This window comes from Methylobacter svalbardensis (genome assembly GCF_037671525.1).
GTDB lineage: Bacteria > Pseudomonadota > Gammaproteobacteria > Methylococcales > Methylomonadaceae > Methylobacter_A > Methylobacter_A svalbardensis.
On record NZ_JAWPOH010000006.1, the window covers coordinates 1 to 57103 of the forward strand.

Consider the following 57103-nt stretch of genomic DNA (forward strand, 5'->3'; position numbering starts at 1 on the left):
TTGCGTCTCTGCCCAACCTTGACATGATTCAGGTATGCTTGATTTTGGCGACTTGGCTAGGTTTTCGATTAGCTTTATGGCTCTATTCTTTAGTCGTTTATCACCTAAATCTAAATTACGAAATTCTCTATTTGCCCAATTCATAGCTAAAATGATTCTACTTTACTAAATCTTAACAACTTGTGTGTAAGGAGATGGGTTAACGGTGGTCTTGTCGAGCGGCAAATCCTTGGTTTCAGTTAACGCATATTGGGCAAGATAAGGTTGTTAATGACCATGCCGTTACTATCTGAATTCAGGTTTTTTAAGTTACTGACAGCTATATTAATATCAGTCACAGTGCTAATAATTTGATTATCCAGATTATTTTGAATAACGGAACCCAATCCCGGCACTGCAATATCAGGAGCCTGATTCATATTGCCATTCTGAAACAATGAAGCGTTGCCCGGTAATTGGAAAAATGACGAAGAAACTACCGCGCCGTTCAACGAAGTGATTCTCTCTAAACTAAAATCTATGTTCACTCCGTTCGGAAGTACAAACCCGCCTCTTAGTTGATCCAACTCACTGTCTGAGGCTCGATCCCAATGGTCAAACCGGTGGGCGTTAATGTTTGACATTTCATCCGCTAATACCTGACAGGCGAAGCCGGAACCGCTCGAAACGACTATCCAGAATACAGACTTGATGAGTTTTCGGTAGACGTTAAATTGATATACTTTCACGTTAAACACTCCGCTTGATTAAAAATCCCAACGCCCGGGTTGCAACATATTGAATTGACCTAAACTGGCTCGATCGACGGCAGAACCTAATGGTGCCTTGACCCGAAGCGCCCACTCTTGCTGATCTTGAAAATGGCTAGCCGCGACATCCTGTTTGTCATGAATTAAAAATAAAATACGGTTCCCCCACATTTTTTCAAACTCATCGCGGAGTATTGCTTTTATACCTACAGCGGGATCTCCGACCAGAACTTCCTGCTCATTGAGACCTTTAATAACAACGAAATGCATGTAACCGTTATTATTGATAATCGTGATTGCCGGAACATTGGCGGTAATCAATTGGTCCAAGTTGATCTTGAAACCATCGGAGCGATAGCCGCGTCTTTCCAGATAAAGTTTTATATCCAGTAACGAAAATCCCTGCTTTTGAATCTTCTGCTGATTGCCATTTTTATACATATCAACAAATACACTTTGCTCATCTACCACATCGTCATAGTGATAGGTAAGTAGACTGGCCAAAGTTGCCGAGCCGCAACTGAAATCGTATTGTTGCTTGTATACCGTTTTGAAGCGTCGCTCTAAAAAACTGGTCACAGGAACGTTATAGTTACCGCCACCCGCAACGCCGCTAAAGCTCAGCGAACCTGCATCGCTACAAAACGTGGGCAACATGAAAAGAACGCGCGTGGCAAAAATTCGTATCATGCCTCACTCCCCTCGACTAAAAAATCATTAAGGTACAATAGATACATTCACGATAGTCGAATCCTGAATGATGACGTTGTTACCGCTGTTTTGAATAACACTGTTAATACCGCTTGCCTGTGCAAATGAGCCATGATCGATAATGTTGTAACCGTTGGCGTTATTGCTTGCTTGATTGTCGCTTAGGGTGGCCCGTACATTCATATTGTTAAGGGCTGTTATATTGACACCTTCACGTCCACGCATATTATCCAATTCTTCCAATGGCGCTGTTTCGGCCAAAGAAAACAATAACTTATCCTGGTTTTGAACAAAATCGGCTTGTGCCGCTGGGCTTTGCATAATGAATAATGCTAACAACAACTCTTTGAAATCGTTACCATAACATCCTCCTCAAACCACACGTTGATGTCGTCGGTAAAAGCCGGTGAGCAAGATCACGCTCACCGGCAAACATCACCAACTAAAGTTGACTAACTTCTGAAAGTGAAAGTTCAAGGAGCTACTGATGGTTGATTAACATTTACGTTGCCTTGGAACGATACCTGTTGCTGTGCCAGCGAATTGTTACCCAGGTTTTGAACATTCTGGTTAATACCTGCGCTGCCGTTGAAAGTATCAGTCATCGTATTGCTGGCTGTATAGTTGGCAGGGACAATACCACCGTCAAAGCTAACCGCTGCGCCTGTAAAAGATGCATCCAAAGACGAATTATTCACGTTGTAGGTGCTGGATGCATCGCCGCCGCCATTAGCCGCCGCTGATCCGTTTCCACCTGCACTCGCATAGCTGTTATCAGAGTGATCGCTGTTGTCCGTAGTGGCATCGCCGCCGCCATTAGCTGCCGCTGATCCGACTCCAGTTGAATTTGCCTGGCTATTGTCAGTAGTTGCAGTTGCAGTGCTGCCATTATTGGCCGCAGCAGAACCTTGAGCGCTTGCAGAAGCCAAGCTGTTATCGCTGTTATCAGAATTATCGGAATTATCAGAATTATCTGAACGATCTGATATGGCGAGACTAGCTCCGTTAGCCGCTGCATCGGTTGCATTAGCTGAACTATTATCAGAGTTATCAGAGTTGTCATTTAAGCTGTCTGAAACGGTAACAGGAACGTTTGTAGAGTTGTCGCTGTTATCCGTAGTAGAGTTATCACTGTTATCCGTGTTATCAGAGTTGTCATTTAAGCTGTCTGAAACGGTAACAGGAACGTTTGTAGAGTTGTCGCTGTTATCCGTAGTGGAGTTGTCACTGTTATCAGTGTTATCAGCGGCAGTTCCATATTCATTTGCAATGATACCGGGTCCGGTCTGGTCGTTAGTAGCCGTTGCCTCTTGGCTAACTGCTGATGTATCCGCTGTATTGGTAGGATTTGCCCATGCACTGGAAACTGAGCCCAATGCAAAAAGAATACTTGCAGTTAATATTTTTTTATTAAATTGTTTCATTGTTATTACTCCATGAATATATTCAAAAATCATCGGATACTGCCTAGTAAGAATATCCGATGCGCTTGGGATAACCCTGTACCTCGCCATTTCGGCGAACTAACGGGTTATCGCGGATGTAGTATCTTTAATTGCTTCTTAAATTTCCATAGAAGGCGTATCAAAAAAGCATTAAAAATCATTTGGATACGTAGAATTACTTAGGCGATAAGGCCGGTGCTTAATAGGGCTATCCAGCCCCGTTGTTTTCAAAATACCTGTTGCGAGTGTCCTTAATAAGGCTTGTCGTTTGTTTTGAAGTCGATTCAGGTGATAATGCCGGTCACACTATGGCACGCATGCTTTTATGCGCGCTCGAATTACGGAATAAGATTTATGAAATCGAGAGATAGAAGACGAGGACTGGTTTTAGTCAACACCGGCACGGGCAAGGGGAAATCTTCCAGTGCTCTGGGTATGGTTTTTCGTGCCGCAGGCTGGGATATGAAGGTCTGTGTGATTCAATATATTAAGGGGCAATGGCAAACCGGCGAACAAAAAGCCGCCGAACGTTTTGATAATATTGAATGGCATGCGATGGGTGACGGCTTTACTTGGGATACTAAGAATCCTGAGCAGGATATTAAAACCAGTCGGGAAATTTGGGAGTTTAGTAAGGCTAAGATTCTGTCTGGAAAATTTGATCTGGTGTTGCTGGACGAGATCAATTACTGTTGCGGCTATAATTGGATTTCCGGTCAGGAAATCGCCGATTTTATTCGCGATCAAAAGCCGCCCTGGACGCATTTGATTTTGACCGGTCGCAATGCTGCCCCCGAAGTTATCAGCTGTGCCGATACCGTAACCGAAATGACCAAAATAAAACACGCTTTTGAGCAAGGGATTAAGGCTGAACAGGGCATTGAATTTTAAAATCAGGGTTATTTGATCGGTAGTATTGGCTCGGTGCAGAAGGTGCAATACCTTGAATCGCTACAACAAATTGTTGAGGGGTGGCCAGATCATATAGAATTTTAAGGTAAATGCTCCAGGCAACCTGTAAAATGAAAAATGATTGTCACCACGTGGAGAACAAGTATGTCTGAAATACAAAAAATCATGATGGCTGTTGCAGCCGTTTTTATAATGGGTTTTGTTTTGGTCGGCGCCAGTAAAGAAGATCAAACTATAGAGCAAATGGAAAGCGCTGCAAAGATTAGAGCCGTCGTTGCGATGCAAATGATGGCAAATGAAAAATGCCCTGAGAAAATTAAGGAGATAACAGGAGAGCAGGTATATCTTACGTCTGAAACCGAGAGTGATAAGGAGACTTATCTCACTTTAAAATGGGTGGGCGAAAATGCTGAAAAGGGTGGATTTAAAAACGCATCATGTACTTTGCACTCGTCTTTGGGTGGAATCTCAGAGCTGATTATTGATGGTAAAGTCATCATAAAGAAAAAAATCTAGGTTACATGGAATTCGGATCAAATCGCGCCGACAGGCATGATTTGATCCGAATCAGCCGTTTTGCATGCTATTAGATTGATCGGTGTTTTTTATCGTGATTCTGGAATATGTTTTGTTTGTTCAGTCAAAAAGCAACAGTAAAGCATAGATACTACAAGGCTAACGCCCTTACTTACATGCATGTAAGTAAGGCTAAAAACAACAAAAAGAAATTTTTATGACAAAAACAATGATTAAGGGAGTTTTAAAAACATGGAAAGAGGATCGGGGATTTGGCTTCATCAGCCCTGATGATGACGGGAAAGATATTTTTATCCATATTTCTGCGCTTAAGGGTACCAGCCGTCGCCCCGTGACCGGCGATGTTATTTATTATCAGGTAGCAAGAGATAATCGGGGCAAGTTCAAGGCGGTTAACGCCTATATTGACGGCGTTGAAATTCTGGAGGACAAAGCTCCCGGCTTTTTTAATACCAAGACAGGCGTCATGCTGTTAGCGCTGGCTTTAGCGGTTATTGTCGCAGTTGTTGTATTTATTACCCGCTGAGAACAGCTGAGGATGTTTTTCTACAAGCCGATGTGTCGCGCTACATCGGCTTGTTTATAAGCGATTGAGTCGATGGCGTTATGGCATGAATTTGTATTTTGTTCTTATCAGCGCAGCCGTGTTAAGTCTTATTTGTTTTGGTGGTCAGGGCCAATAAAGCCAGACAACTTAACTATATCGAGCCATATTGCTTTCATATAGGCATACGCTATCAATTTTCACTGAAGCATCCTCAGTTAGCCGAACACCGGCTTGATAGGGTTTTTCAAGGTTTGGGGAGGCTATTTCCGTATTTGTCGCCGTGCGAAAAAACGCATGGTGTTATGCCGTCTCAAGTTATTGACGATGCTTGGCATGCGTTTATTTTTTCTATCGTATCTATGAACGGTTTTGTAACAAGGCGCCGGGGCGTTTTTTACATCATACGGCCCACCTTAAAAACAGATCATGGCTTTATTTATCGGTTAGGTTGTAAAAATCAATGCAACAGGCAGTTATTGCACCGGTTCCCTCGGGGCTTCGGGTAAGGGGCCAGATTTCGGTGATTTGAATGGCTTTTTAGGTTATAGCCGCGATGAGTGCGCGCTGACTGCGGCGGCGGTGATTGAGAGTTGTTCGTTCATTTAGAGACATACGCTAAGGATTTGTAATGACTGATTCACAAAAATGGCTGGTTTTCGCTTTTATCTCAGGTTCGGTCTGGCTGCTTTACCTGCTGGCCCCGGTATTGATGCCGTTTGCATTTGCAGCAATGTTGGCTTATTTAGGTGATCCGCTGACCGATAAGCTGGAAACTTACCGATTATCCAGAACCAAAGCAGTATTGGTCGTTTTTTCGGCGATGACGCTGGTTTTTGTACTGATTTTACTGCTGCTGGTTCCCCTTCTGGAATATCAAATCGAGCGTTTTTTGAGCAATCTGCCCGCTTATGTCTCATGGTTGAATGAGACTGTCATTCCCTGGACGCAGCGCCGATTTCATCTGGGTATCAAGCCGGTTAACCTCAATCAGATTATTAATCTGGTTAAAAATCATTGGGAGCAGGCGGGCGGCATTGCTGCGGCGCTTATGAGCTCTGTTTCGCATTCCGGTGGGGTGCTGGCCGAATGGGTGATGAATCTGCTGCTAATTCCCGTGGTCACTTTCTATTTATTGCGCGATTGGGACAGCCTGATTGTCAAAATGCATGATTTATTGCCCCGGCGTATAGCGCCCATCACAGCCAAGCTCGCGGGCGAAGTTGACACGGTATTATCGGCTTTTGTTCGGGGGCAATTTTATGTGATGCTGGCCTTGGGCTGTATTTACAGTATCGGGCTGTGGATGACGGGTCTCGATTTGGCTTTGCTGATAGGCATGCTGGCAGGTCTGGTCAGTTTTGTGCCTTATCTGGGTTCTATTGTCGGCATCGTTATCGCTGGTATTGCGGCTTTGGTGCAATTTCATGAGTTAATACAACTAGTGCCGGTCGCCATCGTTTTTATCATAGGGCAATCGTTGGAAGGTATGCTGTTAACGCCGATGTTGGTGGGCGACAAAATTGGCTTGCATCCTGTTGCTGTGATGTTTGCGGTATTGGCTGGCGGTCAATTATTCGGCTTTTTGGGTGTTTTGCTGGCATTGCCTGTCGCGTCGATCAGTATGGTGTTATTACGACATATGCATGATTTGTATCGAGATAGCGATTTTTACGTTCGTCAATGATGTTACTTAGAGCCGTTATTTGGATGCTTTGCATCGCGCGGTTTCTGGGCGATGTGTGCTGGGCTAGTGATGAAAAGCGGGAGGCCGATTTTGCCGAAAGCATTAACAAGACCTTGGCTATCGGTAAGGCGGTCTGGCTGGAAGCTGAAGGAAAGAAGTTTCTCAGTCTTTATACGGAAATAGAGAAAGTTAGCGGCAACGGCGTGGTTATTATTCTTCATGATATGGATGGGCATCCTGATCAGCGGCAACTTGTTTACGGGTTGAGGGTCTTTTTGCCCGAGCATAACTGGGCAACACTGGCGCTGCAAATGCCGCTTCGGGAAGTTGGCGTTGCAGGAGAGGAATACTATGCATTGTTTCCCGAGGCGGCGGCGCGGATTCAGGCCGGAATTAGCTATGCAAAGAACAACGGTGCAGGAAATATTGTTGTGGTCGGTTATGGTTTGGGAGGGTTGATGGGGATCTATGCGCTAAGTGGACAGGCGGCAGACATTATGGCGCTGGTAACCATTAGTTTGCCGGTGCCGAAGACCGAAAACAAGGCGGCTCAAACGCTGGAGTTTATCAAGAAGATCAAGGCTCCGATGCTGGATATTTATGGTGCATTAGACGCGTTGGATGTTACCGGCAGCGCCAGAGATCGGCGCTTGGCGGCAAAAGAAAATACGGCTTATCGGCAGATTAAAATCAATGATGAAGGCCACGCTTATCTGCATGATGAAGGCTTGCTTGTTAAGCGGGTATACAGTTGGCTGGGGGTGACGCTGAAGGTTCCTGCTCCCGAACCCTCCGTTCAATGACTTGTGGTTATTTTAACAGGCCTAAATCTGTTACAATGCCCCGCTAACACAGGTGTGCAAATACGATAACGGCAGACGTTGGCACAACGCATTAACACTATCATAACAAGTTGAAAACTAAGTGGATTTAAAACATATAAGAAATTTTTCTATTATCGCGCATATCGATCATGGTAAATCGACGCTGGCGGATCGTTTTATTCAACTATGCGGCGGCTTAAGCGTCAGGGAGATGTCAGCGCAAGTACTTGATTCCATGGATATTGAAAAAGAGCGGGGTATCACCATTAAGGCGCAAAGCGTCACCCTTGATTTTAAAGCGAAAGACGGCGAGACCTATCAGCTTAATTTTATCGATACCCCGGGACATGTGGATTTTTCTTATGAAGTTTCCCGGTCTCTGGCGGCTTGCGAAGGCGCGCTGTTGGTTGTCGATGCGGCTCAGGGTGTTGAAGCGCAAAGTGTTGCCAATTGCTATACGGCGATAGAGCAGAGCTTGGAAGTGGTGCCGGTGCTGAATAAAATCGATTTGCCCTCTGCCGAGCCTGAGCGGGTGAAGGCCGAAATCGAAGAGGTGATCGGTATTTCTGCTGACGAGGCGCTGATGATCAGCGCTAAAACCGGCCTGGGCGTTGAGGATGTGCTGGAACAGCTGGTGCTTAAGATTCCTCCGCCGCAAGGCAATATAGATGGCCCGTTACAGGCCTTGATTATCGATTCCTGGTTCGATAGTTATCTGGGTGTGGTGTCGTTAGTCCGAATTATGCATGGCAGTATCCGCAGAAAACAAAAGATCACCATCATGTCCACCGGCAAGTCTTTTATTGCAGAAAAAGTCGGCGTTTTCACGCCAAAACGGCTGGAAAAAGACATACTCAATACCGGTGAAGTGGGTTATGTCGTGGCCGGTATTAAAGATATTTTTGGTGCGCCGGTCGGCGACACCATTACCTGGACGGATAATCCGGCTGCCGAACAGCTGACTGGGTTTCAAAAGGTTCAGGCGCGCGTTTTCGCAGGCTTGTATCCGGTGACTTCGGACCATTATGAAGATTTGCGCGAAGCGCTCAATAAGTTGAATCTCAATGATGCTTCCTTGCACTTTGAGCCGGAAACATCCCAGGCTTTGGGCTTTGGTTTTCGCTGCGGTTTTCTCGGTATGTTGCATATGGAGATTGTGCAGGAGCGTTTGGAAAGAGAATACGATGTTGATCTGATCACTACGGCTCCAACCGTTGTCTATGAAGTCATTACCCATAACGATCAGATTCTGATGATCGATAATCCGGCTAAACTGCCGGATATGGGCACTATCAAGGAGATCAGGGAGCCTATTATCCGGGCCAATATCCTGGTTCCTCAGGCTTATCTGGGCGGCGTAATCACGCTGTGTATAGAAAAGCGTGGTGTGCAGAAAGACATGCAGTACGTCGGCAGGCAGGTGGCATTGCATTATGAAATGCCGCTGAGCGAAGTGGTGCTGGATTTCTTCGATCGTTTAAAGTCGGTGAGTCGGGGCTTTGCCTCGTTTGACTACGAGTTTTTGCGTTTCCAGCCAGCCGAGCTGGTCAAGCTGGACGTGTTGATCAATGCTGAAAAGGTCGATGCGTTGTCTATCATCGTGCATCGCGACTTAAGCAACAACCGGGGTCGGGATCTGGTCGAAAAAATGAAAGAGCTGATCCCGCGGCAAATGTATGAGGTTGCGATCCAGGCGGCCATCGGCTCCAAGGTAATCGCTCGCTCCACCGTTAAAGCAATGCGCAAAAACGTGATTGCCAAATGTTATGGTGGCGATATTAGCCGTAAGAAAAAATTGCTGGAAAAACAGAAAGCCGGTAAAAAACGTATGAAACAGGTCGGCAATATTGAGATTCCTCAAGAGGCATTTCTGGCCGTTTTGCAGCTTAATAAAGAATAAAAGATCAGGTTAAAGGCAAAAGGCGTAAGGCGAAAATCAAGCTTCAATTACATCGCCCTTCGCCCTTCGCCCTTCGTCTTTAGCCTTTCGCCTTAAACCTTTCATCTGAAGTATATAAATATGGACTACGATTTTTCCTTTTTTCTTGCCGTCGCCACGCTGGTTACGGGTGTAATTTGGGGCGGGTATTTGCTGGTGCTCAAATCAACGGGAGCCGTTTTTGATGAAGAAAATGAACCCGTACTGGTAGAATATGCGCGCTCTTTTTTTCCGGTTGTGCTGATTGTGCTAGTGCTGCGCTCATTTATAGCCGAGCCTTTTCGCATACCTTCAGCATCGATGATGCCGACTTTACTGATAGGCGATTTTATTCTGGTGAATAAATTTACTTACGGAATACGTTTGCCGGTTTTAAACACGAAAATCATTGAGATGAATGAGCCCAAGCGTGGGGATATCGTCGTTTTTCGTTATCCTAAAAACCCGGATGTCGATTATATCAAGCGGGTGATTGGCTTGCCGGGCGACCGGGTCGCCTATTATGATAAGAAGCTGCATATCAATGGACAACCCGTCAATCAAGTGTCTTTGGGGCGTTATCAGGGCGTAGGGCAAGGTGAGGACATGACCGGTAATGAGCTTATATTAGAAGATTTGACCGGTGTTGAGCACAATATTCTGATCAGAAATGGCGCGGCTTCAGCCGAAGGCGTTTATGTGGTGCCGAAGGGGAGTTATTTTGTGATGGGCGATAACCGCGATAACAGTAACGATAGCCGTTACTGGGGCACGGTTCCTGAAGAAAACCTGGTTGGACAAGCATTTTTTATCTGGATGAGCTGGGATTGGCAACATAAAGGTGTGGGGTTTGATCGTATTGGCACGGTATTGCAATAAACAGGATTATACTTATTTCATTAATCAATCAGCTGGAGAAAAAATGAATTCATCACCTAAAAATCAGCAAGGTTTAACCTTGATTTCGATTATTCTAATATTGGGACTCATCGGTTTTTTTGTCTTATTGACACTCAAGGTGGTTCCGATTTATCTGGATCACGGCAAGGTAAAAAGTGCTCTGGAGGCCTTAAAATCAACGCCTGATATCCAAACGAAAAGCGAGTTTGAAATCAGGGACAGCTTAACCAAGCGCTTTAACATCAATTATGTCTACGATGTCACTAAGGATGATATTAAGGTCGTCAAACATGGCAATTATGTGAAAGTGGATATCGAGTATGAGACTGTCGTGAAATTGGTTGATAATCTGAGCTTATTGGCCGAGTTTCATGACTCTTTCGAGGCTGGTCAGGAGTGATAAAAAAGCCCAAAGTGTTGTGTAAAAAGCTGGGTCTGGTATTTAATGATCCACAGCTTTTTACCGTGGCTATAACCCATCGAAGCGCCAGTTCGAACAATAATGAACGCTTGGAGTTTTTGGGTGATTCAATTTTAGGCTTTGTTATCGCCCAGAAATTATATGAGCTGTTTCCCAGTGCCAGTGAAGGTGTTTTAAGTCGGTTAAGAGCAAGTTTGGTTAATCAGGGCTCGTTGGCAGAATTGGCAAGAAAGCATCAGTTGGGCGATTATTTATTGCTGGGTTCGGGGGAGTTGAAGAGCGGAGGCTTTCGTCGTGATTCCATTCTGTCCGATGCAGTGGAAGCCATTATAGGTGCGCTGTACAACGATCAGGGTATGGATGTTTGTCAGCAATGGATCTTGCAATTATTTGCAGAAAAGTTGAAAAATTTATCTTTGGATAATTGGCGGAAAGATCCTAAAACGCAATTGCAGGAGTTAATGCAATCCAGAAAAATGGAGTTGCCGGATTATACCTTGATGACCATGTCCGGACTTGCACATGAACAAACTTTCAAAGTTAAATGTACCACGCCGTTAACAACAGGGTCTTGTGTTGGTATGGGAAATTCCAGAAAAAAAGCCGAGCAGTCGGCGGCAGAGCTTATGCTCGAATTATTAAATAAGGATAGTAAATGAATTGCGGTTTCGTAGCCCTGATTGGGCGTCCCAATGTCGGCAAATCAACATTGATGAATCATTTGTTGAAGCAGAAGATCAGCATTACCTCGCGCAAGCCGCAAACAACCCGGCATCGAATTCTCGGCATTAACACCACTGACGCAGGGCAGGCCATTTATATGGATACGCCGGGCATGCATAACAGCGAAAAACGGGCGTTGAATCGTTATTTGAATAGGACCGCAGAGACGACCTTGCTGGGTGTCGATGTGATAGTCTGGCTAATTGATGGTTTGTCCTGGCATGAATATGATGAAGTCATCTTCAAAAAACTGGAGCAGGCGGGTTTGCCGGTTATTCTTGCTGTTAACAAGGTTGATAAGGTAGCGGACAAGGAAGCTATTTTAACGTTCTTTAACGACGCCCAGCATCGTTTTCCGTTCAAGCATTTGGTGCCCATTTCTGCGTTAAAAAGAACTAATCTTGATCAGTTGGAAAGCTTGATCATGGCGCTGTTGCCTGAACGGGATTTGATCTATCCCGAGGATCAGGTTACCGACCGGTCCGAGCGGTTTTTAACCGCTGAAATTGTCAGGGAAAAGCTGACCCGGCGCTTAGGCGATGAACTGCCGTATGCGCTTACGGTAGAGATTGAACGCTACGAGGAAAAACCCGGCATCACCAAAATATATGCCATTATCTGGGTGGAACGGTTGACCCAAAAGAATATTGTAATCGGCAAGGATGGCGAGATGCTGAAAAAAGTCGGTACCGATGCCCGGCTGGATATAGAAAAGCTGCTCGGGCAGAAGGTTTATTTGCAGCTTTGGGTTAAAGTTAAAAAAGGCTGGTCGGATAGTGAACGCGTCTTGCAAAGCTTGGGCTTTAATGACTGAATCCGCAGTTTATTTACAGCCTGCGTTTATTTTACAGTCTCGTAAATACTGGGAAACCAGTCTGATCATTGATGCGCTAACCCGGGATTTCGGCCGTATTTCCCTGCTGGCCAAAGGCGTAAGAAAAACCAAGTCCAAAACAGCCGGGCTGCTGCAACCCTTTATCCCGTTGACCCTTTCTTTTTTTGGTAAGGCAGAGTTAAAAACGCTGACTGATGTCGAAACCAGCCATGCGTTTAATGAGATAAAAGGACTGGCACTGTACTGCGGTTTTTATATCAATGAGCTGATTGCTTGTTTTCTGCATAAATACGATCCTCACCCCGAAGTATTTGACTATTACAACGAATGTTTATCGAGTCTTGCGGATGGCTCCAGTATGGAAGGGGCATTGCGTCTGTTTGAGTTCAGGCTGCTTGAGTGTTCGGGCTACGGCTTGCAGTTGGGCTATGACGACCATGAAAATCCCATCGAAGCATCTAAAAAATACGATTTCAATGTGGGTCAGGGGCCGGTTGACGTTGCGGGCGGGCAGTTTTCAGGCCGGACTTTTCAGGCGCTCAGTTCCGGAGAATTGACCGATCCGCAGGTGTTAAGCGAAGCAAAAATATTGATGAGAATGGTCATTGATGTGTATTTGCAGGGCAGGCAACTTAAAAGCCGGGCAGTTATAAATAAAGTCTTCGCAACTGCTCAACGGTAGGCGAAAGGCGAAAGGCGAAAGGCGAAAAAAACCTAAGCTTCAACATGATTACCCTTAGCCCTCAGCTTTTCGTCTTTAATCTTTTTAATCAACATAATGATCAGCTTCGCCTAGATGCGCCTACTTTTGGCATCCGTTTTCCATTATAAAATTACACTAAAAATGAATAAAACAAATATCCTATTAGGTGTGAATATCGATCATGTCGCCACTCTAAGGCAGGCCAGAGGCACGCTTTACCCTGAACCGATTCAAGCTGCATTAATTGCAGAACAGGCCGGTGCTGACGGCATTACCGCGCATTTGCGTGAAGACCGTCGACATATTCAGGACAGGGACATCTACCTGTTAAAAGACATGCTGCATACCCGGCTGAATATGGAAATGGCGGTGACCGACGAGATGGTCGGTATCGCGGTGAAGGTACAGCCCTTTGCCTGCTGTCTGGTGCCGGAAAAACGGGAAGAATTGACCACCGAAGGTGGACTGGATGTCGTCGGCAATTTGCAGCGCATACAATGGGCTTGTGATAAGTTGGCGGCTGCGGGCGTTGAAGTGTCGCTGTTTATCGACCCGGATGAAATGCAGATTGATGCGGCGGTAAAAGCAGGCGCACCGGTTGTCGAATTGCACACCGGATGTTATGCCGAGGCGAGTAATCCGTTACAGCAAGCGGATGAACTGGAACGCATCAGGCAGGCTGTCATTTATGCACATAGTGCCGGCTTGCAAGTTAATGCCGGGCATGGTTTGAATTTTCATAATGTTGAAGCAATATGCGCGATACCGCAAATAGTAGAGCTTAATATCGGCCATTCAATTATCGCGCAGGCGGTGTTTTCAGGCTTGGCTCAGACTGTTAGGGATTTGAAGCAGATCATGCGCAGCGCAAGATTCATGCAGGGCTGTCCTGCCCGGCACCCTTAGGGTAAATGCAAATCCGCTCCCGGCGGATTTGTGCAGTAGGGTGTTTGGTTTTGAAAGAATAGCCTCCAAAATAGATTTTTAGAGGCTATCGGTTTTACATGGCAAAACCGTGCTTTTGCATACGGTAAAGCAGGGTATCACGGGAAATGCCCAGCAGTTTTGCGGACTGGCTGCGATTGCCTTTAGTACGGTTCAGCGCTTGATAGATTAAATTAGCCTCTAAGGTATCCAGCTTTAAGCCGGTTTCAGGTAAAGTGAAGTCGGTTGCAATAGGCGCATTGCTGCTGATTTTGTTGTTAAATTCAGGCGGTAGATTTTCCGGTTCGATGACTCTGCCGGCTAATAAAATACTCAGTCTTTCGCATAAATTACGCAATTCACGGATATTGCCCGGCCATGAGTAGGCTTTTAGCGTTTTTAAAGCGGGCTTGCTGAATTTGGGTGCCGTCAGCATATACGTATCCTCGAATAAGACCATGAAATGTTTGATTAGCGACTCAATGTCTTCAGTGCGCTGAGCCAATGGTGGCAGCTCTAAAGGCACAACATTCAAACGGAAAAACAAATCCGATCGAAACTCACCGGCTTTAATTTGTTTATCGAGGTCGGTGTTGGTTGCAGAAATAACGCGGACATCGACTTTGTAAGGCTTGATATCACCAACGGCAAGGCATTCGCCTGATTCAAGACAGCGTAATAATTTTGCCTGAATCGATAGCGGCAAGGAATTGATTTCATCGAGAAACAGGGTGCCGCCATCGGCTGCCTGAAACAGGCCTTGTTTGTCGGCGCTGGCCCCGGTAAACGAACCTTTTTTATGGCCGAACAACTCGGATTCGATCAGGCTTTCGGGTAATGCCGCACAATTTAAGCTAATAAAGGCTTTATTGGCGCGGGCACTGGCCTGTTGTATCGCGGTGGCAAGCACTTCCTTGCCGGTGCCGGTTTCACCTTTAAGCAACACGGTAACGTCGGTAGCGGCAACGATTCTGGCACTACGAATTAAGGAATCGATTGCAGGAGATTGACCGATGATCGCGCTAAAATGATCCATAAAACCCTCTTAATGTAATGCCGAATGTGATGTAATCGCCATGGGGTTAAGCCAGGGCAGGGCGGCCAGTAAAGCGAGTGCAATCATGAACAGGCCGATAGCCTGTTTGAAGTGCTGCATTCTGGACAACCTCGTTAATATGCCGGTCATTATACCGACTCCCATGACGGCAGGTAAAGTGCCCAGTCCGAAAAACAACATGGTCAACGCGCTTTGTCTGATGTCGCCTGCAGTTGCTGCGAGCGCCAAAGCCGAATAGACCAAACCGCATGGCAGCCATCCCCACACCATGCCGAAAAGATAAGCCTGAGAGTAATTTTTTACCGGGATCAGTTTGCGCCCGAAAGGCTCAATCATTTTCCAAAAACGCAGGCCGATTTTTTCAATATAGGCAAAGCGCGGGAACCACCCGGCTATATAGAGTCCTGCTCCGGTCATGACGGCAGCGGACAGCAATTGCAGCAGTCGGTGTCCGCTGATGTCACCCATCGGCATCGTGATCAACGCTTGAATAACGCCAGCCAATGCCCCGGCTATGGTGTAACTGGTGATGCGACCAATGTTGTAATTAAACACAAAGGGAAGCAAGCGACTTTTATTGTTCCGTATTTCGGGGCTAAGGCTTAAGGTTAATGTTCCGATAATCGAGCCGCACATGCCGATGCAATGCATGCTGCTGAACAGTCCCATGGTAAAGGCGACCAGATGTGAGGTGGTAAATGCGAGATCAAATTCCATGATTTGAATTTATTGAACCGGTTGAAACTGTGCAAGAATTTGGCCTTGAATTTTTTCAGCCATGGCTTTACGGTTTTCAGCATCGCGTATAGGTCTGCCGACGACGATATAATCAGCGCCATTCTGGAAGGCCATTTCTACACTGACTACGCGTTTTTGATCGTCTTCTTCGCGGTTATCGACAGGTCTGATACCCGGAGTGATGACCAGCAGCTTATGATCCAGTTCCTTTCTCAGCATAGAGACTTCAAGCCCGGATGACACTATGCCGTCGCAGCCGATTTGCAGGGCGCGTTTGGCACGGGATAAAACCAAAGCGCGCACATCGCATTTAAAGCCCAAATCGTCAAGATCGCCACGATCCAGGCTGGTTAACGCAGTGACGGCCAGAACCTTAAGGTCGCCTTTTTCCTTGGCAGCGGCTTCCATGATCGCGTCGTTGCCGTGAATCGTGGCAAGATCGACGCCTTTGCTGCTCAAGGCTTTAATGGCACGGCCCACGGTGGCGGGTACATCAAAAAACTTCAGGTCGACAAAGATTTTTTTATCGTGTTGTTTTAACCATTCAATAAAGCCGAAATAATCGCCCGACATAAATAGTTCCATGCCGACTTTGTAAAAGATCACCGAATCGCCGAGTTCTTCGACCAACGCCTGTGCTTCGGGAATGCTGGAGACATCCAGCGCCATGATGAGTCGTTCGCGGACGGGGATGGGTTTGGTTGAGATAAATGACTGGGGCATATTTAAGATGAAAGGTGAAAGGTGAAAGGAAAGTTTATTCAGTTGCCAGGCCTTGTTCGTCCCAAGCTTGTATTCCGCCATCCATACTATAAACCTTGGAAAATCCGGCTGAATTTAATGTCAGTTGCGCTTTTGCGGAACGTAAGCCGGTTTGGCATTGGGTGATTACTGGACTGTTTTTGTAAGGTTCAAGTTCTGCCAGTCGTTCATTGAGTTGACCTAGCGGAATATGAATAGCACCGGGAATATGATGCGCATTCCATTCGTCATCTTCACGCACATCGACGATCACGGCTTTGTCTTCGCCCTGCATTGCTGACGCTGCTTTAGCGGAGACGGCATCCGTTTCCGCTAAAGCAAAAGGGCTGGACATTAATAAAAAAACACCGAGTCGGCAATACTTGGAAAATAGACGCATGTAAACGCTCCCAGAAGATTTAAGTCGCTATATATTACCGGAACTTGTTTTAACGGTGAATGTTAAAATGCACTATTGCCACAATAGTGCTTGATAATGAACTTAATATTGATACAAATGACCTTGATAATGGCGTGCGGCTCAGGGTGGCGATTTGCAAAACCGGCAGGCTTGTCCGCAGAGCACACGCGGCAGGTTTTGACCACAGTGGTTTATTATATGCTGCTGCCGGCCATGGTTCTGGAGGTTTTGTGGTCTGCTGACATCGGTTTGCACTCGTTCCAGTATACCTTGCTGGGCGTGGGCAGTATTGCTTTAGCCATGCTCTGCATCTGGATGATTGGCGTACTGTTCAAGTTTGAAGACCGGCGCATGGGCGCGATGATATTGGCGGCGGCATTTCCCAATGTGACTTATCTGGGCTTGCCGGTTTTAGAGCAAACCTTTGGCAGTTGGGCTAGGTCGGTGGTTATACAAATGGACCTGTTTGCTACCACGCCGTTATTGTTTACCGTCGGTGCGCTTGTCGCGCGACACTACGGCGAAGAGACAGCGGAAAAATCCAGGCCGGTCTGGCTGTTTTTTAATGCGCCGCCATTCTGGGCGGCGGCGCTTGCGGTTATGCTAAATATGAACGGCGTTGTCGCTCCGGTTTGGCTTTTAGGCGTGTTACAAAAATTATCCGCCGCAGTGGTGCCGTTGATGCTGTTTTCTCTGGGATTGGCATTAAGTTGGAAGGCAGTAACCGTCCGAAATATCCCCTATATCATTCCGGTTATGGTCATTAAAATGGCGCTGATGCCGTTGTTTGCGATGCTTCTGGTCGGGTATTTGCCTATAACCGGCGAATACCGTGCGGCGGCGGTGCTTGATTTATCCATGCCGAGTATGCTGCTGGGCATCGTTTTTTGCGACCGCTACCGGCTGGATAGTTCGCTGTATGCGATGGCGGTAACGGTGACGACGGTGATCAGTTTGATAGCACTGCCGTTCTGGCATGGCGTGCTGATGAACGGCGGGCGTTGGTTTTTGTAGGGCAACATGCCCGGTTCGGCTGTTAGGCAAAGCTGTTCCCGGCTTCATTCAAGAGCATGCCCCATCTGGGACGGAGCAAGCCCTTTAAGCCATGCGCTGACGGCCGGTTCCTCGGTTAGCCCGTGCTGATTGATAAAGGTAAACGGCACTGAAACCAGCTCCATGCCTTTGTTGATCTGAACCGCAAAATGCAAATGCGGGCCGGAGGAAAAGCCGGTATTGCCTGAATAACCGATCAATTGTCCGGCCGCCACCGCCAAGCCCGGATAAACCTGGGCTTTTTCCAGTTCCAGGTGGGCATAAATCGCCATAGAACCATCATCGTGCAAAATTCTGATGTTGTTGGCTTCGGAGCTGTAGGCCTTATTGGTGCCGCCCTTAAAAAAGTCATCCTCGACTTCCAGGACAATGCCCGATCTGGCCGCATGAATCGGCGTGCCAATCGGCATCACAATATCTACGGCGTATTGGTTTTGTTCGTCGGTATGGCTGAAACTGCCGCCGAAAGTCTGAGAAATTTGAAATGAGGTGTTGGGCGCTATCGGCGGCAAATAGGGTGTCGTGGAACGGTAATGCGCTAAAGGACTGCCGATGATGTAGCGGTATTTAACGGCAAGCTTCCATGATTCACGTTCATTGATGGCGTTCATCTGAAAAAGCGTGTCCGATTCCCCCGGTTCAATAACAAACAGCCTGGGCAAGTCGGGCGTAGCCCGGACATTGTCCCGTTCGGAAAAATCGATTTCGACTTCAACAGGGCCTGCATAATCATTGCGGATATAGTATTGGGGGTGTCGTTCCTCGCCCGACTGCAATAGCCAAACTAATTGTTTGGGCGCGACTTTAAGCTGTCTGACTTCAAGTCCTTTTTGCTCTGCTTTCGGCGGCTTGTCGGTAAAATGCAATATGCCTTTTTCATCCTGAAACTTATAAAGTTTTTGCGATGTGGCCTTAAAGGAAGATAACGACAATACTATAAAAAGTAGCGTTAATATTTTCATGGGTTGTTCACTGAAAAACAGGGGCCGGCCTTTACTTTTGAGGACGGCCGGGGAACAAAGGGTCAACGATAAAAACCGGAATAAACAGGGCAATCATCATCGCAATTGCAACAAAAGCGGGATTAATAATACCAGCCAGCCAATAGGCTACCAGGCTTCCCCAGACCATACGCATCGGTCTTGGCATTTTAACAATTTTCAAGCTATGCTCCTTAGGGTAAATAGCCTTGTTGAGGTGATAGGGATACGTTTTCGGCTCATCCTCGTTTTTTGGTATTATGACAGTTAATTTCAATGGGCGTCCATTGACAAAAGCACGTTCATAAGCCGATTTAAACATAAAACATGCAGCATTCGAACAGTAAGTATTGGGATTTTTGCGCTCCTATTGCCGGTATTTTACTCACCCTATCTTTTGCCCCTTTTAATTACGCCTATTTGGCGTTGCTGGCATTGGTTTTTTTGTTTGCGGCTTGGCAGAATAGTTCGGCTAAACGGGCGGCCTTGCGCGGCTATTTATTCGGCTTGGGTGCATTCGGTTCGGGCGTGTCCTGGGTCTATATCAGCATGCATGATTTTGGCGGAGCCGGTGTGCTGGGGGCAAGTGTACTGACCGGTGTATTCGTTGCTTTTTGGGCCTTGTTTCCGGCTTTGGCCGGTTATCTTTCGGTAAAAACGAACGGGAAAAATCGGATCATGCTGCCGCCGGTTATCTGGATACTGGCCGAATATCTCCGGGGCTATTGGCTGCTGAACGGCTTTCCCTGGTTGCAGATTGCCTACTCCCAATTGGAGACGCTTCTGGCCGGATACATACCGGTAGTGGGTGTTTACGGTACCGGCTTTATCGTGGCGTTAACGGCCTCGGTTGTAGTGGAGATTGTTCGGGGAGTTGCAGTGTATTGTAGGGGCGACTTCAGTCGCCTTGGGCGCCTTGCGTCGCCACTACAGTTAATCATGATGCTGGCAATCCTATGGGGAGCGGGCGGTCTGTTGCGCAATCAAACCTGGACGCATGGCATCGGGCAACCTCTGCGCGTGTCGATGATTCAAGGCAATATAGCGCAGGATCAAAAATGGCGGCCTGAAAATAAAATCAATACGCTGTTGAAATATAAAAAGATGACCGAAGCCCATTGGGATTCCACTATCATTATCTGGCCCGAAACCGCCATCCCCGCTTATTTGGATCAGGTTAACGATGCGTTTTTAGTTCCCTTAGGTAACGACGCCAAATTGCACAATACCGATTTAATCATCAGCGTTCCCGTTCAGGAAATCGCCCCGAAGAAAAGCTTCAATGCGGTAATCACCCTAGGCAGGGAACAAGGTATCTATCGTAAAACCCATTTATTGCCTTTTGGGGAATATCTGCCGCTGCAACCTTTGTCAGGTTGGGTGCTGGACACGATCAATATAAGGTTGGGCGATTTTACGCCTGGAGCCGTAAACCAGCCCTTGTTGAAAGCAGGCGGCTATCCGTTCATCACCTTGATCTGTTATGAAGGTGCTTTCGGTAATTTAAGTATTCGCGGCTTACCGGATGCAGCTTTTCTGGTTAACGTAACCAATGACGGCTGGTTCGGCGATTCGATAGAACCTCATCAGCATCTGCAAATGGCAAGCATGCGGGCGCTGGAAACCGGACGCTTTTTATTGCGTTCGACCAATACCGGCGTGACTGCTATTGTTTCGCCAAAGGGCGAAATTATCAGTCGAGCACCTTTGTTTCAGGAAACCGCGCTGACCGGAACGATAATCCCGATGGGCGGCATGACGCCTTATGCCAGATGGGGCGATAAGCCGGTTATTGGGCTAATGGTTATTTTGTTGTTGGCTTTGCTGGGGTATGCCAGGTTTTTTAAATTAATAGAGTAGCGTTGTCTTTGGCGTACAGGAGTTTGCAAACCCTGTCTGGCTTGGGAGCAGCTATAGCCACACGGTCATAGCAGGTAATGTGATAGTAAAAATGGGCCGTGGCAGCTTGAGTTTGTTCAGTTCGGCTAGTCTGCATTCGAGAGATATTCGACTTTGACTTTAGCCATGCCTTTGATGCCTAATTTTTTGGCGGCGCCATGAGATAAATCAATCAGCCGGTTTTTTCTGAATGGGCCGCGATCATTCACCACGACATCAATGGAACGGCCGTTATGCAGATTGGTTACCCGTACTTTACACGGTATGGGCAAGGTCTTATGTGCGGCCGTGATCCCTTGCGGTCTGAAGCGGGTTCCCATAGCGGTTTTATTGCCTGATTCGGAACCGTACCATGAAGCGATACCGCGTTCGCTGTAACCTGCCGCTGAAGCCATTGGATAGTAGGTTTTTCCGTTAACCTTATAAGGTTTGTTATAAGACTTGGTCTGGCGATAAACATGCGGGTCTATAACAGAAGATGATAAGGGCGGCTCGGAAGCGCAGCCACTTAATAAGCCGGTTAACAGCACCATCAGTCCCAATAATCCGGAACGGAAATAATGGCGACTGCGATCAAAATAAGAAACCAGTGGATAGTTCATTGCAATGATTACAGTCTCAAATCTTTAACAACCCGCACCACTTCCTGATCATCGGCGATACTTTCGATGCTGAAACCCAGCCTGGTCACCAGCGACAACATCGGTTTGTTAATAGCCAGTACTTCACCTTCAAAGAATGACATGCCTTTGGCTTTGGCGGTTTGCAACAAGGTTTTCATCAGTCGGGTACCTATGCCCAGATGCTGGCAGTCGTCGGCAACGACCAGCGCAAATTCTACCGAATGTCCGTCCGGGTTGACCATGTAACGGCCCACACCCAATTCATTCGACATGCTTTTATCGTCGGTTACCGCAACAAAAGCCATTTCGCGATCATAATCGATTTGGGTGAAGCGCACCACCATTTCCGGGGTCAATTCCTGCAAGGATTGCATGAAGCGGAAATATTTAGTGCGTTCGGATAAGCGATGGACAAAATCTTTTTCCATGCCGGCATCTTCAGGGCGAATCGGCCTGATCGTAATATTGACGCCGTTAGTTAACAGGTGATGCTGGATTAACTCGTGTGGATAAGGATGAATCGCCATGTGCGAATACGGGCTTAGTTGATGCGACGTTTCCGCTTTAATACGGGCATCAACCGCCATTATGCCGTGTTCGTCGACGATCAGCGGATTAATATCCAGCTCTAAAATCTCCGGCAATTCACTGACCATCGCCGATATATTCAGCAATGCATCCACCAACGCTTTTTTATTGGCGGGCGGCAAATGACGGAACGCATCCAGATATTTGGCGGCCTTGGTTTTGGCAATCATCTGCTCAACCATATAAGCATTCAGTGGCGGCAGGGCGACCGCATTATCCTGCAAAATTTCCACCATGGTACCGCCCAGGCCGAAGCTGATCGCCGGGCCGAATACCGGATCCCTGACCACGCCTATCATCAGTTCGCGACCGCTGGGCGATGTAAACATCGGCTCAACGGTCATGCCGACTTCGGTGATTTCCGGGTATTTTTGTTTAATCGCAGCTTCCATTTCCAGAAAATTGCGCGAAATATCCTGGACGCTGTTGATGTTAAGCCGTACCCCGCCGATATCGGATTTATGGCTGAACTCGGCCATATTGATTTTTAATACCACCGGAAAGCGCAAGGTTTCAGCGGCAATCATCGCATCTTTGGCGCTGGAGACCTTGATGGTCTGGGTGACCGGAATATGGAATGCGGCCAGGATGGCTTTGGATTCCTGCGTGGTTAAAACCTGTCGGCCTTCTGAAAGCACCCGTTCGATAATCAGGCGGGCACCGGTAACATCGGGAGTCGCCAGTTCATCGGTAGGCGAGGGGATTTGTTTCAGCAGGATTTGATTCTGGGTATAGCTGGCCAGGAAGCCAAACGCATCGACAGCAACTTCAGGCGTACTAAAGTGAGCTACCTTGCTGTTGTCAAAAAGATTACGGCCTTCCTGAACCCGTGCACCGCCGGTCCATGAAGCCAACACCGGCTTTTTGCTGGTTTTTGCGCCTTCGATAATGGCTTCGGCGACCTGCGTCGGATCGGTCATCGCCTGGGGCGTCAGTATGACCAGTATGCCGTCGATATTTTTATCTTTAAGGCAGATTTCCAAGGCTTTTTGGTAACGCTCGGAAGTCGCATCGCCCAGAATATCGACCGGATTGGCATGCGACCAGTGTACCGGCAACACCTCGTCCAGCGCGGTGATGCTGGCAGGGCTCAGTTCCGCCATTTGGATGCCGACATCTTCAGCGCGATCGGTACTCATCACACCGGGGCCGCCGGCATTGGTGATAATCGCCAGGCGGTCTTTTTTGACCACATAATTGTTGGCCAAAACGCGGGCCGCAGAAAACAATTCGTTAATATTGTAGGCTCTGACCACACCGGCTCTGGCAATCGCCGCATCGAATACATTGTCGCCGCCGACCATCGCCCCGGTATGTGACATAGCGGCCTTGCAGCCGGCTTCATGTCGGCCTGATTTAATCAGAATCACCGGTTTTAACCGTGCCGCAGCTTTTAGACCGCTTAAAAAACGACGGGCATCGCGTATGCCTTCAACGTACATCAAAATGCCGGTGGTTTTGCCGTCTGTCGCCAAATAATCCAAAACCTCGCCGAAATCAATATCCGCCGCGCCGCCCATCGATACCACCGTTGAAAAGCCGATGTCCTGGGATTTGGCCCAATCCAAAATCGCCGTACACACCGCGCCGGATTGGGACAATAGCGCCAGGTTGCCGTCTTTAATGGTGCCGTCGCCGAAAGTGGCATTAAGCTGTCCGCTGGGACGAGCAACGCCCAGACAGTTCGGGCCGATGATGCGAACATTGTAGCGACGGGCGATGTCCAGAACTTCCTGTTGCAGCCGCTTGCCTTCCACACCCAGTTCGCCAAAACCTGCGCTGATAATGATCACCGAGGTGACGCCTTTTTCGCCGCACTGACGCACCACGCTTGGCACGCTGGGTGCCGGAGTTGCAATCACCACCAGATCGAGATCCTCGGGAACCGCATTGAGATCAGGATAAGCTTTTAAGCCTAATAAGGTTTCGCGTTTGTGGTTGACCGGATAAAGCCCGCCTTTGAAACCCGCTTCCTGCATGTTCAGCAATAACCGGTAGCCTACACTTTCCTCGCGCTCGGAAGCGCCAACGATAGCAACGGATTTGGGGGTGAAAAAACGGTTCAGATAATGAGGGCCCATCGATGCTCCTGAAATAAGGTAATGAAAATGCGGTTTATAGTGAAAAATTCTAACATTGTTAACCTGTTGACTGATTAAAATTTTAAGGACAAAGTCATAAACGGCGAGATAAATTGCTACACTAGCCTTTTTAACTTGACGGGAAATATTTTGAAACGATTGATGACCCAGCCGCGCAGGGTATGCTGCGTGCGCCTTTTGATCGGCGTGCTTTTCAGCTTAATGATTCATCAGCCGGTATTGGCCCATGCCGGAGTCGATCACAGCAATAGTTGTTTTCTGAATATAGGCGAAACCCGATTGCGAATCAGCGGCTACCAGTTTCAGCCGGAGCTGGAAGGCAAAGCTTCCGCTCCTGCTCACGCCCCTTACCTACGTCCTGTAGGCAAACACTTTTGCCACTTTTTTCCCGAACTTGGGCAAATCGTGCTGGCGGTGGAGCCCATGGCGGCAGGACAGGAAAAGACCTTGGTCGCACTGGAATTAGCGGCATTGACTTCGTGGTTAAATCCCGCCCAGGCATTTACCGTGATTAAGCGGCAGCCGGAACAGTCTATGGATTCCGGTCTTGCGTCAATTTCGCAAACCATCCGGCAGCGCGGCATCTACAGGCTTAATATCACCTTACAAGCGGCTTCGGGTAATCCACAGCAACAGCACTTTGTGTTTCTGGTCGGTATTCCAGTGACTAAGATAATGGTGATGATTGCGGTGGTTCTGATTTTGGTGCTTGGGTTTGCTGGGATCAGGGGGTTTAAAAAGAAGAGTTGATAAGCGATTAAAGTTTGTTGGCGATAATAAAACGAATGACTTCAATCAGCCTCGGCCCACAACGGCCAATGAGAGGTCGGCAATATTTATGCGTTGTCCGTATTTATAAAAAGTGAACAGGCTTTGGGATAACCAAAACTGCCGGTTTTTCGAGCCAGTACAAATAAGTATTCATACCTATTGCATATTTAGTTTCCAATAGAGTAATTTTTGAACCGTGTTTGGAGAAATAGATTATCAACTTTTGACCAGATTATGAACACGGCTGGTTCTTGCAAATAATAAATAGGGAAAAATTAAATTTTAATTTTGCTAGATGGAAAACTATTTTGTGCTTCGTTGGCGGCAGGTTATGCATGAAAACGAATTTCATTTTTTCATATTCGGAGGGGAAGTGCCATGAAAGCACACGACTTACGACGGTGGGCCTCACTTACGGGGCTGGTTATCCTGCTCTCGGCATGTGAAACGCCGACGCCGCCTACTTCAGAACCGCCGCCACCGCCGCCCAAACAAGTCGGTGATCCTTTGGTCATCAAGGGACGCGAACTGTTTTTCAAGGAAACCTTCAACGGCAATGGCCGAACTTGCGGAACCTGCCACCGTGAAGACCATAATCTGACGATAGACGCCGCATTTATTGCCACTCTGCCAAAAAACGACCCCTTGTTTGTCGCCGAATTCAATCCCGCTTTGGCGAAGAATTTCGAGAACCCGAAACTGATGCGTGAATTCGGACTGATTCTGGAAAACCAGGACGGTCCCGACACATTCAACATGCGTAGCGTACCGCATGTTTTTGCGCAGCGGGTGTCTATAGCCAGCAACCCGAACAACCGCTTCCATTGCTTCAGCGACACCCAATGTCCCCGAACCGGCTGGTCCGGTGACGGGGCACCTGGAACCCAGGACCTCAAGGCTTTTGCCACGGGCGCGGTCATCCAGCATTTCACCAAATCCCTGAACCGCGTGGCCGGCGTAGATTTCCGCCTGCCCACGGAAGAAGAGTTGATCACTATGGAAGCCTACCAGCTTAGCGAAGGCCGCCAGGAAGACCTGCAATTGCCATTACCTTTGAAAAGCGTGGTGGCGGCGAAAGGCCAGGAGATTTTCAATTCGCCTACTCAGGGCAAGTGTGCATTCTGCCACTTCAATGCCGGAGCCAACGTTGGACCAGGCAGTCCCTTGGGGCAAGGCAATTTGAATTTCAATACCGGCGTGGAAGATTTGCCCGACCAGCCCGAGGACTTGGCGGGTGAACCTAACAACAAGGACGACGGCTTGGGTACGCCCGGCGATGGCACCTTCAGCACACCCTCGTTGGTCGAAGCGGCGGACACCGGACCGTTTTTCCATAACCATTCGGTGGCGACCATCGAAGGCGCCGTGGCTTTCTACAATGGCGATGCCTTCAACAACTCGCCGGCCGGTCAAGCAATCCGGGGTGGAGCCGACAAAGCCATCAACCTGGATGCGACTCAGGTAGTCTCAGTGGCAGCGTTTCTCCGCGTCATTAACGCCTTGCACAACATCGACGAACTGGATGATATGCTGGGCGCAGTCGCACGTAACGAATATCTGGACGGCGAACATCCCGAGCAGGTCATCAAACGTTCGCTCAATGATATTGACGACGCCATCATGGTGCTCGCCGGCGGCAGACTGCATCCGGATGCGGTGAGCGATTTTAAGGAAACCCGCGCGCTCGTAGAGGAAGCCGTACAATATCCGTCCCGTCGCATCAAACTTGCCGCGCGTGCGCAGACGGTCATTGCCCGGGCAAAGAGCCGCATTGTGAGTTGAGATGCCGCTTATAAGTCATATGGATGAAATGCGGTCGGACTTGGTTTTTGCCGGTCTGCCGCGCCCAACAATCCCGGAGGAGAATACCATGTCTATACGATCATTTTTTTGCCTGGGACTCCTGCTAGTCCTGCCAGTCCTAACCCACGCGCAGCAAGCCATGGAGATGTATATTCCTATCGGCGCATCTGTCGGTGTATCGAATATCAGCAGCGTCATCGGAAAAGTCGCTGCGGTCGACGAGCGGAATAAAACCTTCACCATCAACGATGCGTCGGGAATATTGACTATCGCGGTGCCGGATAACACTCCCGTTTGGCTGGATCGCAGCAAAGTAGGGGACAGTAACCAAATCGGCTCGACGGCTGATCTGAAGGCGGAAATGACGGTAGAGGTGAAATATCGGGAAGCCACCCGCAGTCCCGCGCTTACTGCGGAATGGATCAAGATCGAAATTCCCCGCTGACGTTTACTGGATCGGATCAGACCAACGCAACTGGTATAGGCCGTGCATTCATGTATCGTCTTAAAGTGGTATGGCGGATTCGTTGTTAGGCAATCCGCCATAAACGGAGTTCTGAATCTGTCGTCCATTCGGACTTTTCCAAGCGGTTTTTTATGTCCGATTATTTTGATGTTATACGCTGATTGGCGGCTTGTTGTTGCGACCCGTTACAGCGCGACGTGAAACCGCTCTAAGCGCTAACTTGAAGATATGTTCAGGGCAATTGCCCCCGATACCGCTCCAGATCCTTCGGCGTATCCAAATCCCACTGTTCGCTCAGTTCGTGATGGTGAAGCTTATAGCGTTCGATACGGTTGCGGGTTTGGGCTAGCACTCGTGCTGTACCCCAGGGCATATTGTCAAAGAGTTCGGGGTGGGGCCGGTTGAGTCCGATCATGACATAGCCGCCGTCTTCTGCGGGGGCTATGACGATTTCATTTTCCTGATTTAAGGCGGTTAACGCTTGTTCCAGATCCTGTCCGGTTAATGACGGGCAATCGCAGCCCATTAACAATGCGCGGGAATAGGTGGCAAGTGCCGAGCAAAAAGCGTGGTGCATGCGTTCGCCTAAATCGGCTCCCTGTTGTTGCTTTAGAACTAACGGATAGGCGGCTTTCGACGCCGTAAAAAAAGCATGGTCGGTTGTCGGTGCGCACCAGAGTTGTACGGGGCATAAGTTGCTTTGTATAGCCCGTTGCAGCGTTTTTGTGCTGAGTTCGATATGAAGTTCGGCAGCCTGTTCGGCGGTTAATTCCGGGACTAAACGAGTCTTGACCTGGCCGGGAATCGGGGCTTTGCAGAAAATCATCAGCACGGCATCGGGATATTGGTAAGTCATCGTTTCCGCAACGCCTTAAAAGGCAGCAGCAATAATTGCACAAAGCCTAATTCCTGTTGCTGGCGGAAAGGCTTTAAACCGATAGCCATTGTCGTTTGCGGCTGCCGGGGTTCGGCAACATAGGTTTTGCACAGTCTGTCCCAGCAGGAAATGGAAAAGCCGTAATTGCTGTCGGTTTCGGCCGGAATAGTCGAGTGATGGATGCGGTGCATGTCCGGCGTGATGACCAGCCAGCGCAGTTTTTTATCGATTGCCGGTGGAATGTTGATATTGCTGTGATTAAAGGTTGCTGCACCGTTGAGAATGATCTCAAAAGCGATGACCGCCCACGGGTCGGCGCCGATCAAAACAATGCACAGCACCTTGTACAGCATGGAAATCATGATCTCCAGCGGGTGAAAGCGCACTGCGGTGGTGGCGTCGAATTCCAGATCGGTATGATGCACCTGATGTAAATGCCAAAGCAGCAACCATTTGTGCGAAACGATATGCTGGCAGTAAATGGCAAAATCAAGGAACAGCAAAGTCACGATAATCGACAGCCATTCGGGTGTGGGCCATTGGTTTAGCAGGCCGTAACCTTGGTCTGCGGCGGTAACCGCGCTCAGGTAGGCAATGCCGCCGAGGCTTAAGCGCATGATCGCGATGTTGAATGCGGCGAGTCCCAGGTTAACCGTCCAGCGTTGTTTGCGGCTGATATGCTGGATTCTTCTGGGACTGACATATTCCCAGGCAATCATGATGCAAAAAATGCCGAGTGCTGCGCTTAAACGGATGATGGTTTCCAAAATTGTCTCCTTGCGTTAAAGAATCGTAGCTTCTTATCAGTGCAGGTAAATCCACAAAAAATCGATAGGCAGGCTTAAAAAATCATAACCACGAAGAGCACGAAGGGCACGAAGTTATTGCTTTTCTTCATAATCTTCGTGGTGAATAAAAGCGCCCAATTGCCTGTAGCTGAAGTTACAAAGAATCGCCGTAACTACTGAGCAGTTAGACGAATTCTACTACTAAAAAATGGTTTGTGATGGATAACTGATTTAAACTCAGTCCCCTTAAGTTTAATTAAACCAATAATGGATACAAACTATGGAAACATATCCTTCTGAACTCTTGCTGATTGCATTTGTTGCCATGCTGGCGGCGCTTCTTAGGGAGTTGCCTAGTATCGTTCGCATACCTGTCGTGGTTCTTGAAGTCGTTTTGGGCATGCTGATAGGGCCTCATATGTTCAACTTGGCCACTCCGGACGGTATGATCGGTACATTGGGAGAGCTTGGTTTAGCTTTTCTGTTATTCATGGTCGGACTTGAGATCGATTTTGATAAAATTCGCGGCAGAGCCTTGTCATTGGCGGTAGGTGGTTGGTTTCTTTCGTTCTTATTGGCGATGCTTTGTATGTTCTTTTTCAATAGCATCGGACTCATCGAGACGCCGGTAATGTTGGCCGCAGTCGCCTTATCCACTACCGCTTTCGGTATACTGGCCCCCATTCTGCGTGACCGGGGAGAACTGAACACCGATTTCGGGAAGTATATGTTGGCAACAGCCGCTGTCGGTGAGTTTGTTCCTTTGATGTTAATTTCGCTTGTGGTGATCCCTGCTAAGGACACTTTTCTGCATACGCTGTTCATGGTGACTTTTATCATCTTTGCCCTAATCGTGGCCAATATTGCCCTACAAATGCGCTCATCCCCATTAATTGAAAAGCTGGCGCACACCATGCAGAGCAGTGGCCAGCTTCCGGTCAGAATTTGTATCTTGTTGCAGGTTCTATTGGTCACGCTTGCCGCTACATTTGGCCTGAATATCGTGTTGGGGGCATTTGTTGCCGGCATGGTGGTCGGTCTTGCCATTAAAGGAAATGAGGGCGAATTGTTGCGGCATAAGCTGGATGCGATCGGTTATGGTTTTCTGATACCCATATTTTTTATCGTTGCAGGCATGAAATTTGAAGTCAGCGCCTTATGGTCTGCCCCTCTGGCTCCGGTACAAATAGCTCTTTTGTTGGCTTTGATGCTGTTGATTCGAGGCGTTCCGTTGCTGCTATACAAGAAGGAACTGACACCCGAAGAAAAACTACCTTTCGCGTTTTATTCTGCTACAGGTCTGCCTCTGATCATTATCATCAGCGAAATCGGCGTTTCCTCCGGACTTATGCCACAGGACAGAGCCTCTATACTGGTGAGCGCGGGTATGATTTCGGTATTATTATTTCCCATCCTGGCCGTAAAATTACGCGGAAAATTCACGCTGCCTTGGTGACCCAAGGTAACTTTGGGTTTGGGGCTTATTGTGGAAAAACGTGGGGCTTTTTTTTCCTATATCGCCTGGAAACAACGCCTCGTGTTCTGGATAGGCGCAATCATTGTCGGCTTGGTTATCGTTATGATGACCTCGCTCAGCGAATGGGCTGCTCAAACCTACCGCAGCCTTTCGCTACAATATCCCTGGTTTGATTTTGTCATCCCGCCTGTCGGAATGGGGTTTAGCGCATGGCTCACCTTTCGTTTTTTTCCCGGCAGTGAGTGTAGCGGCATCCCGCAGGTTAAGGCGGCACTGGACATCATCGGCAACCAAGAAGACCGATCCAAATTGATTTCCTTGAGAATTGCTTTCGGCAAAATGGTTCTGCCGATTATGGGCTTGCTTTCGGGTGCGTCAGTCGGTTTTGGCGGCCCTGCCGTGCATGTCGGCGCTTCTATTATGTTGTCACTCGGCCGGGCGATTAAATTTTCGCCTCTTTATATGGAAAAGGGCTTGATTCTGGCCGGTAGTGCTGCCGGTTTTGCCGCCTTGTTCAGCACCCCTTTGGCGGGCATCATTTTTGCCCTTGAAGAAATGGGTCATACGCTGGAAGAACGGATCAGCAGCCTGCTATTAACCGCCATTATTTTTTCCGGTATGACCGCCTATGCTTTATTAAACAGCTACATTTATTTTGAGGATGAATCACTGATTATGCCATTTGGAAAAAACTGGTTGGCGGTGCCTTTATGCGGGATTGCGGGTGGATTTCTGGGGGGGATATTCAGCAAAATCATTGTTCTCGGTAGTCGTTTGCTCCAGCGAACCGGCATCTCGGTCGTTGTGATTGCGATAGTCTGCGGCGGCATCGTCGCTATAGCGAATTATCTTTCTAACGATGCGACGGTCGGCACCGGTTATCAGCAAACCAAGGCCATATTGCACGGTATGCACACCATGGATGTTTCTTATCCGTTTCTTAAAATGCTTGCGACTGGCGCGACTTTTTTTAGCGGCATACCCAGCGGTATTTTTGTACCGTCGCTGGCAACGGGTGCCGGTTTTGGCGTTAATCTGGCTCATTGGTTTCCGATAGCGCCGATGTCGGCAATGATTCTACTGAGCAGACCGCTTATTTTTCGGGTGTGTTGCAATTGCCGCTGACGTCATTTGTGATTGTCATGGAAATGACCAACAGCCATGAGATCCTGATTCCGTTGATGGCAACCGCTTTTCTTGCCAGCGGAACCTCTAAATTGATCAATTCAGTGCCGTTGTATCTTGCGTTGTGCGAGCCTTATAAGCCGAAATTAAAATGAGCCTAAGATAGATTGGGGGATCGGCTTAAGTCAATGGCAGTGTAGCCATCACCCGGTTTGATGCTGTAAAGCCGCCCGGATGCAACGCAAAATTCCATAACTGTATTGTCCCTCAAACTGCTCATAAACCGGTTTAAGTGCGTTCCTTTGATCCTCAGGCAAATCGAGCATAGCGGCCTCTATTCGCCTGATTTCCTGCTCGGGTAATTCAACCACATCGGCCAGTACTAACATGCCCTGTTCCAGAGACTGGGCCAGATGGCTATAAATGGTCTCTTCTTTAAGCGTTCGTTGCTCAGCAACCTGCTTGATGCTGTATCCCAGGCGGAATAAGGCGACCGATTCCGCCATGGTATCCGACAGACCAATCGGCCCGTTGTTAAGGTCGGCGAATTCTTTGATCACCGCCAGAAATTCATCGGCGTACAGTTCCAGCTTGCGTTCGCCGATACCGGACAACAGACTCATTTGCTGGCGGTTGGTCGGTTTGGCTTCCAGCATCGCCATCAAGGTGGCGTCAAGAAAAATGATATAGGGCGGCACGTTCTGAGCCTCGGCGATCATCTTGCGCTTGGCGCGCAAGGCATTCCACAACAGGGTGTCGTCAGTTTTAGCAAACTGCCTGCCTTCTCTTTTGCCACCCTTGATTTTTGTAGCTTTCAAGTCCTTGCGCAACATCAATTGCTGCTCGCCGCGCAAAATCGGCCGACAGGCTTCGGTCAGTTGCAACGCGCCAAAGCGGTCGAAATCGACCGCAACCAGTCCCCTTGCGACCAGCTGCCTGAACACCGAATGCCATTGCTGTTCTTCAATATCAACGCCGATGCCGAAGGTCGACAAGGTATCATGAGCGGCTTTGACAATCCGCTCGGTGGCCTTGCCGCGCAATACATCAATCAAATAGGCGACGCCATAGCGTTGCTGGGTGCGGTGGATGCAGGACAGCGCTTTTTGTGCGGCCAGCGTCCCGTCCCAGGTGTTAACCGGCTCCAGACAGGTGTCGCAGTTGCCGCAAGGCTGTTCAAGCAGGTCGCCGAAATAAGCCAGCAAGGCCTGGCGGCGACAATGAACCTGCTCGCACAAGGCCAGCATCGCATCCAGTTTGTGGAATTCGACCCGTTTATGCGTCTCGTCGGCATTGGAGTCTGCAAGCATTTTCCGTAGCGTGATCACGTCCTGCAAGCCGTAAGCCATCCAGGCGTTGGCGGGCAGGCCGTCACGCCCGGCGCGGCCGGTTTCCTGATAATAGGCCTCAACGCTTTTGGGCAAATCCAGATGCGCGACAAAGCGCACATTGGGCTTGTCGATACCCATGCCGAACGCGATGGTTGCCACAATCACCAAACCCTCGTCCATTAAAAACCGGTGCTGATGCTTGGAGCGCAAATCGGACGCCATGCCGGCATGATAGGGCAGGGCGTTGACGCCTTTGGTTCTGAGCCATTCGGCGGTCGCATCGACTTTTTTCCGCGACAGGCAATAGACAATCCCGGCATCCCCTGCATGTTCGGCGCGAATAAAATCAATCAGCTGGTCGCGGGCATTTTGTTTTTGCACTATCCGGTAACGGATGTTGGGACGGTCGAAACCGCTGAGATAGAGCTGCGCTTGCTCCAGATTGAGGCGTAATTTGATTTCTTCGCGGGTTTTGTCGTCAGCGGTCGCGGTCAGCGCGATACGGGGAATGTCGGGAAAACGCTCATGCAGCAGCGAAAGCTGGAGATAATCCACCCGAAAATCATGTCCCCATTGGGAAACGCAATGCGCCTCATCAATCGCGAACAGGGCGATTTTGATGCGCTCGAAAAGCGCCCCGGTTCGCGCCGAAGTCAAACGTTCCGGTGCGATATACAGTAAGTCCAGCTCGCCATTAAGCAACTGCTGTTCGATGCTTCGGGATTGTTCCAGCGATAAGGTCGAGTTAAGAAACGCGGCTTTAACACCCAATTGCAGCAAGCCGTTGACCTGATCCTGCATCAGTGCGATCAATGGCGAAATGACGATGCCCACGCCGGGCCGGATCAGGGCCGGAATCTGGTAGCACAACGACTTGCCGCCGCCGGTCGGCATCAGCACCAACGCATCCTGCCCGGCTATGAGTCGTTCGATGACTTCCTGTTGCTGACCCCTAAATTTATCGTAACCGAAAACGCTTTTGAGGACTTCGATGGGTTTGTTATTCATAACGCCTTTTTATCAGTTGGGTAGGCCGGAATAAGGCCATCCAAGCGCGTAGCGCGAGGTGGTGTTTCCGGCGAATTCGGCGCGAATTTAGATAGTGATTGCCGGAAACACCAGTTCTCGCTGTCGCTCGAACCGGCTTATTCCGGCCTACATGTTCACAGTTTCTCCATCTTGGGAACCGCTATCGCTTCGCAGCCGCCTTATAAACAGCGTTGCGTTCATGTTTGCCAACAGCCACTATAACGACGATTAACTCAGCATCCCTCATTTCGTACACCAGCCGAAAGCCCATATTACGGAGTTTGATTGTGTATCGATTTTTTTGTCCAGAGAGTTTTGAAGCAGGGGTGTGCGGGTTGGTGAGCCGTTCTTCCAGCTTATTTTTGAATTGCCCCCGCACCGCATTATCAAGCACGTACCACTCTTGAAGCGCATCTTCCTTGAAAGCAAGGCTGTAAGCCATAAGTGTGTAGTCCCGTGTGCTTATAAGTCGGCCAAATTGACTTTGATTTCAGCTTGATTTTCGCGTGCATCGGCTATGGCGGGGATGCAATAAAAGGCGGGTTCATTGCGGTTGAGGATCGCAACAGGAAAGCCTTCGCCCGCTGCGACCGTACCCATAGAATCCTTTTTTAATTCGGAAACGCGGGCGGAGGTTTCTGCCAAAATGATGTGTGCCATGACATGCTCTAAAGCTGTTTATTGGCGCCTAGATTAGTACGTTTATTAGCATCTTTCAACCAAAATTGCATAGTTGAAGTTGGACAACAGCTTTTCGCTGCCTGATAATCATGCGGCTTCCCGTAGTGGAATGGCCATGGGCAACTCCGAAATCCTCTGCCCTATCAAAGCATAAAAACGATGGACATAAACGGTAACCTGCTTGGCTGTTTTGTATAAGTGAGTGCGATGTTAAATGCATGTTAAAAATAGCGCAGTTACCACTGTGAGGTTACGACTCAAACAGCCTATTGGTTCAGATCCTTAAACGGTAAATGCCGGTTTAGAGTATTATTTCGGCTATTCGAAATTTCAGTTCCATTATTACTCAACCCATAATGAAGCTTTTTTCAACGCGCGGTTAAAAAGGCCGGATACGAAGATGAATACACTTACCCAACTCCATGCTGACATCGAAGCGCGCGTAGGCGCTATCGGTGCCGACAATCTCGATTGGCTATGCCGCCTGGGCTGCGACGGCTGTTGCCGACGGCTCGCCGAAGTACCCCGGCTCACTGCGGCGGAATGGGAATTACTGCGGGACGGACTGGCGGCGCTGCCCCCGGAGAGGCTTCGGGAAATTGGCGAGGACATCGCCGCGCTGGCCGAGCAGTCATCACGCCCCATCGTCTGCCCGTTGTTGGACCGGTCGGCGGGGGCCTGCCTGGTCTACGCCCACCGCCCGGTGGCTTGCCGCACGTACGGATTCTATGTCCAGCGTGACCAGGGGCTTTACTGTAAGGACATCGAATCGCGCGTGGCCGGTGGCGCCTTGGCTGAGGTGGTTTGGGGCAACCAGGACGCCATTGATCGCCGTCTCTGCGGGCTGGGCGACACCCGCGATTTGACCGAGTGGTTCACGCGCTGGAAGGAGGACGGGGCGAAAGCCAATTTTCGTGCGGACCGTCGGATGGACTGACTAAGAAAACGCATCGCGAAGCCCAACGCGTCAGCCATTGAAAAGGCAACACAGACGGGGGCAGGCCTTACATTTGACATTTCTAGTGTAAATTGTAACGCCTGACCCTCTGCTTCTTACTCAATACCTTTGGTCAAATTATAACCTGCGTCATTGAATAGATCGCCGGTAAAAAACAAACGCATATCTATAATCCAAGCAATTTTTTTTAGTTTATTGTTTTCTATAATAATGGCTGAAAGTTTATGATTGCTATCAATAATCTGATCCACAGTTGTTTTTGGGTTAGTAGGGTCTTCTTTTAGCGCACCAGACACAATACGCTGAGCAGATTCCATTGTCAGTACTGGATGCGTAATAGGTAGCTCAGTATTCGTATCATTTTTAAGTGACTGCGCGTTAAAATAACCAATATCATAGACAAGCTTAAATAACAGACCAATCATAACCACACCACCATAAACACAGAGGCCAATTTTTAATCGCCTTCTAACGCGAGGATTTGATAGTTTTTTTATAATAACGCGAACTTTCATATTCATTTTTATTGCTGTTTCATGGCTTTATTTATAGCTAACATTACAATTTACCTTGGCGGTATTTGGCGTAAGGTTTGTCATATTTATCTCGTTCCCACGCGCTACGTGGGAACGAGATAAGCTTGAAATAATTAGACACGAAGCTTTACCTTAGCTTTTCTTCGTGCCCTTTGTATCTTCGTGGTGTTATGCCTTAAGCCTCACAACGGCTCAAACAAAGCCGTCAAATCTTCCGCCGTCAGTTTCAACGATTCCTCTTTTTCGCCGCCTTTATAAATCCCTTCAGCCAGCGCGCGCTTTTTGTCCTGCATCGCGATAATCTTTTCTTCTACCGTATTTTCGGTAATGAGTTTGTAAACGAAAACCGGCTTATCCTGGCCTATGCGATGGACGCGGTCTGCGGCCTGGCTTTCTGCGGCGGGGTTCCACCACGGGTCGTAAATAATCACGGTGTCGGCTTCGGTCAAGTTTAAGCCGACTCCGCCCGCTTTCAGGCTGATCAGGAACACATCAACTTCGCCGCTTTTAAAACGTTCTATGGCTTCGTCACGGTTGCGGGTTTGGCCGGTCAATTTGGTGTAGCCAATTTTTTGGGCACTTAACGCATCTTCAATCAGCGCAATCATCCGGGTGAATTGCGAGAACACCAAAATTCGTCGGCCTTCTTCCAGTTGTTCCGGCAATAGCTCCATCAGCAAATCGAGTTTGGCGGATTCCTGCACTTTTTGCGCTTCTACTAGCCGCAGGGTGCGCGGGTCGCAACAGGTCTGGCGCAGTTTAAGCAAGGCATCGAGGATGGTGATATGGCTGCGCGACAGGCCTTTTTGGGCAATCGCATCGCGGACCTTTTTCTCCATGGTCAGGCGGATGCTCTCGTATAACGCGGCCTGTTTCGGATACAGCGGTACGGAACGAATAATTTCGGTTTTAGGCGGCAATTCGGTGGCGACTTCCTGCTTGGTGCGGCGCAGCATAAACGGTGCAATCCGGCGCGACAGCCGCGCTCGTTGCTCGCTATCGCCATGCACTTCAATCGGGGTGCGGTAGCGTTTTTTAAAGGTGGCGCTGTCGCTCAGAAAGCCCGGCATCAAAAAATCGAATTGCGTCCACAGTTCGCCCAGATGGTTTTCCATCGGCGTGCCGGTCAGGCATAGCCGGTGATTGGCTTTAATGCGGCGCACCAATTGCGCGGCTTTGGATAGCGGATTTTTAACGACCTGGGCTTCGTCCAGAATCAGGTAATGATAGTCATGCTCCAGCAGGGTTTCCTCGTCTCGTGTCAACAGCGGGTAGGTGGTCAGGATCAGGTCGTAGTCTCGGATTTTGTAGAACAGCTGCTTGCGTTCGGTGCCCTGCAGGATCAGGATTTTCAAGTCGGGGGTGAATCGTTCGGTTTCCCGTCGCCAGTTGCTCATCAGACTGGTCGGCGCGATGATCAGGCTGGGCAGGCTCATCCGGCCGCTTTGTTTTTCGATCAACAGGTGGGCGAGTGTCTGTATGGTTTTGCCCAAGCCCATGTCGTCGGCCAGAATGCCGGAGAATTTGTATTCCCGTAAAAATTGCAGCCAGTTGAGTCCCTGCTGCTGGTAATGACGCAGTTCTGCCTGCAAGTTGACAGGCAGGGCGACATCCTGAATGCCGGTAAAGTTTTTCAGTTTTTGCCCCAGTTCCCGCAACTCTTTTCCGCCGTTGATACTGAACAGGCCGTGGCTGTGTTCTTCCAGGTCGGCCAGTGCGGCGGCATTAAAGCGGGACAGTTTCAACGAGCCGTCTTTGCCCATGGTGCTGCTGTTAAACAGTTCTAGCAACACATTCAGGAACGGTTTGATCTTGTCGCTGGGCAAGGTCAGATAATTGTGCTCGCCCAAAGGAATGCTGAGCATTTCCGGCAGGTTTTCCGGGTCGTAGTTTTCCAGCACCGGCATAATCAACGGCAGTAAAGGCATGGGCTGGCCGTCAACTTCTATGTTGAAGCTCATCTCGAACCAGTCTTGCTGGCTTTCGCTGATTTCGGCTTCCCAGTTCTGGGCGGTTTGAAAATTAAGCAGGAAACTTTCATCGATATCGATAACCCAGCCGTCCTGTTCCAGCTCCAGCAGGGTGTTTTGGAGAAAGTCGCCCCAGCGTGCGGCACTGTCCATTATGGTTTTTGACTGGCTGAATAAAAGCAGTTCTTGTAGGCCGGTTTCCATGAAAGGTGCGGGGGTAAAACCAAGGTCGGTCAGACGGTGTATGGCCAGTTGTTCGGTTTCTACGTCGCGTTTAATCCTCACCAGTCCTCGATCGGTTTTTACCACGCTATAGTCTTCAGGGGTGATTGCAGAAAGCGTCCAGTCCCCGTAATTGAAACATACCGCCATAAAATGCGTGTATTGCTGGGCCGTTACCTGATGACCGAACAGCAATAGCTTGGGCGTAGGCGTCAGCTGATCGGCTTCGATTAATTCGACTTTTTTTGGGGCGGGCAGCGGCAGGCCGGGGTGTTCGATAATCAGGCGTTGGCTGAATTCATCGGCATATTCGGGCGGGATAAGCGGGGCGGCCAGGATATTTTTAAGTTGATCGGTCGACAGATTATGCGCGTTGAGCGCGCCTAGCAAGCCCAAAGAATTGTCCAGGTATTGCGGAGGATCGGTCAGCAGCAAAATGGCAGGGGGATCGATTTCGACAGCTAATTGATAATCGCCGTTATCGGCTGTCCGCCAGTCAAGTTTTAAATCGCGGTCGGTGCCTCTTGTTAACGCAGGCCGTTCGATGTCCTGCCAGAACAGCCGACCTGTTTTCAATAACTTGGACAAGGCTAAATAGCCAGTGGCGCCGGCAATCAAGGGTTCGTCTTTAAAAACGGGATTAAGCGCAGTCAGCAGTTTGGCAATCTCCTGATCTTCCGGTTGAATATAACTGGTATAGGCATAGCTGTAGCGTAAATTGTTTAAGGTTGTTTTTCTGCCTTTAGTTAAACCTCCGGTTTTCTTTGCTTTGGTGATTAAAAGATCAATCGTGAATTCGTGTTTTGCATTACCGGGTTTGAGGAGGTAAGCAATAAATTCCTGGCGGACATCGTGCTGTGCAGGCGCTTGTTCATGAAGGCTATTTAGCCAATCCAGACAACTGGATTTTGTCTCCGATATAGCAAGGCTTTGCCCGGAATTCTGATACATCAGGCAAACAGCGGCAACGTGCTTGCAGTTATAACCGACCGGGCAAGTGCAGTCGCCTTCAATTTCTGCCGCGCTATAGTCCGGGCGCCAGACGATGCGGATATTTTGTCGGTACGGGTCTTTATGGCTGCCTTTCACGGCGGCATTGAGCTGTACAAAAAGAGCCCCTTCGCTTTTAACAGTGAGATTAATCACCCTGTTTGTTTCAAAATAGCTGCGTCCACGCTCATAAAAAGCGTCGCCACATTCGTAGCGAATATCGGAACGTAGCAGTTTCTTTTGTTTATTCATGAAGGCATGGGTACACAGTTGAACAAGGGGCACTTATTGTACTGCAATTAGACACCATTGCAGGAATAGGTATATTCAACAATAGCGTTTTCAGGTGATTTCTGGTTAAGTAGCGTTAATAAAATCTGAACATTTCAGGAGAAAAATATGAAACGATATTTATTACTGACCTGTTTGTTGTTGGGCGCTTGCTCAAGTTTGCCGCCCGCGATAAAAAATCCCCCGCTGCATGACATTTCTTATGCCCAGGCAATCCAGCAGATGGCCAATTATAAAAATGCGCCGGTGCGTTGGGGCGGCGTTATTATTGATGTGGAAAATGAACAAAATTTCAGTCTGATTCAGGTGCTGTATTATCCCCTAGGCAGCAATGCTCGCCCTCAGACAGATCAACCGAATGAGGGACGATTCCTGATCAAAAGCCCTGAGTTTCTCGATCCGGCTGTCTACACCAAAAACACGGAAATCACTGTTGCGGGGATGCTTACCGGTGATGTCGAACGCACGATAGGCAACAAAGTGTTGCGCTTACCGTTGGTTGCCGCCACGACCATTCACCTTTGGCCGGTTTATGTGTACGACAATCGTTACGATGGTTTCGGCTACGGTTTCAGCTATGGTTACGGTCCCTATTATCGCGGTTATCCTTATTATTGGGGCGATTACTATTGGCCAGTGTATTCACCCTTTATGCGCCCACCTTTTTATTAAGCTTAAATGCTGGCGCGACCTTTTTTAGCGATAGGTCTAGTTTATTTTTTTTGTTGCTATATAATACGCGGCTTACCAAAGTTATCGATGCCTCGGTGGCGAAATTGGTAGACGCAAGGGACTTAAAATCCCTCGTTCGTAAGGACGTGCCGGTTCGACTCCGGCCCGAGGCACCATAAAAATCAAGGGCTTATGCAATCCGCAAAGCTCTTTTTTTATGCCTGCCGATTTTATGGATCGCTGGCGGGGCAGATCAAAATAAAAATCCCTTCCGGCAGGTTGTTGTTATTTCCGGTCACTAAGCATTTGAAGCTCGTCGCCGTCTGTATCTGTAATAAGCTTTATCTGCTAATTTGTATTGCCTATCCTCGCTCTTCATTGGAAGATCCGATATCAGCTCGGCATTTAAGATTCTCAGATAAAGAAGCCACGCCTCTGTTGTTAATTTTCTAAGCATCATTTTAGCTCCCATCCAAGTTGAAAATGGCACAATAACTTGCTTTAGTGTGTTTCAATTTTGAAGATTCCATACTAAGGCGGATAAACCTAAAAAAACGGTTGGTGTTACACAGGTTATTCGTAGGATAAAGAGTTCAACTTTTTCAATCAATAAGTGCTATTACCTATCGGGTGTTAGGATAAAAACCGCGCGACAATGACATGATGGGAAGATTGTGGCATCCGCCTCAATAAGACAATGATGGAAATAAAGCGTCTGATCGCCGCTTAGCACAACAGCGAAAGAATGCCCTGTTGCGAGAAAAATGTCTTTATTGTTGAATATGAGATAGCCGTTCTTGTGTTTTTCATCGTTATGAAGTGGTCAAGGCTATCCTGCAAGCCTATATTGTCGGGTCTGAATAATTACCTACAGACAGCTTTTCGTTGGTATATTGCACACCATCAATCTCTTCTAAAAAAGAAAACTCATGTTAAGACTATTTCACACCGCAGACTGGCATCTTGGGCATCATCTACATGGCGTTTCGCGGCAACTGGAGCATCAGCAGTTTCTGGACTGGCTGTTGCTGGAATTGCAAAGCAAACAGGCCGATGCGCTGCTGGTTGCCGGTGATATTTTTGACTCGGCAAATCCCTCTTCCGTAGCGCAGTCGCAGCTGTACGATTTTCTGGTCAAGGCCAAAGCGCAGCAACCGAATCTGGATATTGTTTTAATCGGCGGCAATCACGATTCGGCGTCACGTCTGGATGCGCCATCGCCCATTCTTAATGCGTTGGGCGTCACTGTGGTCGGCGGCTTGTCGCGTGACGAGCAGGGCGGTATCGATTGGGAGCGCTTGTTGGTGCCGCTGACCAATGCGGCGGGCGAGATTAAAGCCTGGTGCGGGGCCATGCCGTTTTTGCGCAATGCCGATTTGCCCACGACTGTATCAAGTACAATGGAGCCAATGGAATCTGCTGAACAAGACAACGATCTGTTAATCTCCGGCATGAAAACGCTTTATGCTGAACTATTTGCGCAGCTGCAACAAAAGGTCGGCAATGGCGAGAGCCTGATTCTGACCGGGCATTGTTATATGGTGAATGGCGCAGTATCCGAATTAAGCGAACGTAAAATACTGGGCGGCAATCAACATGCGCTGCCGGTCGAATTATTTCCCGCCGATATTGCTTATGTGGCCTTAGGCCATTTGCATCTGGCGCAAAAAGTCGGTACCCATCAGCACATTCGTTACAGCGGTTCGCCGATTCCGCTGTCGTTTGATGAAACCGATTATTCGCATCAGCTTGTTCAGGTCGATATAAGCGCAGGTCGGCCGGTCGAAACCGTCGCCGTAAAAATCCCCCGCAGCGTTCAATTGCTCAGAATCCCCAACGGCAAAGATTTTGCGGCACTGCCTGCGGTGATCGAGCACTTGGAAAACCTGATTCTGGACGATCTGCCGATAGAGCAACGACCGCTGCTTGAATTACGTATCAGACTGGAAAAGCCGGAACCCGGATTGCGCCAGCAAATTGAAGAAACCATCGCCAAACTGCCGGTGCGCTTATTGAAAATATCCACCGCTTACAGCGGCAGTGAAAAAAGTCTAGCTGACATGAAAATCGAAGAGCGCCTGGAAGAATTGCAACCGTTAGATGTTTTTCAGCGCTGTTATCAAAACAAGTATGACCGGGAAACGCCCGAAGCCATGAATGCGTTATTTAATGAGTTGGTTGAAAGTCTGCAAGGAAGGAAATAATGCGCATTTTAGCGATACGCGGAAAAAATCTGGCCAGTTTAGCCGAGCCGTTTGAGATTTTGCTGAATGCAGGGCCGTTGGAACAGGCCGGTTTATTTGCCATTACCGGGCAAACCGGTGCCGGTAAAAGTACGATTCTCGATGCCTTGTGTCTGGCGCTGTACGACAGAATTCCCCGCCTGCCGGACGGTCACGGTTTTGCGGTAGGCCATAAGGATGAAGCTGAAAATCTGCGCGTGACCAGCACCGACGTACGTTCGATATTACGCCGGGGAACCAGTCATGCTTATGCCGAAGTGGATTTTATCGGCAAGGACAAGCAGCATTACCGTGCGCGCTGGGAAGTCAGCAAAGCGCGTGGCAAAGTCGATGGGCGCTTGCAGGCGCAGGAAGTCATCTTAAGCAAAATTGATGATGGTCAGCGCCTCGGGCAGGGCAAGAAAAACACGCTGGAGCTTATCTGCGAACTGATCGATCTTAACTTCGATCAGTTCCGCCGCTCGGTGTTATTGGCTCAGGGCGATTTTGCCGCGTTTTTGAAAGCCAAAAAAGACGAGCGTTCCAGTTTGCTGGAGCGTATCACCGGTACCGAACTGTATTCGGTGCTGTCTATCGCCGCCTTCGACCGCGCCAGTCAGGAAAAGAACGCGTTAACTCAGATTACAAGCCGGATGCAGGATCAAATTCCGTTGGATGAAGGCGCCCGTCAACTGCTGGAACAGCAACGCGATCAATTCATAGCTCAGTTGGCCGATCTGGATCAGCAAATCGCCAGCAACCAGAAAATCATCGGCTGGTATGCCGAACTGAAAAAACAGCAAGAAGCTGAACGGGTTGCCGGTGATGCTCTTGCAGTCAGCCAACAGGCGTGGGATGCGGCAGATGCTGAACGCCAGTTGATGCAACAAGTTGAACTTGCGCAGCCTTTAAGACCGCTGTTAAGTCAGTACCAAATGGCAAATACCGAATATTTGGATGCCCAGCACCAACTCAAAGACAGCAGCGACCAGCACCTAGACGCCGAAACAAAGCTGCAAACGGCAAAGGAACAGCTCGGCGTTCTTGCCGTTGCGTTAGTCGAAACCGAACAGCAACAGCAGCAGGCGCAACCGCTATTAATCAAAGCGCGGGCCTTGGACACCCGCATTGATGTTATCCGGCAAACTGTCAGCACCTTGTCCGCAGAAGAAAACCAATTGTTTAATGCGTTGGATAGCGCCGAAAAAGATCATCAATCCTTATTGATTCAACAGGCAGGGCAAACCACCGCGCTGCAACAGCTTAATATCTGGCTGGAACAAAACCAAGCGATCAAACCCGTCGCAGCCGAATGGAGCCGCTGGGATGCCGAGCTGGAACGCTATCAAATACTGAATGCCCGGAAAGTTGACGATACCCTCAATGCGGAGCAGTTAAGGCTAGAGGTTATCAAGGATGAGCATAGTCTGGCCGAATTAAAGTCGGCGATTGATAACAGTCACCAAAAATGGGGGCTGCATCAACAGACGCTGACTCAACTAAAACAACAGGACAACCGACAGTCGCTTGAAGGCCTGCATCAATCAAAAGACGCGCTTGAAAGCCAGCGCGAGCAAGCTACCAAGGCGCTGAATTTGGCCAATCATGCCCAGGAATTGCAACAGGCTATCAAGCAGGACACGGATAAGCTGTCGGCCACCGAACAGACGATTAATGACAGCACACAGCAACTGCAAACCTTAAACCAACAGCAGATGAGTAACGGCATCGCTTTGAGCGAGGCCAAAAAAGCCTTGGAGCTGATACAGGCGACAACGCATAAAAACGCCGAACAGTTCCGTTCCTTGTTGCAGGAAGATCAGCCTTGCCCGGTTTGCGGAGCGCTGGAGCATCCTTGGAAAGATCAGGTGAGTATAGGCAATGAACATGCCGTAGCGCAGTCAGCACGAGTCGCCGAGCTGGAAAGTCAGAATGAAACGCTGATTAAAGCTATCGCCGAATTGACCAAAAGCATCAGCCAAGGACAGGAGCAAAAAACAGCGCTGGCCGACAAGCTGGCCGAGGCGCTGGAAAAACTGGCTCAATGCGGCAATGATTGGGCCGTATTAGCTATGCACGATAAGGCCGATTTTGCAGTCGTCGATATTCAGCTTTTGCCTGCACTTAAAATCCGCGAGGAGCAGATAAGTTCCGAGTTGGAACTTATCAAGCAACAGGAAAATGCGGCTCTCGAATTACAAAAACAGCTTAAAGCGGCGCAGGATTTATTCGATGCGGATCAGCGGAATAAGGAAAAGCTGTCTATCGAATACGCCACGATGGATAAGCAGTACGCCAAAAATAAAGCCGATCTGGAACATGTCTCTGCTGCTATTTTGGATCAGGAAAAACAACTGCAAGCGATTGTCGAGTTATTGGCGACACCGTTCCGGCAGTTGGAAGACTGGCAATCTCGTTTGCAGGATTCCACCGCAGCATTCAGGCAAGATTGCGCCGTAAAAGCGCAGCAATTCCAGCTCACCGAACAGCAGATTGAAACCGCCGCCAAATCCCTGGAAACAATCAACCACAATGAAAAGCTAGCGGAGCAGGCGCTGAACCAAAGTCGGCAGCAGCACCAAATCAAACAGGCCGAGTTGAACACCCGGACAGATGAAATGCGAAAATTGTTGGTCGAGCGCGAGGCTGTGCTGCCAAAGATTAGCGCTGATAATTATCAGCAAAGCATTAACCAAAGCCTACAGAAAGCAAGAGCCGTTCATCAGCAAGCCGGTCAAACCGTCAGCCAGACGGAAACCGGGCTGGCAACCTGCAAACAAAATCAGCAGCATTGGCAAACCGAAGCTGCCAGACGTTACCACAACCTGGAAAAAGCCCTAAGCGCTCTGAACCTGTCGTTGCAAAAGCAGGCCATCGATCTTGAGCAGTTAAGCCGGTTTTTGGAAAAAGACGAGCTCTGGCTGGCTGAACAAAAAACAAAAATGGCGGCACTGGAGCGAACCCTGCAAGAGTCTGCGGCCTTATTAAAAGTTAAATCCGACGATTGTTTGCAACAACAAAGCCATCCTGTCGAAATAGTCGAGGAAGACGCCCATAAACTGTCGGCTGAATTGCAGCAGCAAAGACAGTTTGCGCATAGCCAAAAACAAGAGCAAGTCATCCTGCTACGGGAAGACGATAAAAAAATCGAAGCAGGACATCTGTTGAAAGCAGCGTTGGACGGCCAACGAGAATGCTGGGAGCAATGGGAAAGCCTGAATGAATTGATAGGCTCAAGAAGCGGCGCCAAGTTCCGTACTTTTGCCCAAAGCTTGACCCTGGAAGCATTGCTGGCGCACAGCAATCAACATCTTGAAGACTTTGCCAAACGCTATGCCCTGCAACGGGTGCCGGGCAGCGATCTGGAGCTGCAAATTATCGACCGCGACATGGCCGATGACGTGCGCAGCGTACACAGCTTGTCCGGCGGTGAAAGCTTTCTGGTGTCGCTGGCGCTGGCCTTGGGCTTGGCGTCGTTGTCATCCAACAAAACCCAGGTTGAATCGCTGTTCATTGACGAAGGCTTCGGCAGTCTGGATCCGGAAACGCTGGACATCGCCATCGCCAGCCTGGACACCCTGCAAGCCTTGGGCCGAAAAGTCGGCGTTATCTCGCATGTGCCTATTTTGGTTGAACGTATTGGTGCCAGGGTGGTGGTTGAAAAACAGGGAGGGGGACGCAGTCGTGTAGTGATTATAGGCACGCTCAAAGCCACTACCCGCTGTGAGCATAATGTGTGATTCGGCATCGGTAAAGTTGGCTTGATCCTTAGCCTGCAGATCAGGTTCCGGTGCTTCCGGCGGCTAGTCATGCAGTTTCTGCCCATGCGATGTCAAATTAGAATTTGCCTTTTCCCCAAACAGGTCTATTCTCATAAAAAACTTTTATTTTCTCTGTAAGGGTCAGATGGTGCAATTGACTTTGACAATTTACAGTTTTCTTTTTCCGGCTTTAGATTTTAGATGGTTTAGTACACTAATTTTAGCAACGCTGCAATGTTGCTTGTATGATCATGAAGGTGAAATGATGAAAAGATTTAAACGGTTTTTTTTTACAAGTGTTTGCGCTGTAGTTTTCCTTGTTGCTGAGACTGCCGATGCCGATGATAAACGCATTTTGATAAAATCCCTGCCGGACAGCATTGCGAAAGTACAAGCCGCCTTAACCAAAGCCGGCGCAAAAATTCATTACCGCTTCGATGACTTAAACGCTTTTGCCGTTTCGGTGCCGGAAGCTGCGTTGCCGGGTTTGCAAAAAAATCCGAATATCGAATATATAGAAGAGGATGCCAAGCGTTATCCCTCCTCGCAACAGGTTCCCTACGGCATCGATGCGGTGCAAGCTAGTGAAGTTTGGGATGGTGCCCCCGCTGATGGCGTTACCGATGTCGGCGCGCCGACCGGTAACGGCCGAATGGTTTGTGTGATTGATTCGGGGCTCAAGATTGATCATGAAGATTTTGTCGGCGTGAATATTGTCGGCGGCTATCCAACCAGCGGGTGGAATAGCGATACTTGTGGACACGGAACCCATGTCGCCGGGACGATCGCTGCTGCCAATAACGATAAAGGTGTGGTCGGCGTAACACCGGGCGGGGCTTCGTTATATATTGTTAAGGTGTTTAACGGCCCATCTTGCGGCTGGGCTTACAGTTCCGATTTGGTTGATGCAGCTAAGCACTGTAAAGACGCTGGCGCTAACATAATCAGTATGAGTCTGGGTGGGACTGTTAGTAGCCGCACTGAAAAGAATTTTTTTAACGGCATATACCAAAACAACAATATATTGTCTGTCGCCGCAGCCGGCAACGCGGGTAACACCCGATACAGCTATCCTGCTTCCTATGATTCCGTGGTTTCCGTCGCGGCTGTGGACAGCAACAAGGTAGTCGCCGACTTTTCCCAAAAGAATAGCCAGGTTGAATTGGCAGCTCCGGGCGTAGGGATTTTAAGTACCGTGCCGTTCGTTAATACAATCACTGTCGGCAGCACCACTTTCATGGGCGGGCATATTGAAAATGCGGGTTTTGTCGATGCAACAGGTTCGTTAGTAGATGGTGGCTTATGCGGCCCCGTTTCCGCTGGTTCGTGGAATGGGCAGGTTGTGCTTTGTGAGCGCGGTGGTAACACCTTTTATGACAAAGTCACAAACATAAAAGCCGGCGGCGGTGTTGCGGCGGTCATCTATAATAATGTGTCCGGCGGCTTTTCCGGTACGCTAGGCGATGGCAACAGTTCAACCATTCCGGCGATTTCTCTAAGCCGGGAAGACGGCCAACAACTCGTTGCGGATAACTTGGATTCGACAAGCACTGTAGTCAGCTCATCTAACGGTAATGGCTATGAAGCGTGGAGCGGAACGTCGATGGCGACGCCTCATGTTTCGGGGGTGGCTGCGCTGGTGTGGAGCGCTGATTCGTCTAAGACGAATTCGGACATTCGCGCCGCACTGACTGCTAACGCTCTGGATTTGGGTGCTGCGGGAAAGGATAATGCATATGGTTACGGTGTAGTGCAGGCGTCGAACGCATGGGCCTGGCTGGGTGGTAGCAGCGTTGGCAATCAAGCGCCGTTAGCGTCGCTCACCTCATCGTGTACCGATTTATCGTGTGCGTTCGATGCATCAGCCAGTACCGACAGCGACGGTTCTATCATTAAATATGATTGGGATTTCGGAATTGGCCAAATAGCAACCGACGCCGGTGTCAATCCAAATTATGAGTATGCAAACGCCGGAACCTACACGGTTACTTTGACTGTAACCGACGATGGAGGCGCGACTTCCAGCAGTAGTCAATCAGTGAGTGTCGGCGGTGCAGCTGGCAGCCCTCCTGTCATCACAGAGTTGCTTACTCAAACCCTGAAAGGCCCAAAATTTACCATAAAATGGGTTACTGATGTACCCTCAGACAGTGCAGTAACACTCGATTGTTGCGGGACATATACCCATTCGTCAATGGTGACAAGCCATAGCATGACTTTTACAGGCAGTAATGGCGCCCGTTATACGGGATCAGTAGTGTCAACTGATGGCAATGGCAATACGTCAAGTCCAGAATATTTTGACTTTATTAACGATTAGATCAAACAATGATTCGGTAGGCACAATAAAGAGCAGATCGTAAGTTGGGTTGAGGCATAAAGTCGAACGTATCGGAGCCGTCTTTGGTCGGACATGAAAAAAGGGTGAAACTATATCGGCTAACCTTTTTTCATGTCCGATTAATGGCAATTGCGCTTATAAGTTGAATCCAAGAATTAAATGCCGTCAAAAGACTGACAATCCTTTATGCGTTTGGTAACATTGCCCCACCCGTTATTCCACTATGCCGTGGCTTTTCATAGTGACAATGGCTTCAGCAGCCTAAATATCATGGCAGCCAAGCCACAGGGATCCCCAGTAGACGCAGAGGAACAGCGCTACTCATTTAACGGAAGCGACACCTGCTAACTCGACTAATAATGGTCTGGGCAGAGCGATCCACTATACTCATTTACTATAATAACAAGAGCTTAATTATGAATTTATTTCCAATTGATCTTGGCGCTTATCAACGCGTCACTCTAAACGCAAGCAATAGCACTCTGACCGACGAGCAACGCGCCAGTCTTAAGGCGAATATTCAACTGTGCCGCGACGCGATCGTCTTTTTTACCGCGACCGGCGCAGCGAGAGGCGTCGGCGGACATACCGGCGGCCCTTACGATACCGTGCCGGAAGTTATGATTATGGATGCTTTGTTCAGGGGCGATACTGATAAATACGTGCCTGTCTTTTTTGACGAAGCCGGACATCGCGTGGCCACTCAATATCTGATGTCTACTCTTAACGGCGATTTGCCTGCCGAACGTCTGATGGAATACCGCGCCGCGCATTCTCATTTACCGGGTCACCCTGAACTGGGCTTTACGCCCGGTGTAAAATTCAGCTCCGGACGGTTGGGCCATATGTGGCCTTACGTCAACGGCGTGGCTATGGCTAATTCAACTAAAACATTGTTCTGCCTCGGTTCTGATGGTTCCCAGCAAGAAGGTAACGACGCAGAAGCTGCGCGTCTGGCCGTTGCTCAACGACTGAATGTCAAGCTGATTATCGACGATAATAATGTCACCATTGCCGGTCATCCGTCACATTATCTGCCCGGCTGCTCCACGGCCAAAACCTTGGCCGGTCAGGGCGTAACCGTATTGGAAGGCGACGGCGAAGATCTTGATGATCTTTACAAGCGTATTTGTATTGCCGTTAATACCAGCGGCCCGGTTGCCGTCATTAACCATCGCCCGATGTGTCCGGGAATTGTCGGCCTGGAAGGTTCTACTCATGGTCATGACGTCATTTCTGTCAAAGTGGCGGTCGAGTATCTTGAGTCTCGTGGTCAACAAGCGGCAGCCGATCACCTTAAAGGTATTAAAGCGCCAAAAAATGACGCGGTATTTTTAGGCTCCAGCGACAAGTGGGATGCCAACCGCAACGTTTTTGGTGATGCAGCGGTTGAAATCATGGGCAGAATGAGCGAAGCCGAACGCATCGAAAAAATCCGCGTCGTTGACAGTGATCTGGAAGGCTCTTGCGGCTTGTTCAAAATTCACAGCGCTTTTCCTGAAGTGTTTATCTCTTCCGGCATTATGGAGCGTAGTAACTTCTCGGCAGCCGCCGGTTTTGGTATGGAAGCAGGCAAACAGGGTATTTTTGGTACCTTTAGCGCTTTCCTGGAGATGCTGTTGTCTGAAATCACCATGGCGCGTTTGAATAATTCTAACGTGCTCAGCCATTTCTCGCACTCCGGGATTGACGACATGGCTGACAATACCTGTCATTTCGGTCTGAACAACATGTTTGCCGACAATGGCTTGGGTGACGGCTATGCGACCAACCTTTACTTTCCTGCCGACCCGTTGCAAATGAAAGCCTGCTTGGAAACCATCTTCTTTAACCCAGGATTGCGTTTTGTCTTTTCGACCCGCTCTAAAGTACCGACTATTTTGAATACTGAAGGCCAGGACTATTTTGGTGGCGATTACAAATTTGTCTCCGGCAAAGATGAAATTATCCGCGAAGGCACTCAAGGTTATATCGTCAGCTTCGGCGAATCGTTGTATCGGGCATTGGATGCCGTCGAGCGCCTGAAGCAAGAAGGCATCGATGTGGGATTGATCAACAAACCTACCTTGAACGTCATCGATGAAGAGATGATGGCTAAGATTGGCAAGTCGCCGATGGTGTTGGTGGTCGAGTCGTATAACCGCAAAACGGGATTGGGCAGCCGCTTTGGTTCCTGGTTACTGGAGCGTGGTTTGACCCCAAAATATGCGCATATTGCAACGCATAAAGAAGGCTGCGGCGGTTTGTGGGAACAATTTCCTCATCAAGGCATTGATCCTGCCGGGATTATGGCTAAAGTTAAGGATTTGCTGAAAGCTTAATCCGATTAATCGTTAAGGGCGCATACAGCGCCCTTTTTTAGCGGTAACTTCTCATTAGTGCAGGTAACTTACCAATTAATAGCAAGCTCCTATTTATGGTAGCCCTTTGCATTCAGAACCGTTGTCATATATACGATCCCGTTCACCGCAAACTCACAGACGGAATCGTTTCCTGCAGTATCTGCAAAAAACATCCGCCGCACAAAACTTATTGTTATTTGCTCAGATAAACAAAGCGACTTTTACTAGCGAGAGTCCATTTAAATATTACTGCTATAGCCAGGCTTATTGCTGTAATTAACGGCACAGTAGCCAAGAAACCCAGAGTTCCCGGAAGAAAATTGAACCGTTCAAAAACTGATAAATAATCAAAGAAATAAAGAATCCAGGGATGTGTGAAATAAATTGTAAAACTCGCCGCCGCTGTATATTTTAAAAAAGGGATATCTTTATTTTCAAATTTCTGTGTTACAGATAATAGGAAAAAACACATCAGTATTTTTTGAAAAATTATCATATCAATCCCTTCATATGAAAATATTGTTTCCTTATGAAAATTCCCATACTGGTTGTAGATTAAAATTTGTGCTACTGACATCAAAACAACAGAGAGTCCTAAAATAACACTCTTTCCGTCTATAAATTTAAAGACTCGAACTTTTTCTATAGAGCACATAATTCCCAGCATATAAACAGGAAAAAAATAAATCACAGAATGCATGGGCGATAAATTATGAGCTGGGCGTTGAACAAGGCTGGAAACGCATAATAGAAAAATAAACAGCCCAAACTGAACCTTTATGGGTAGTTGTATCTGTTTAATGAATAGGGGTGAAAGAGCAAAAATAATCATTATGAAAGGGATATACCAGTAAGCATCCAATATGCTTCCTGTCCACCAGTATTGGACGCATAGCCAGATATATTGATACCAAGTGTTTGTTTGGTCGGTGATAAAAACCTCAGCATAAGGCGGACGATCCAAATAAAAAACAAAACACATAATGCCGGCCAGCGATAGTAGGGTGTACGGCAGCAAAACATACTTCGCTTTTTTCAGGATGAATTGTTTATACCGAAATTTGGAATAAAAAACATGATGAAAAAAGAAGCCGGAAATAAAAACAAAAAAAGTGGTGCCACCTGTAATTAAGTTGGCAAAAACTTTCTCATAAAACGATTCCATAGTCCAGTAGGCACAAGAATGGCCGGCAACTATAAATAATATTGCCAGGCCTCTAAAATAATCAAATGAATTTAAGTGCATATTTTTTTTGTCAAAATGGCTGACCTTATACGAGGGGAGCACCGCTCAAACGGAGGGTGTTCCGAAATTTGTATAAATGGATTTTTTCGATTATCGAATGGGCATTCGATCCCCGAATATAATACTGAATCGGTTGAGAGCGGCTTTCTAGTGTTGTTGATCTCCATTCGATTGTCAATGCTTTTTTATGTGCTTTAAATCTTCAAAGCTAGCCGCTAATAGACCCGATGCCATCAGGGTATCAAGTTCGGCCTCGATCTCGCCGAGTATCAGTTGCAGATGATTCGGCTTGTTTTCAGTGCTTGAGAGTGAAGGATCCAGCAGTTCCAAAAGAACTGTTTGCACTAAATGATAGGCGTCTTCGCCATTTTTTTCAGGCTCGGGGCAAGGGGCAAACACATCACGCTCAAATCGGTTCAATGTCGACCGGCGGCGCGCACTTTCAATTTCAGGATTGTTTTGTTCGGCCTGTGCAACTAGTGTGCTGACATCCGCCGTTATGCCGATAGGCGCCTGCGGCGCTGACCGACAAAGGAATGCCATGTAACAATAAAACGAACGCGGCCCCGGTCATAGCAAAAGGTGTGACGATCAGCATCGCCGCCGCGTTCGGTTTCCGGGAGCATCAAGTGAATAGGCGCCGACCGCTCAACCCGTTACAATTCCGAGACAACCTTTCCGGTCATGTCGATTTCAATGGTGTCTTGCGCGCTACTAGCATCAAAGCCGTTGCAGGCCAGGGTCCCGGGCGATCCAGTTTAATCTGTAGCTACGACGCCCTCGATAAAGCCCCAGATCAATGGCGTCGATAACATTGGTCAGTACCGTTTTTGCTTCTTCCAGTGCTCCGCGCATTTCTTCAAGATCGGGACCGTAAATTTTCAACACACCCTTACCGTGCACGCCGCTGACCGTTTCTTCAACGTTGTCTTTAATCGGCTGGGAGAAGTTAAATCCTACGTCCGGTATTGCAGCAGGCGGCGGCGTACATCGAATAAAATTAGTCAGTGAAATACTCGGCTGCATCTCGGCGAACACATGAATATCGCCTTCATCGCCGCCCTCGCGGCAGGATACTTGTTCATCTTGCTGGGTTTTATTCCGGGTTTAGTGGCTTCGCCCTTGAGCTTGAGAATTTCCTGCTCCAGTCTGTCCATCTGTTTATGCTGCCATGCAAGCAATTCCAATAACGCATCGGTTAGAGGTGTGCGGTCTTCGTTGCTGATTTTAGGTGATTGCGGCTTGAGAGAATTCATGCGGCTATTTTAACCTGATTTTTAAGGCGCCTCCTGCGACTAGCGATAACGAGACGTTACATTTTTTTAGATTTGCGAGATCCTGATTTTTAGTCATATCCGAACCATTCGGAGGCGGGTGTTACCTTTTAAAGGGTAACGGAAAGTGTTAGCTGATTTGTTTTATCGACAGGCATAAAAAAACCGTAGCCCCCGAAAGGGCTACGGTTTATTTGCCTGCAATTAGATGATTGTTACTTCTTCTGCTTGCGGGCCTTTTTGTCCTTGAGTGACAGTAAACTGTACTTTCTGTCCTTCATCAAGAGATTTAAAGCCTGAGCTGTTAATGTTACGAAAGTGAACAAAAACATCTGGGCCATTTTCTTGCTGAATGAAACCGAAGCCTTTTTCAGCGTTAAACCATTTAACTGTACCTGTAGTCATTTGAGTGTAATCCTATTTTTAGTAATTAAAGCCTTATTAAGGCTGATGGAGCTGGGAAATTAGAGAATTACTTAATGATAACAGGACGAACAATTACAAGAAGAACTTCGTAAAGATAAGCATAACGGTAAAACTATTTCAAGCTGGGCGAATTTTATAGCTGGACTCTGGCAATGTCAAGCTTTTCGATTGCCATGCAGGTTAAATAATTTGGATTAAAGCGCTTCATTGTGTTCGGCGTAGTTGATGCACTTGAAGCCATCAAACAACAGCGCCGACACTTTGCGGTGACTAAACACGTCCATTTCACCAACGTCTGGGACTTCAAGTCGGTGCAATGGTATCCGGGCAAACATCCCTGCGAAAAACCGTTAGATTTGATGCGGCATATTATTGAGGCCAGCTCACGCCCTGGCGATATGGTGCTGGATAACCTTTGTCGGCAACGGCTCGACGGCCATTGCCTGCCGGGAATTGGGGGGCGGGTTTGTTGGGTGCGAGATGGGGGATGTGGAGTTTGATGGGGCGGTGGGGCGGTTGGAGAAATAAGCGATAGGTCGGGCATGCTGTTATGCCCGACTATTGGCTAAACCGGCTCGACGTGCAGCTTAACTCCCAGCGCCTTAATCACCTTTAAAATCGTATCAAAGCGTGGTTTGGAACCAGGGGAAAGCGCCTTGTACAGGCTTTCGCGCCCAAGGCCTGACTCCTTGGCAATCATCGCCATGCCTTTAGCTTTGGCGATGTAACCCAAAGCACGTAGCAACTCGTCGCTGTCGCCGTCATCAAGCACTTGGGACAGGTATTCACTGATAGCCTCGTCGCTGTCGAGCAGACTGACCATATCAAACGGCAATAGTTTTACGCTCATGATTTAAATCTCCTTAGCAAGTTCAACAGCGCGTTTAATGTCGGCTTGTTGTGTGGATTTGTCGCCACCGGCGAGCAACACCACGACCACGCCGCCGCGCAATGTAAAGTAAACGCGATACCCGGCACCGACATCAACGCGCATTTCGGACACATCGCCGCCTACTGGCTTAACATCGCCCAGATTGCCGTGCAATCGCGGTTTTGGCTCGCAAATCACGCAAGGCAGAATGCCACTTGGCGAAGGCTTCGGTTTGTTCGACGATGTAGCTCATGGCTTTATTGTATCCAAGTTAATACAAAAGGCAAGCGTCATACGGGCTACGTGACTGGATACGTTTGTCGGCAGCGGCTCGACGGCGATTGCCTGCCGGGAGTTGGGGCGTGGGTTTGTGGGGTGTGAGATGGGGGAAGTGGAGTTTGAGGGGGCGGTGGAGCGGTTGGAAAAATAAAGGCTTTGTTGCGTTGGGTTACGCTGTCGATAACCCAACCTCCAGCAAGACCATTCATCTAATAGGCCAACTGCTCCAGCGTAATGCTCAAGGCATCGGCGGCTTTTTGCAGTGTGGCTTTGCGTGGACGCTTGACGGCCTCAATCTGCGCGTAACCGGCTTGGCTGATACCCATCCGTTCCGCCATGTCGGTTTGAGTCAGCATCAAGTATTCACGCCAAGCATGCAGCATACTGACTCCATCCATAATGTGCTTACCAACGACGGCATTGGGGATCATGCCGGAACTACGCCGCATGTTCTTTAAGCCATTCTTTCAATGCCTCGTTCATGCGCGTTTGCCAGCCCTTACCCGTGGAACGAAAAGCCTCCAACACACTGTTGTCAACACGCAAAGCAATCTGGGTTTTATCCGAACCGGCCGGGCGCCCACGGCTTCGCGCTAACGCAATGCCTGCGCGTAATTCTTCCTCAGTCGCGGGGCGATCATCTTCATCAACCCCATCCCAAACGTAATAACCGCCGGGTGGGGGAGTTTTCATCGCTTCAAGAATTTGCTTACGACTCATTGACGTTGTTTTCGAGCCACTCATAATACATCTCCGATTCTAATTGGCTTGCAGGCCGAAAGCTGACGACCCGCACCGTATTGTTGCGATCCAAATGAACCAAGGATAAAACCGCCAGCCGATTCATCACATACGAAAAAGACTGTAGGCGCTGCTCACCATTTCTCTCGACCATTAAATCCAAACGATAACGCGAGTTGAGCACTTCCCCTGCATCGGCAAAGTCCAAACCATGCTTTTGCAGGTTGGTTTGCCGTTTGGTTTCGTCCCAGGTGAGTTTCTTTTCCATGGTAATAATTGTATATGCATTATTTAATGTGTCAAGTCCCGTAGAGCGGTTTCGCGTAGCAAACAGCCACATACGCACAACGCCGATGACAGCCTGTCGTCGTGTTGTGGATTGCCTAGCGGCGAATCCACCTTACAGCTTTGTTGTGTTGTGTTACGCTGCCGATAACCCAACCTCCAGCAAGGCCATTCATCTCAATAAGACAACTGTTCCAGCGTAATGCCCAAGGCATCGGCGGCTTTTTGCAGCGTGGCTTTGCGCGGACGCTTGGCGGCCTCAATCTGCGCGTAACCTGCTTGGCTAATACCCATCCGTTCAGCCATGTCGGTTTGAGTCAGCATCAAGTATTCACGCCAAGCTTGCAGCATACTGACCCCATCCATGACGCGCTTACCAACGACAGCGTTCGGAATCATGCCGGGGCGGACAACGCCGGGCAGTTTTACGAAATCGGCATAGGGCAGCACTACAAACGCCGGTTTGCCGTCGTCGCCTAGAATGGTTTGGTAGTTAGTAAGTGCGCTCATCGCGTTTTTTCACCTCTTCAATGTCAATAATACGCACGTAGCCGTCGAACTCGAAAACACCCGGAAATCACCCACCCGCAGGCGGTAGCTGTAGGCATGGTTAGTCAGCTTTTTAACGCCCTGGCAATTCGGGAAATCAGCCAATACCTGCACTTCGGTATAAATCCGCTGACGCATGGCGATTTCCTTGATCTTTTCAAGCTGCTTAAGGGCTTAGGGTTTCCAGCTGATCGTGTTCATAAGTCAAATTATAAGTGTTTTATAAGACTTGTCAAAGATAAGGCGGAAAGGATTAATCGCTGTAAGGCGGATTATTTGTAGGGTGGTTTCGCGTAGCAAACCGCCATACACGTACAACACCGATTACAGCCTTGCAATACGGCTAACGCCTATTGCACCCTACGGATTGCGGCTTACGAGTTGTGTCCTTGGCGGCTTGATCAACTTAAGTTCCGTCCAGGGTTTATTCAAAACGTAGGTATAGAAGAATTTAAGGCCGTACAGATCGAGTTTGACGCTACTCCATGAATGGGATTCCAGCAAATCGCTGAAATAATCGGTCAACTGCGATTCGGACAGATCGTTAATTTGATAATCGAAATAAGCGCCGATGCGCCGCATGGCACGGGAATAGGCCTCTATCGTTTTAGGCTGGAGTCCTTTGAGTTTAAGGTGTTTAAGATGGGTTTGATAGTTTTGCTTGAACTCTGTTTCGGATGATGTCATTGTTGGGTAACCTCATTATTTGATGCTAAACGATCCCTCGGATTGAGGGCTTGAGGG

General features: G+C 48.5%; 61 protein-coding genes and 1 tRNA gene. 29 read left to right on the top strand and 33 right to left on the bottom strand.

Features of this window, described 5'->3' with window-relative positions; genetic code table 11:
• The 5 genes from RW114_RS20935 to RW114_RS03785 all read right to left on the bottom strand — a co-directional run.
• Nucleotides 1–144, bottom strand: a 144-nt coding sequence (locus RW114_RS20935; protein ID WP_422614784.1) for an IS4/Tn5 family transposase DNA-binding protein, incomplete at its 3' end; no start/stop codon positions are given.
• Nucleotides 145–239: 95 nt separating this feature from the next.
• A complete protein-coding gene (locus RW114_RS03770) occupies nt 240–728 on the bottom strand; it encodes a hypothetical protein (protein WP_340121379.1) in 489 nt (162 codons plus the stop codon).
• An 18-nt stretch (nt 729–746) separates the two neighbouring features.
• Complete coding sequence (locus RW114_RS03775) at nt 747–1439, bottom strand: C39 family peptidase (protein WP_340121380.1); 693 nt, start codon at nt 1437–1439, stop codon at nt 747–749.
• Between the two features lie 27 nt (nt 1440–1466).
• Nucleotides 1467–1799, bottom strand: coding sequence for a hypothetical protein (locus RW114_RS03780; protein ID WP_340121381.1), 333 nt, complete (start codon nt 1797–1799; stop codon nt 1467–1469).
• Between the two features lie 134 nt (nt 1800–1933).
• On the bottom strand, nt 1934–2884 hold the full coding sequence (locus RW114_RS03785; RefSeq protein WP_340121382.1) for a hypothetical protein: 951 nt from the start codon (nt 2882–2884) through the stop codon (nt 1934–1936).
• A 375-nt stretch (nt 2885–3259) separates the two neighbouring features.
• Here RW114_RS03785 and cobO point away from each other — a divergent pair, with 375 nt between their 5' ends.
• The 12 genes from cobO (at nt 3260) to pdxJ (ending at nt 13815) form a co-directional block, all read left to right on the top strand.
• A complete protein-coding gene (gene cobO / locus RW114_RS03790; RefSeq protein ID WP_340121383.1) occupies nt 3260–3796 on the top strand; it encodes a cob(I)yrinic acid a,c-diamide adenosyltransferase in 537 nt (178 codons plus the stop codon).
• A 165-nt stretch (nt 3797–3961) separates the two neighbouring features.
• Nucleotides 3962–4333, top strand: a complete 372-nt coding sequence (locus tag RW114_RS03795) for a hypothetical protein (RefSeq protein ID WP_340121384.1) — start codon at nt 3962–3964, stop codon at nt 4331–4333.
• A gap of 217 nt (nt 4334–4550) precedes the next feature.
• Nucleotides 4551–4880 (top strand): cold shock domain-containing protein, encoded by a 330-nt coding sequence (locus RW114_RS03800; protein ID WP_340121385.1) that lies wholly within the window; start codon nt 4551–4553, stop codon nt 4878–4880.
• Between the two features lie 649 nt (nt 4881–5529).
• Nucleotides 5530–6585: an AI-2E family transporter gene (locus tag RW114_RS03805; protein WP_340121386.1), complete on the top strand. Its 1056-nt coding sequence runs from the start codon at nt 5530–5532 to the stop codon at nt 6583–6585.
• Nucleotides 6582–7388: a DUF3530 family protein gene (locus tag RW114_RS03810; protein ID WP_340121387.1), complete on the top strand. Its 807-nt coding sequence runs from the start codon at nt 6582–6584 to the stop codon at nt 7386–7388. Before RW114_RS03805 ends, RW114_RS03810 begins: the two co-directional genes overlap by 4 nt.
• 121 nt (nt 7389–7509) lie before the next feature.
• Nucleotides 7510–9309, top strand: coding sequence for a translation elongation factor 4 (gene lepA / locus RW114_RS03815; protein ID WP_340121388.1), 1800 nt, complete (start codon nt 7510–7512; stop codon nt 9307–9309).
• Between the two features lie 120 nt (nt 9310–9429).
• Nucleotides 9430–10206: a signal peptidase I gene (gene lepB, locus RW114_RS03820; protein WP_340121389.1), complete on the top strand. Its 777-nt coding sequence runs from the start codon at nt 9430–9432 to the stop codon at nt 10204–10206.
• A 43-nt stretch (nt 10207–10249) separates the two neighbouring features.
• A complete protein-coding gene (locus RW114_RS03825; protein ID WP_340121390.1) occupies nt 10250–10627 on the top strand; it encodes a DUF4845 domain-containing protein in 378 nt (125 codons plus the stop codon).
• Nucleotides 10624–11307, top strand: coding sequence for a ribonuclease III (gene rnc, locus RW114_RS03830; RefSeq protein ID WP_340121391.1), 684 nt, complete (start codon nt 10624–10626; stop codon nt 11305–11307). The genes RW114_RS03825 and rnc overlap by 4 nt, the downstream gene beginning before the upstream one ends.
• The gene (gene era, locus RW114_RS03835; RefSeq protein WP_340121392.1) at nt 11304–12185 is read left to right on the top strand and encodes a GTPase Era; all 882 of its coding nucleotides are present in this window, start codon (nt 11304–11306) and stop codon (nt 12183–12185) included. The genes rnc and era overlap by 4 nt, the downstream gene beginning before the upstream one ends.
• A complete protein-coding gene (recO, locus tag RW114_RS03840) occupies nt 12178–12888 on the top strand; it encodes a DNA repair protein RecO (RefSeq protein WP_340121393.1) in 711 nt (236 codons plus the stop codon). The genes era and recO overlap by 8 nt, the downstream gene beginning before the upstream one ends.
• 162 nt (nt 12889–13050) lie before the next feature.
• Nucleotides 13051–13815, top strand: coding sequence for a pyridoxine 5'-phosphate synthase (gene pdxJ, locus RW114_RS03845; protein WP_340121394.1), 765 nt, complete (start codon nt 13051–13053; stop codon nt 13813–13815).
• Nucleotides 13816–13909: 94 nt separating this feature from the next.
• Here the strand turns inward: pdxJ and RW114_RS03850 are convergent, their stop codons facing one another.
• From RW114_RS03850 to RW114_RS03865, 4 genes are read right to left on the bottom strand one after another with little or no spacing between them, the layout of a single operon-like run.
• Nucleotides 13910–14869 carry a sigma-54 interaction domain-containing protein gene (locus tag RW114_RS03850; RefSeq protein ID WP_340121395.1) on the bottom strand — a complete coding sequence of 320 codons (960 nt, stop codon included), beginning with the start codon at nt 14867–14869 and terminating at the stop codon, nt 13910–13912.
• A 9-nt stretch (nt 14870–14878) separates the two neighbouring features.
• Nucleotides 14879–15607: a sulfite exporter TauE/SafE family protein gene (locus tag RW114_RS03855; protein ID WP_340121396.1), complete on the bottom strand. Its 729-nt coding sequence runs from the start codon at nt 15605–15607 to the stop codon at nt 14879–14881.
• A 9-nt stretch (nt 15608–15616) separates the two neighbouring features.
• Nucleotides 15617–16351 carry an orotidine-5'-phosphate decarboxylase gene (gene pyrF / locus RW114_RS03860; protein WP_340121397.1) on the bottom strand — a complete coding sequence of 245 codons (735 nt, stop codon included), beginning with the start codon at nt 16349–16351 and terminating at the stop codon, nt 15617–15619.
• 34 nt (nt 16352–16385) lie between these two features.
• Nucleotides 16386–16769, bottom strand: coding sequence for a rhodanese-like domain-containing protein (locus RW114_RS03865; protein WP_340121398.1), 384 nt, complete (start codon nt 16767–16769; stop codon nt 16386–16388).
• A gap of 96 nt (nt 16770–16865) precedes the next feature.
• Between RW114_RS03865 and RW114_RS03870 the strand changes: the two genes are divergently transcribed.
• Entirely contained in the window at nt 16866–17804 is a 939-nt protein-coding gene (locus RW114_RS03870; RefSeq protein ID WP_340121399.1) for an AEC family transporter, read from the top strand.
• 44 nt (nt 17805–17848) lie between these two features.
• Here RW114_RS03870 and RW114_RS03875 read toward each other — a convergent pair whose 3' ends face one another.
• Both RW114_RS03875 and RW114_RS03880 read right to left on the bottom strand, forming a co-directional pair.
• Entirely contained in the window at nt 17849–18805 is a 957-nt protein-coding gene (locus RW114_RS03875; RefSeq protein ID WP_340121400.1) for a peptidoglycan DD-metalloendopeptidase family protein, read from the bottom strand.
• A gap of 31 nt (nt 18806–18836) precedes the next feature.
• On the bottom strand, nt 18837–19145 hold the full coding sequence (locus tag RW114_RS03880) for a hypothetical protein (RefSeq protein WP_340121401.1): 309 nt from the start codon (nt 19143–19145) through the stop codon (nt 18837–18839).
• Nucleotides 19146–19150: 5 nt separating this feature from the next.
• Between RW114_RS03880 and lnt the strand changes: the two genes are divergently transcribed.
• The gene (gene lnt / locus RW114_RS03885; RefSeq protein WP_340121402.1) at nt 19151–20683 is read left to right on the top strand and encodes an apolipoprotein N-acyltransferase; all 1533 of its coding nucleotides are present in this window, start codon (nt 19151–19153) and stop codon (nt 20681–20683) included.
• Nucleotides 20684–20808: 125 nt separating this feature from the next.
• On the opposite strand, the gene RW114_RS03890 is transcribed toward lnt, so the two are convergent.
• Nucleotides 20809–21324 carry a septal ring lytic transglycosylase RlpA family protein gene (locus RW114_RS03890; RefSeq protein WP_340121403.1) on the bottom strand — a complete coding sequence of 172 codons (516 nt, stop codon included), beginning with the start codon at nt 21322–21324 and terminating at the stop codon, nt 20809–20811.
• 8 nt (nt 21325–21332) lie between these two features.
• Entirely contained in the window at nt 21333–24014 is a 2682-nt protein-coding gene (locus RW114_RS03895; RefSeq protein WP_340121404.1) for a bifunctional acetate--CoA ligase family protein/GNAT family N-acetyltransferase, read from the bottom strand.
• Between the two features lie 150 nt (nt 24015–24164).
• On the opposite strand from RW114_RS03895, the gene RW114_RS03900 reads away from it, so the two are divergent.
• From RW114_RS03900 to RW114_RS03910, 3 genes are all read left to right on the top strand, one after another.
• Nucleotides 24165–24785: a hypothetical protein gene (locus RW114_RS03900; protein ID WP_340121405.1), complete on the top strand. Its 621-nt coding sequence runs from the start codon at nt 24165–24167 to the stop codon at nt 24783–24785.
• A 399-nt stretch (nt 24786–25184) separates the two neighbouring features.
• Nucleotides 25185–26588, top strand: coding sequence for a hypothetical protein (locus RW114_RS03905; RefSeq protein WP_340121406.1), 1404 nt, complete (start codon nt 25185–25187; stop codon nt 26586–26588).
• Between the two features lie 88 nt (nt 26589–26676).
• Entirely contained in the window at nt 26677–27054 is a 378-nt protein-coding gene (locus RW114_RS03910; RefSeq protein WP_340121407.1) for a hypothetical protein, read from the top strand.
• A gap of 253 nt (nt 27055–27307) precedes the next feature.
• Here the strand turns inward: RW114_RS03910 and RW114_RS03915 are convergent, their stop codons facing one another.
• Both RW114_RS03915 and RW114_RS03920 read right to left on the bottom strand, forming a co-directional pair.
• Nucleotides 27308–27931: a TIGR04282 family arsenosugar biosynthesis glycosyltransferase gene (locus RW114_RS03915; RefSeq protein WP_340121408.1), complete on the bottom strand. Its 624-nt coding sequence runs from the start codon at nt 27929–27931 to the stop codon at nt 27308–27310.
• Entirely contained in the window at nt 27928–28719 is a 792-nt protein-coding gene (locus tag RW114_RS03920; protein ID WP_340121409.1) for a sterol desaturase family protein, read from the bottom strand. The genes RW114_RS03915 and RW114_RS03920 overlap by 4 nt, the downstream gene beginning before the upstream one ends.
• A gap of 301 nt (nt 28720–29020) precedes the next feature.
• Between RW114_RS03920 and RW114_RS03925 the strand changes: the two genes are divergently transcribed.
• From RW114_RS03925 to RW114_RS03935, 3 genes are read left to right on the top strand one after another with little or no spacing between them, the layout of a single operon-like run.
• Entirely contained in the window at nt 29021–30196 is a 1176-nt protein-coding gene (locus RW114_RS03925) for a cation:proton antiporter (RefSeq protein ID WP_340121410.1), read from the top strand.
• Between the two features lie 30 nt (nt 30197–30226).
• A complete protein-coding gene (locus RW114_RS03930; protein WP_340121411.1) occupies nt 30227–31342 on the top strand; it encodes a chloride channel protein in 1116 nt (371 codons plus the stop codon).
• Nucleotides 31343–31359: 17 nt separating this feature from the next.
• Complete coding sequence (locus tag RW114_RS03935; protein WP_340121412.1) at nt 31360–31497, top strand: hypothetical protein; 138 nt, start codon at nt 31360–31362, stop codon at nt 31495–31497.
• Between the two features lie 48 nt (nt 31498–31545).
• Here RW114_RS03935 and recQ read toward each other — a convergent pair whose 3' ends face one another.
• From recQ to RW114_RS03950, 3 genes are all read right to left on the bottom strand, one after another.
• Nucleotides 31546–33681, bottom strand: coding sequence for a DNA helicase RecQ (gene recQ / locus RW114_RS03940; RefSeq protein WP_340121413.1), 2136 nt, complete (start codon nt 33679–33681; stop codon nt 31546–31548).
• A 181-nt stretch (nt 33682–33862) separates the two neighbouring features.
• Complete coding sequence (locus tag RW114_RS03945; protein WP_340121414.1) at nt 33863–34144, bottom strand: type II toxin-antitoxin system RelE family toxin; 282 nt, start codon at nt 34142–34144, stop codon at nt 33863–33865.
• A 20-nt stretch (nt 34145–34164) separates the two neighbouring features.
• Nucleotides 34165–34362, bottom strand: a complete 198-nt coding sequence (locus tag RW114_RS03950; RefSeq protein ID WP_340121415.1) for a plasmid stabilization protein — start codon at nt 34360–34362, stop codon at nt 34165–34167.
• A 421-nt stretch (nt 34363–34783) separates the two neighbouring features.
• Here RW114_RS03950 and RW114_RS03955 point away from each other — a divergent pair, with 421 nt between their 5' ends.
• Complete coding sequence (locus RW114_RS03955) at nt 34784–35320, top strand: YkgJ family cysteine cluster protein (RefSeq protein ID WP_340121416.1); 537 nt, start codon at nt 34784–34786, stop codon at nt 35318–35320.
• A gap of 116 nt (nt 35321–35436) precedes the next feature.
• On the opposite strand, the gene RW114_RS03960 is transcribed toward RW114_RS03955, so the two are convergent.
• Complete coding sequence (locus tag RW114_RS03960) at nt 35437–35856, bottom strand: hypothetical protein (RefSeq protein WP_340121417.1); 420 nt, start codon at nt 35854–35856, stop codon at nt 35437–35439.
• Between the two features lie 203 nt (nt 35857–36059).
• On the bottom strand, nt 36060–39311 hold the full coding sequence (locus tag RW114_RS03965) for a DEAD/DEAH box helicase (RefSeq protein WP_340121418.1): 3252 nt from the start codon (nt 39309–39311) through the stop codon (nt 36060–36062).
• A 147-nt stretch (nt 39312–39458) separates the two neighbouring features.
• On the opposite strand from RW114_RS03965, the gene RW114_RS03970 reads away from it, so the two are divergent.
• The 6 genes from RW114_RS03970 (at nt 39459) to RW114_RS03995 (ending at nt 50667) form a co-directional block, all read left to right on the top strand.
• Nucleotides 39459–40022 carry a Slp family lipoprotein gene (locus RW114_RS03970; protein ID WP_340121419.1) on the top strand — a complete coding sequence of 188 codons (564 nt, stop codon included), beginning with the start codon at nt 39459–39461 and terminating at the stop codon, nt 40020–40022.
• Between the two features lie 89 nt (nt 40023–40111).
• Nucleotides 40112–40198 (top strand) — tRNA-Leu (locus RW114_RS03975).
• A gap of 753 nt (nt 40199–40951) precedes the next feature.
• Complete coding sequence (locus RW114_RS03980; protein ID WP_340121420.1) at nt 40952–42226, top strand: exonuclease SbcCD subunit D C-terminal domain-containing protein; 1275 nt, start codon at nt 40952–40954, stop codon at nt 42224–42226.
• Nucleotides 42226–45984, top strand: a complete 3759-nt coding sequence (locus tag RW114_RS03985; RefSeq protein ID WP_340121421.1) for an AAA family ATPase — start codon at nt 42226–42228, stop codon at nt 45982–45984. The genes RW114_RS03980 and RW114_RS03985 overlap by 1 nt, the downstream gene beginning before the upstream one ends.
• Before the next feature lie 286 nt (nt 45985–46270).
• Nucleotides 46271–48325, top strand: a complete 2055-nt coding sequence (locus RW114_RS03990; RefSeq protein ID WP_340121422.1) for a S8 family serine peptidase — start codon at nt 46271–46273, stop codon at nt 48323–48325.
• Nucleotides 48326–48762: 437 nt separating this feature from the next.
• Complete coding sequence (locus tag RW114_RS03995; protein ID WP_340121423.1) at nt 48763–50667, top strand: transketolase C-terminal domain-containing protein; 1905 nt, start codon at nt 48763–48765, stop codon at nt 50665–50667.
• A 214-nt stretch (nt 50668–50881) separates the two neighbouring features.
• Here RW114_RS03995 and RW114_RS04000 read toward each other — a convergent pair whose 3' ends face one another.
• From RW114_RS04000 to RW114_RS04020, 5 genes are all read right to left on the bottom strand, one after another.
• On the bottom strand, nt 50882–51934 hold the full coding sequence (locus tag RW114_RS04000; RefSeq protein WP_340121424.1) for an acyltransferase family protein: 1053 nt from the start codon (nt 51932–51934) through the stop codon (nt 50882–50884).
• Between the two features lie 174 nt (nt 51935–52108).
• Nucleotides 52109–52477, bottom strand: a complete 369-nt coding sequence (locus tag RW114_RS04005; RefSeq protein ID WP_340121425.1) for a hypothetical protein — start codon at nt 52475–52477, stop codon at nt 52109–52111.
• Nucleotides 52478–52654: 177 nt separating this feature from the next.
• Nucleotides 52655–52960 carry a hypothetical protein gene (locus RW114_RS04010; RefSeq protein WP_340121426.1) on the bottom strand — a complete coding sequence of 102 codons (306 nt, stop codon included), beginning with the start codon at nt 52958–52960 and terminating at the stop codon, nt 52655–52657.
• On the bottom strand, nt 52939–53190 hold the full coding sequence (locus RW114_RS04015; RefSeq protein WP_340121427.1) for a hypothetical protein: 252 nt from the start codon (nt 53188–53190) through the stop codon (nt 52939–52941). The genes RW114_RS04010 and RW114_RS04015 overlap by 22 nt, the downstream gene beginning before the upstream one ends.
• Nucleotides 53191–53412: 222 nt before the next feature.
• Complete coding sequence (locus tag RW114_RS04020) at nt 53413–53613, bottom strand: cold-shock protein (RefSeq protein ID WP_006890275.1); 201 nt, start codon at nt 53611–53613, stop codon at nt 53413–53415.
• 230 nt (nt 53614–53843) lie between these two features.
• Here RW114_RS04020 and RW114_RS04025 point away from each other — a divergent pair, with 230 nt between their 5' ends.
• The gene (locus RW114_RS04025) at nt 53844–54134 is read left to right on the top strand and encodes a DNA methyltransferase (protein ID WP_340121428.1); all 291 of its coding nucleotides are present in this window, start codon (nt 53844–53846) and stop codon (nt 54132–54134) included.
• Between the two features lie 65 nt (nt 54135–54199).
• On the opposite strand, the gene RW114_RS04030 is transcribed toward RW114_RS04025, so the two are convergent.
• Together RW114_RS04030 and RW114_RS04035 are read right to left on the bottom strand one after the other, a co-directional pair.
• Nucleotides 54200–54484, bottom strand: coding sequence for an addiction module antidote protein (locus tag RW114_RS04030; RefSeq protein WP_340121429.1), 285 nt, complete (start codon nt 54482–54484; stop codon nt 54200–54202).
• 3 nt (nt 54485–54487) lie between these two features.
• Nucleotides 54488–54679 carry a type II toxin-antitoxin system RelE/ParE family toxin gene (locus RW114_RS04035; RefSeq protein ID WP_340121430.1) on the bottom strand — a complete coding sequence of 64 codons (192 nt, stop codon included), beginning with the start codon at nt 54677–54679 and terminating at the stop codon, nt 54488–54490.
• 133 nt (nt 54680–54812) lie between these two features.
• Here RW114_RS04035 and RW114_RS20940 point away from each other — a divergent pair, with 133 nt between their 5' ends.
• Nucleotides 54813–54935 carry a DNA methyltransferase gene (locus RW114_RS20940; protein WP_422614785.1) on the top strand — a complete coding sequence of 41 codons (123 nt, stop codon included), beginning with the start codon at nt 54813–54815 and terminating at the stop codon, nt 54933–54935.
• 58 nt (nt 54936–54993) lie between these two features.
• Here the strand turns inward: RW114_RS20940 and RW114_RS04040 are convergent, their stop codons facing one another.
• The 6 genes from RW114_RS04040 to RW114_RS04065 all read right to left on the bottom strand — a co-directional run bounded on the left by RW114_RS04040 (nt 54994) and on the right by RW114_RS04065 (nt 57046).
• On the bottom strand, nt 54994–55233 hold the full coding sequence (locus RW114_RS04040; protein ID WP_340121431.1) for a helix-turn-helix domain-containing protein: 240 nt from the start codon (nt 55231–55233) through the stop codon (nt 54994–54996).
• Nucleotides 55223–55504: a BrnA antitoxin family protein gene (locus tag RW114_RS04045; protein ID WP_340121432.1), complete on the bottom strand. Its 282-nt coding sequence runs from the start codon at nt 55502–55504 to the stop codon at nt 55223–55225. Before RW114_RS04045 ends, RW114_RS04040 begins: the two co-directional genes overlap by 11 nt.
• Complete coding sequence (locus RW114_RS04050) at nt 55494–55793, bottom strand: BrnT family toxin (RefSeq protein ID WP_340121433.1); 300 nt, start codon at nt 55791–55793, stop codon at nt 55494–55496. The genes RW114_RS04045 and RW114_RS04050 overlap by 11 nt, the downstream gene beginning before the upstream one ends.
• 194 nt (nt 55794–55987) lie before the next feature.
• Nucleotides 55988–56320: a helix-turn-helix domain-containing protein gene (locus tag RW114_RS04055; RefSeq protein WP_340121434.1), complete on the bottom strand. Its 333-nt coding sequence runs from the start codon at nt 56318–56320 to the stop codon at nt 55988–55990.
• A 9-nt stretch (nt 56321–56329) separates the two neighbouring features.
• Nucleotides 56330–56497, bottom strand: a complete 168-nt coding sequence (locus tag RW114_RS04060; protein WP_340121435.1) for a type II toxin-antitoxin system RelE family toxin — start codon at nt 56495–56497, stop codon at nt 56330–56332.
• A gap of 222 nt (nt 56498–56719) precedes the next feature.
• Nucleotides 56720–57046, bottom strand: coding sequence for a site-specific integrase (locus RW114_RS04065; RefSeq protein ID WP_340121436.1), 327 nt, complete (start codon nt 57044–57046; stop codon nt 56720–56722).
• Nucleotides 57047–57103: the final 57 nt, after the last annotated feature.

Coding starts and splice junctions, on each gene's coding strand:
- RW114_RS03775 (WP_340121380.1), bottom strand. CDS start 1,439: ATGATACGAATTTTTGCCACGCGCGTTCTTTTCATGTTGCCCACGTTT.
- RW114_RS03785 (WP_340121382.1), bottom strand. CDS start 2,884: ATGAAACAATTTAATAAAAAAATATTAACTGCAAGTATTCTTTTTGCA.
- cobO (WP_340121383.1), top strand. CDS start 3,260: ATGAAATCGAGAGATAGAAGACGAGGACTGGTTTTAGTCAACACCGGC.
- RW114_RS03795 (WP_340121384.1), top strand. CDS start 3,962: ATGTCTGAAATACAAAAAATCATGATGGCTGTTGCAGCCGTTTTTATA.
- RW114_RS03800 (WP_340121385.1), top strand. CDS start 4,551: ATGACAAAAACAATGATTAAGGGAGTTTTAAAAACATGGAAAGAGGAT.
- RW114_RS03805 (WP_340121386.1), top strand. CDS start 5,530: ATGACTGATTCACAAAAATGGCTGGTTTTCGCTTTTATCTCAGGTTCG.
- RW114_RS03810 (WP_340121387.1), top strand. CDS start 6,582: ATGATGTTACTTAGAGCCGTTATTTGGATGCTTTGCATCGCGCGGTTT.
- lepB (WP_340121389.1), top strand. CDS start 9,430: ATGGACTACGATTTTTCCTTTTTTCTTGCCGTCGCCACGCTGGTTACG.
- RW114_RS03825 (WP_340121390.1), top strand. CDS start 10,250: ATGAATTCATCACCTAAAAATCAGCAAGGTTTAACCTTGATTTCGATT.
- era (WP_340121392.1), top strand. CDS start 11,304: ATGAATTGCGGTTTCGTAGCCCTGATTGGGCGTCCCAATGTCGGCAAA.
- recO (WP_340121393.1), top strand. CDS start 12,178: ATGACTGAATCCGCAGTTTATTTACAGCCTGCGTTTATTTTACAGTCT.
- pdxJ (WP_340121394.1), top strand. CDS start 13,051: ATGAATAAAACAAATATCCTATTAGGTGTGAATATCGATCATGTCGCC.
- RW114_RS03850 (WP_340121395.1), bottom strand. CDS start 14,869: ATGGATCATTTTAGCGCGATCATCGGTCAATCTCCTGCAATCGATTCC.
- RW114_RS03855 (WP_340121396.1), bottom strand. CDS start 15,607: ATGGAATTTGATCTCGCATTTACCACCTCACATCTGGTCGCCTTTACC.
- pyrF (WP_340121397.1), bottom strand. CDS start 16,351: ATGCCCCAGTCATTTATCTCAACCAAACCCATCCCCGTCCGCGAACGA.
- RW114_RS03865 (WP_340121398.1), bottom strand. CDS start 16,769: ATGCGTCTATTTTCCAAGTATTGCCGACTCGGTGTTTTTTTATTAATG.
- RW114_RS03870 (WP_340121399.1), top strand. CDS start 16,866: ATGAACTTAATATTGATACAAATGACCTTGATAATGGCGTGCGGCTCA.
- RW114_RS03875 (WP_340121400.1), bottom strand. CDS start 18,805: ATGAAAATATTAACGCTACTTTTTATAGTATTGTCGTTATCTTCCTTT.
- RW114_RS03880 (WP_340121401.1), bottom strand. CDS start 19,145: ATGTTTAAATCGGCTTATGAACGTGCTTTTGTCAATGGACGCCCATTG.
- lnt (WP_340121402.1), top strand. CDS start 19,151: ATGCAGCATTCGAACAGTAAGTATTGGGATTTTTGCGCTCCTATTGCC.
- RW114_RS03890 (WP_340121403.1), bottom strand. CDS start 21,324: ATGAACTATCCACTGGTTTCTTATTTTGATCGCAGTCGCCATTATTTC.
- RW114_RS03895 (WP_340121404.1), bottom strand. CDS start 24,014: ATGGGCCCTCATTATCTGAACCGTTTTTTCACCCCCAAATCCGTTGCT.
- RW114_RS03905 (WP_340121406.1), top strand. CDS start 25,185: ATGAAAGCACACGACTTACGACGGTGGGCCTCACTTACGGGGCTGGTT.
- RW114_RS03910 (WP_340121407.1), top strand. CDS start 26,677: ATGTCTATACGATCATTTTTTTGCCTGGGACTCCTGCTAGTCCTGCCA.
- RW114_RS03915 (WP_340121408.1), bottom strand. CDS start 27,931: ATGACTTACCAATATCCCGATGCCGTGCTGATGATTTTCTGCAAAGCC.
- RW114_RS03925 (WP_340121410.1), top strand. CDS start 29,021: ATGGAAACATATCCTTCTGAACTCTTGCTGATTGCATTTGTTGCCATG.
- RW114_RS03935 (WP_340121412.1), top strand. CDS start 31,360: ATGGAAATGACCAACAGCCATGAGATCCTGATTCCGTTGATGGCAACC.
- recQ (WP_340121413.1), bottom strand. CDS start 33,681: ATGAATAACAAACCCATCGAAGTCCTCAAAAGCGTTTTCGGTTACGAT.
- RW114_RS03945 (WP_340121414.1), bottom strand. CDS start 34,144: ATGGCTTACAGCCTTGCTTTCAAGGAAGATGCGCTTCAAGAGTGGTAC.
- RW114_RS03950 (WP_340121415.1), bottom strand. CDS start 34,362: ATGGCACACATCATTTTGGCAGAAACCTCCGCCCGCGTTTCCGAATTA.
- RW114_RS03955 (WP_340121416.1), top strand. CDS start 34,784: ATGAATACACTTACCCAACTCCATGCTGACATCGAAGCGCGCGTAGGC.
- RW114_RS03960 (WP_340121417.1), bottom strand. CDS start 35,856: ATGAAAGTTCGCGTTATTATAAAAAAACTATCAAATCCTCGCGTTAGA.
- RW114_RS03965 (WP_340121418.1), bottom strand. CDS start 39,311: ATGAATAAACAAAAGAAACTGCTACGTTCCGATATTCGCTACGAATGT.
- RW114_RS03970 (WP_340121419.1), top strand. CDS start 39,459: ATGAAACGATATTTATTACTGACCTGTTTGTTGTTGGGCGCTTGCTCA.
- RW114_RS03980 (WP_340121420.1), top strand. CDS start 40,952: ATGTTAAGACTATTTCACACCGCAGACTGGCATCTTGGGCATCATCTA.
- RW114_RS03985 (WP_340121421.1), top strand. CDS start 42,226: ATGCGCATTTTAGCGATACGCGGAAAAAATCTGGCCAGTTTAGCCGAG.
- RW114_RS03990 (WP_340121422.1), top strand. CDS start 46,271: ATGAAAAGATTTAAACGGTTTTTTTTTACAAGTGTTTGCGCTGTAGTT.
- RW114_RS03995 (WP_340121423.1), top strand. CDS start 48,763: ATGAATTTATTTCCAATTGATCTTGGCGCTTATCAACGCGTCACTCTA.
- RW114_RS04000 (WP_340121424.1), bottom strand. CDS start 51,934: ATGCACTTAAATTCATTTGATTATTTTAGAGGCCTGGCAATATTATTT.
- RW114_RS04005 (WP_340121425.1), bottom strand. CDS start 52,477: ATGGCATTCCTTTGTCGGTCAGCGCCGCAGGCGCCTATCGGCATAACG.
- RW114_RS04010 (WP_340121426.1), bottom strand. CDS start 52,960: ATGCAGCCGAGTATTTCACTGACTAATTTTATTCGATGTACGCCGCCG.
- RW114_RS04015 (WP_340121427.1), bottom strand. CDS start 53,190: ATGAATTCTCTCAAGCCGCAATCACCTAAAATCAGCAACGAAGACCGC.
- RW114_RS04020 (WP_006890275.1), bottom strand. CDS start 53,613: ATGACTACAGGTACAGTTAAATGGTTTAACGCTGAAAAAGGCTTCGGT.
- RW114_RS04030 (WP_340121429.1), bottom strand. CDS start 54,484: ATGAGCGTAAAACTATTGCCGTTTGATATGGTCAGTCTGCTCGACAGC.
- RW114_RS04040 (WP_340121431.1), bottom strand. CDS start 55,233: ATGCGGCGTAGTTCCGGCATGATCCCCAATGCCGTCGTTGGTAAGCAC.
- RW114_RS04045 (WP_340121432.1), bottom strand. CDS start 55,504: ATGAGTCGTAAGCAAATTCTTGAAGCGATGAAAACTCCCCCACCCGGC.
- RW114_RS04050 (WP_340121433.1), bottom strand. CDS start 55,793: ATGGAAAAGAAACTCACCTGGGACGAAACCAAACGGCAAACCAACCTG.
- RW114_RS04055 (WP_340121434.1), bottom strand. CDS start 56,320: ATGAGCGCACTTACTAACTACCAAACCATTCTAGGCGACGACGGCAAA.
- RW114_RS04060 (WP_340121435.1), bottom strand. CDS start 56,497: ATGCGTCAGCGGATTTATACCGAAGTGCAGGTATTGGCTGATTTCCCG.
- RW114_RS04065 (WP_340121436.1), bottom strand. CDS start 57,046: ATGACATCATCCGAAACAGAGTTCAAGCAAAACTATCAAACCCATCTT.